Origin of the sequence: Mesorhizobium shonense (assembly GCF_040545255.1) — a bacterium.
In the GTDB taxonomy this organism is placed as follows: domain Bacteria; phylum Pseudomonadota; class Alphaproteobacteria; order Rhizobiales; family Rhizobiaceae; genus Mesorhizobium; species Mesorhizobium shonense.
This window is the reverse complement of sequence record NZ_JBEPLM010000012.1, coordinates 1-55,996: the sequence shown is the minus strand read 5'-3', so window position 1 is coordinate 55,996 and position 55,996 is coordinate 1. Positions and strand designations below refer to the sequence as shown.

Annotated in this window: 54 protein-coding genes and 1 tRNA gene (1 of these 55 cut by a window edge); 29 read left to right on the top strand and 26 right to left on the bottom strand. The window is 64.6% G+C overall.

The annotated features are described in order from the left end of the window. From ABID26_RS26240 to ABID26_RS26230, 3 genes are all read left to right on the top strand, one after another. Positions 1-94, top strand: the end of a protein-coding gene (locus tag ABID26_RS26240) for a sigma-70 family RNA polymerase sigma factor (protein ID WP_292303223.1). 443 nt of this gene lie to the left of the window's left edge; the window shows 94 of its 537 coding nt (coding positions 444-537); its start codon lies beyond the left edge, outside the window; it ends in the stop codon at positions 92-94. Position 95: 1 nt separating this feature from the next. Continuing rightward, complete coding sequence (locus ABID26_RS26235; RefSeq protein ID WP_292303214.1) at positions 96-734, top strand: NrsF family protein; 639 nt, start codon at positions 96-98, stop codon at positions 732-734. Between the two features lie 151 nt (positions 735-885). Beyond that, positions 886-2,832 carry a PAS domain S-box protein gene (locus ABID26_RS26230; RefSeq protein WP_354416996.1) on the top strand — a complete coding sequence of 649 codons (1,947 nt, stop codon included), beginning with the start codon at positions 886-888 and terminating at the stop codon, positions 2,830-2,832. 28 nt (positions 2,833-2,860) lie between these two features. On the opposite strand, the gene ABID26_RS26225 is transcribed toward ABID26_RS26230, so the two are convergent. From ABID26_RS26225 to ABID26_RS26195, 7 genes are all read right to left on the bottom strand, one after another. Continuing rightward, positions 2,861-3,739, bottom strand: coding sequence for a 3-hydroxybutyryl-CoA dehydrogenase (locus ABID26_RS26225; protein WP_126097701.1), 879 nt, complete (start codon positions 3,737-3,739; stop codon positions 2,861-2,863). 216 nt (positions 3,740-3,955) lie between these two features. Then, positions 3,956-4,885 carry an electron transfer flavoprotein subunit alpha/FixB family protein gene (locus tag ABID26_RS26220; RefSeq protein WP_126097702.1) on the bottom strand — a complete coding sequence of 310 codons (930 nt, stop codon included), beginning with the start codon at positions 4,883-4,885 and terminating at the stop codon, positions 3,956-3,958. Between the two features lie 22 nt (positions 4,886-4,907). Continuing rightward, complete coding sequence (locus ABID26_RS26215) at positions 4,908-5,657, bottom strand: electron transfer flavoprotein subunit beta/FixA family protein (RefSeq protein WP_040989245.1); 750 nt, start codon at positions 5,655-5,657, stop codon at positions 4,908-4,910. Between the two features lie 249 nt (positions 5,658-5,906). Then, positions 5,907-6,716, bottom strand: a complete 810-nt coding sequence (locus ABID26_RS26210) for a rhomboid family intramembrane serine protease (protein WP_126097703.1) — start codon at positions 6,714-6,716, stop codon at positions 5,907-5,909. Positions 6,717-6,741: 25 nt separating this feature from the next. After that, on the bottom strand, positions 6,742-7,323 hold the full coding sequence (locus ABID26_RS26205) for a cob(I)yrinic acid a,c-diamide adenosyltransferase (protein ID WP_292303212.1): 582 nt from the start codon (positions 7,321-7,323) through the stop codon (positions 6,742-6,744). A gap of 23 nt (positions 7,324-7,346) precedes the next feature. Continuing rightward, positions 7,347-7,538: a twin transmembrane helix small protein gene (locus tag ABID26_RS26200; RefSeq protein ID WP_126097705.1), complete on the bottom strand. Its 192-nt coding sequence runs from the start codon at positions 7,536-7,538 to the stop codon at positions 7,347-7,349. Positions 7,539-7,561: 23 nt separating this feature from the next. Further along, on the bottom strand, positions 7,562-8,428 hold the full coding sequence (locus tag ABID26_RS26195; protein WP_292303211.1) for an SDR family oxidoreductase: 867 nt from the start codon (positions 8,426-8,428) through the stop codon (positions 7,562-7,564). A gap of 58 nt (positions 8,429-8,486) precedes the next feature. On the opposite strand from ABID26_RS26195, the gene ABID26_RS26190 reads away from it, so the two are divergent. Beyond that, positions 8,487-9,338: a YihY/virulence factor BrkB family protein gene (locus ABID26_RS26190; RefSeq protein ID WP_292303210.1), complete on the top strand. Its 852-nt coding sequence runs from the start codon at positions 8,487-8,489 to the stop codon at positions 9,336-9,338. A gap of 7 nt (positions 9,339-9,345) precedes the next feature. Here the strand turns inward: ABID26_RS26190 and ABID26_RS26185 are convergent, their stop codons facing one another. Next, a complete protein-coding gene (locus ABID26_RS26185; RefSeq protein ID WP_292303209.1) occupies positions 9,346-10,221 on the bottom strand; it encodes a DMT family transporter in 876 nt (291 codons plus the stop codon). 159 nt (positions 10,222-10,380) lie between these two features. Here ABID26_RS26185 and ABID26_RS26180 point away from each other — a divergent pair, with 159 nt between their 5' ends. After that, positions 10,381-10,668: a hypothetical protein gene (locus ABID26_RS26180; protein WP_126097708.1), complete on the top strand. Its 288-nt coding sequence runs from the start codon at positions 10,381-10,383 to the stop codon at positions 10,666-10,668. A gap of 152 nt (positions 10,669-10,820) precedes the next feature. Here the strand turns inward: ABID26_RS26180 and gluQRS are convergent, their stop codons facing one another. Then, entirely contained in the window at positions 10,821-11,690 is an 870-nt protein-coding gene (gluQRS, locus tag ABID26_RS26175) for a tRNA glutamyl-Q(34) synthetase GluQRS (RefSeq protein ID WP_292303208.1), read from the bottom strand. Positions 11,691-11,781: 91 nt separating this feature from the next. Between gluQRS and ABID26_RS26170 the strand changes: the two genes are divergently transcribed. Together ABID26_RS26170 and ABID26_RS26165 are read left to right on the top strand one after the other, a co-directional pair. After that, positions 11,782-12,441 (top strand): DNA-3-methyladenine glycosylase family protein, encoded by a 660-nt coding sequence (locus ABID26_RS26170; RefSeq protein ID WP_292303207.1) that lies wholly within the window; start codon positions 11,782-11,784, stop codon positions 12,439-12,441. A gap of 110 nt (positions 12,442-12,551) precedes the next feature. Then, complete coding sequence (locus ABID26_RS26165; protein WP_126097711.1) at positions 12,552-13,109, top strand: HNH endonuclease; 558 nt, start codon at positions 12,552-12,554, stop codon at positions 13,107-13,109. A 286-nt stretch (positions 13,110-13,395) separates the two neighbouring features. Here ABID26_RS26165 and ABID26_RS26160 read toward each other — a convergent pair whose 3' ends face one another. Then, positions 13,396-13,914 carry a disulfide bond formation protein B gene (locus ABID26_RS26160; RefSeq protein ID WP_292344738.1) on the bottom strand — a complete coding sequence of 173 codons (519 nt, stop codon included), beginning with the start codon at positions 13,912-13,914 and terminating at the stop codon, positions 13,396-13,398. 129 nt (positions 13,915-14,043) lie between these two features. Next, a complete protein-coding gene (locus ABID26_RS26155) occupies positions 14,044-14,634 on the bottom strand; it encodes a YqaA family protein (protein WP_292303205.1) in 591 nt (196 codons plus the stop codon). A 277-nt stretch (positions 14,635-14,911) separates the two neighbouring features. Between ABID26_RS26155 and ABID26_RS26150 the strand changes: the two genes are divergently transcribed. Beyond that, a tRNA-Leu gene (locus tag ABID26_RS26150) sits at positions 14,912-14,996 on the top strand. 39 nt (positions 14,997-15,035) lie between these two features. On the opposite strand, the gene ABID26_RS26145 is transcribed toward ABID26_RS26150, so the two are convergent. The 5 genes from ABID26_RS26145 to ABID26_RS26125 all read right to left on the bottom strand — a co-directional run bounded on the left by ABID26_RS26145 (position 15,036) and on the right by ABID26_RS26125 (position 20,512). Further along, positions 15,036-16,196: a YncE family protein gene (locus ABID26_RS26145; protein ID WP_292302652.1), complete on the bottom strand. Its 1,161-nt coding sequence runs from the start codon at positions 16,194-16,196 to the stop codon at positions 15,036-15,038. 72 nt (positions 16,197-16,268) lie between these two features. Continuing rightward, positions 16,269-17,549 carry a GNAT family N-acetyltransferase gene (locus ABID26_RS26140; RefSeq protein WP_292302651.1) on the bottom strand — a complete coding sequence of 427 codons (1,281 nt, stop codon included), beginning with the start codon at positions 17,547-17,549 and terminating at the stop codon, positions 16,269-16,271. Continuing rightward, a complete protein-coding gene (locus ABID26_RS26135; protein WP_292302650.1) occupies positions 17,549-18,952 on the bottom strand; it encodes a lipopolysaccharide biosynthesis protein in 1,404 nt (467 codons plus the stop codon). The genes ABID26_RS26140 and ABID26_RS26135 overlap by 1 nt, the downstream gene beginning before the upstream one ends. Positions 18,953-19,238: 286 nt before the next feature. Next, positions 19,239-19,742, bottom strand: coding sequence for a hypothetical protein (locus ABID26_RS26130; protein WP_126097717.1), 504 nt, complete (start codon positions 19,740-19,742; stop codon positions 19,239-19,241). Between the two features lie 497 nt (positions 19,743-20,239). Then, a complete protein-coding gene (locus ABID26_RS26125; protein ID WP_126097718.1) occupies positions 20,240-20,512 on the bottom strand; it encodes a DUF4242 domain-containing protein in 273 nt (90 codons plus the stop codon). Between the two features lie 332 nt (positions 20,513-20,844). On the opposite strand from ABID26_RS26125, the gene ABID26_RS26120 reads away from it, so the two are divergent. After that, complete coding sequence (locus ABID26_RS26120; protein WP_126097719.1) at positions 20,845-23,430, top strand: ATP-binding protein; 2,586 nt, start codon at positions 20,845-20,847, stop codon at positions 23,428-23,430. A gap of 215 nt (positions 23,431-23,645) precedes the next feature. Here the strand turns inward: ABID26_RS26120 and secA are convergent, their stop codons facing one another. Next, the gene (gene secA / locus ABID26_RS26115) at positions 23,646-26,378 is read right to left on the bottom strand and encodes a preprotein translocase subunit SecA (protein ID WP_292302649.1); all 2,733 of its coding nucleotides are present in this window, start codon (positions 26,376-26,378) and stop codon (positions 23,646-23,648) included. Between the two features lie 264 nt (positions 26,379-26,642). Here secA and ABID26_RS26110 point away from each other — a divergent pair, with 264 nt between their 5' ends. Further along, complete coding sequence (locus ABID26_RS26110; protein ID WP_292340546.1) at positions 26,643-27,560, top strand: peptidylprolyl isomerase; 918 nt, start codon at positions 26,643-26,645, stop codon at positions 27,558-27,560. 113 nt (positions 27,561-27,673) lie between these two features. On the opposite strand, the gene ABID26_RS26105 is transcribed toward ABID26_RS26110, so the two are convergent. The 3 genes from ABID26_RS26105 to ABID26_RS26095 form a co-directional block, all read right to left on the bottom strand. After that, positions 27,674-27,988: a helix-turn-helix domain-containing transcriptional regulator gene (locus ABID26_RS26105; RefSeq protein WP_292302647.1), complete on the bottom strand. Its 315-nt coding sequence runs from the start codon at positions 27,986-27,988 to the stop codon at positions 27,674-27,676. 2 nt (positions 27,989-27,990) lie between these two features. Continuing rightward, complete coding sequence (locus ABID26_RS26100; protein WP_292302646.1) at positions 27,991-28,314, bottom strand: type II toxin-antitoxin system RelE/ParE family toxin; 324 nt, start codon at positions 28,312-28,314, stop codon at positions 27,991-27,993. 109 nt (positions 28,315-28,423) lie between these two features. Continuing rightward, positions 28,424-29,023 (bottom strand): TetR/AcrR family transcriptional regulator, encoded by a 600-nt coding sequence (locus ABID26_RS26095; RefSeq protein WP_292302645.1) that lies wholly within the window; start codon positions 29,021-29,023, stop codon positions 28,424-28,426. Positions 29,024-29,270: 247 nt separating this feature from the next. Here ABID26_RS26095 and argJ point away from each other — a divergent pair, with 247 nt between their 5' ends. From argJ to ABID26_RS26070, 5 genes are all read left to right on the top strand, one after another. Then, the gene (argJ, locus tag ABID26_RS26090) at positions 29,271-30,512 is read left to right on the top strand and encodes a bifunctional glutamate N-acetyltransferase/amino-acid acetyltransferase ArgJ (RefSeq protein WP_292302644.1); all 1,242 of its coding nucleotides are present in this window, start codon (positions 29,271-29,273) and stop codon (positions 30,510-30,512) included. After that, complete coding sequence (locus ABID26_RS26085) at positions 30,512-31,291, top strand: GNAT family N-acetyltransferase (protein ID WP_292302643.1); 780 nt, start codon at positions 30,512-30,514, stop codon at positions 31,289-31,291. The genes argJ and ABID26_RS26085 overlap by 1 nt, the downstream gene beginning before the upstream one ends. Beyond that, positions 31,288-31,710 carry a (deoxy)nucleoside triphosphate pyrophosphohydrolase gene (locus ABID26_RS26080; protein ID WP_292302642.1) on the top strand — a complete coding sequence of 141 codons (423 nt, stop codon included), beginning with the start codon at positions 31,288-31,290 and terminating at the stop codon, positions 31,708-31,710. Before ABID26_RS26085 ends, ABID26_RS26080 begins: the two co-directional genes overlap by 4 nt. Positions 31,711-31,934: 224 nt before the next feature. Then, entirely contained in the window at positions 31,935-32,252 is a 318-nt protein-coding gene (locus ABID26_RS26075; RefSeq protein WP_292302641.1) for a hypothetical protein, read from the top strand. Positions 32,253-32,363: 111 nt separating this feature from the next. After that, positions 32,364-32,546, top strand: a complete 183-nt coding sequence (locus tag ABID26_RS26070) for a Flp family type IVb pilin (protein ID WP_126097724.1) — start codon at positions 32,364-32,366, stop codon at positions 32,544-32,546. A gap of 30 nt (positions 32,547-32,576) precedes the next feature. Here the strand turns inward: ABID26_RS26070 and ABID26_RS26065 are convergent, their stop codons facing one another. After that, positions 32,577-33,449, bottom strand: a complete 873-nt coding sequence (locus ABID26_RS26065) for a methyltransferase domain-containing protein (protein WP_292302640.1) — start codon at positions 33,447-33,449, stop codon at positions 32,577-32,579. A gap of 63 nt (positions 33,450-33,512) precedes the next feature. Here ABID26_RS26065 and ABID26_RS26060 point away from each other — a divergent pair, with 63 nt between their 5' ends. The 4 genes from ABID26_RS26060 (at position 33,513) to ABID26_RS26045 (ending at position 35,941) form a co-directional block, all read left to right on the top strand. Then, on the top strand, positions 33,513-34,313 hold the full coding sequence (locus tag ABID26_RS26060) for a ComF family protein (protein WP_292302656.1): 801 nt from the start codon (positions 33,513-33,515) through the stop codon (positions 34,311-34,313). A gap of 67 nt (positions 34,314-34,380) precedes the next feature. Then, positions 34,381-34,650: a glutaredoxin 3 gene (gene grxC, locus ABID26_RS26055; protein ID WP_126097726.1), complete on the top strand. Its 270-nt coding sequence runs from the start codon at positions 34,381-34,383 to the stop codon at positions 34,648-34,650. 2 nt (positions 34,651-34,652) lie between these two features. Beyond that, on the top strand, positions 34,653-35,519 hold the full coding sequence (locus ABID26_RS26050; RefSeq protein ID WP_292302639.1) for a carbon-nitrogen hydrolase family protein: 867 nt from the start codon (positions 34,653-34,655) through the stop codon (positions 35,517-35,519). Further along, complete coding sequence (locus ABID26_RS26045; RefSeq protein ID WP_126097728.1) at positions 35,516-35,941, top strand: DUF1178 family protein; 426 nt, start codon at positions 35,516-35,518, stop codon at positions 35,939-35,941. The genes ABID26_RS26050 and ABID26_RS26045 overlap by 4 nt, the downstream gene beginning before the upstream one ends. Here ABID26_RS26045 and ABID26_RS26040 read toward each other — a convergent pair. Beyond that, positions 35,938-36,435, bottom strand: coding sequence for a MarR family winged helix-turn-helix transcriptional regulator (locus ABID26_RS26040; RefSeq protein WP_126097729.1), 498 nt, complete (start codon positions 36,433-36,435; stop codon positions 35,938-35,940). The two genes, ABID26_RS26045 and ABID26_RS26040, sit on opposite strands and share 4 nt — an antisense overlap. 102 nt (positions 36,436-36,537) lie before the next feature. Here ABID26_RS26040 and ABID26_RS26035 point away from each other — a divergent pair, with 102 nt between their 5' ends. Further along, positions 36,538-37,452 carry a DMT family transporter gene (locus ABID26_RS26035; protein ID WP_126097730.1) on the top strand — a complete coding sequence of 305 codons (915 nt, stop codon included), beginning with the start codon at positions 36,538-36,540 and terminating at the stop codon, positions 37,450-37,452. A gap of 24 nt (positions 37,453-37,476) precedes the next feature. Here the strand turns inward: ABID26_RS26035 and ubiG are convergent, their stop codons facing one another. Both ubiG and ABID26_RS26025 read right to left on the bottom strand, forming a co-directional pair. Next, a complete protein-coding gene (ubiG, locus tag ABID26_RS26030; RefSeq protein WP_059187918.1) occupies positions 37,477-38,226 on the bottom strand; it encodes a bifunctional 2-polyprenyl-6-hydroxyphenol methylase/3-demethylubiquinol 3-O-methyltransferase UbiG in 750 nt (249 codons plus the stop codon). A gap of 131 nt (positions 38,227-38,357) precedes the next feature. Next, positions 38,358-38,654 (bottom strand): antibiotic biosynthesis monooxygenase family protein, encoded by a 297-nt coding sequence (locus ABID26_RS26025; protein ID WP_292302638.1) that lies wholly within the window; start codon positions 38,652-38,654, stop codon positions 38,358-38,360. A 223-nt stretch (positions 38,655-38,877) separates the two neighbouring features. On the opposite strand from ABID26_RS26025, the gene ABID26_RS26020 reads away from it, so the two are divergent. From ABID26_RS26020 to ABID26_RS25985, 8 genes are all read left to right on the top strand, one after another. After that, positions 38,878-40,131 carry an aspartate kinase gene (locus tag ABID26_RS26020; RefSeq protein WP_192257662.1) on the top strand — a complete coding sequence of 418 codons (1,254 nt, stop codon included), beginning with the start codon at positions 38,878-38,880 and terminating at the stop codon, positions 40,129-40,131. Positions 40,132-40,214: 83 nt separating this feature from the next. Then, entirely contained in the window at positions 40,215-42,485 is a 2,271-nt protein-coding gene (gene ptsP / locus ABID26_RS26015; protein WP_126097733.1) for a phosphoenolpyruvate--protein phosphotransferase, read from the top strand. Between the two features lie 139 nt (positions 42,486-42,624). After that, a complete protein-coding gene (prfA, locus tag ABID26_RS26010; RefSeq protein ID WP_292302637.1) occupies positions 42,625-43,704 on the top strand; it encodes a peptide chain release factor 1 in 1,080 nt (359 codons plus the stop codon). Between the two features lie 89 nt (positions 43,705-43,793). Continuing rightward, positions 43,794-44,669 carry a peptide chain release factor N(5)-glutamine methyltransferase gene (prmC, locus tag ABID26_RS26005; RefSeq protein ID WP_292372997.1) on the top strand — a complete coding sequence of 292 codons (876 nt, stop codon included), beginning with the start codon at positions 43,794-43,796 and terminating at the stop codon, positions 44,667-44,669. 309 nt (positions 44,670-44,978) lie between these two features. Then, positions 44,979-46,001, top strand: a complete 1,023-nt coding sequence (locus ABID26_RS26000) for a DUF4167 domain-containing protein (RefSeq protein WP_292302635.1) — start codon at positions 44,979-44,981, stop codon at positions 45,999-46,001. 234 nt (positions 46,002-46,235) lie between these two features. After that, the gene (gene clpB, locus ABID26_RS25995) at positions 46,236-48,842 is read left to right on the top strand and encodes an ATP-dependent chaperone ClpB (protein ID WP_292302634.1); all 2,607 of its coding nucleotides are present in this window, start codon (positions 46,236-46,238) and stop codon (positions 48,840-48,842) included. A 225-nt stretch (positions 48,843-49,067) separates the two neighbouring features. Continuing rightward, positions 49,068-49,427, top strand: a complete 360-nt coding sequence (locus ABID26_RS25990) for an MmcQ/YjbR family DNA-binding protein (RefSeq protein WP_126097738.1) — start codon at positions 49,068-49,070, stop codon at positions 49,425-49,427. 142 nt (positions 49,428-49,569) lie between these two features. Next, positions 49,570-51,105 (top strand): L,D-transpeptidase family protein, encoded by a 1,536-nt coding sequence (locus ABID26_RS25985; RefSeq protein ID WP_126097739.1) that lies wholly within the window; start codon positions 49,570-49,572, stop codon positions 51,103-51,105. On the opposite strand, the gene ABID26_RS25980 is transcribed toward ABID26_RS25985, so the two are convergent. Then, positions 51,079-51,711, bottom strand: coding sequence for a TMEM175 family protein (locus ABID26_RS25980; RefSeq protein WP_126097740.1), 633 nt, complete (start codon positions 51,709-51,711; stop codon positions 51,079-51,081). The genes ABID26_RS25985 and ABID26_RS25980 overlap by 27 nt on opposite strands. Positions 51,712-51,872: 161 nt before the next feature. On the opposite strand from ABID26_RS25980, the gene ABID26_RS25975 reads away from it, so the two are divergent. Next, on the top strand, positions 51,873-53,429 hold the full coding sequence (locus ABID26_RS25975; protein ID WP_292302632.1) for an MFS transporter: 1,557 nt from the start codon (positions 51,873-51,875) through the stop codon (positions 53,427-53,429). A 56-nt stretch (positions 53,430-53,485) separates the two neighbouring features. On the opposite strand, the gene ABID26_RS25970 is transcribed toward ABID26_RS25975, so the two are convergent. Then, positions 53,486-55,465: a M23 family metallopeptidase gene (locus ABID26_RS25970; RefSeq protein WP_292302655.1), complete on the bottom strand. Its 1,980-nt coding sequence runs from the start codon at positions 55,463-55,465 to the stop codon at positions 53,486-53,488. Positions 55,466-55,996: the final 531 nt, after the last annotated feature.

Sequence of the window (55,996 nt, the reverse complement as noted above, 5' to 3'; positions counted from 1 at the left end):
GACGGCGGCGAAGCTCGGCGTCAGCGAGACGGCGGTCAGGGTGTCGCTGCATCGCGGCCTTGCCGCGATCGCCAAAAGGTTCGGACGGCAGTGACATGAGAACCGAGGATCTCATCAAGGCGCTCGACGCCGATGCAAGCAGCAAGGCGATGCCGCTGGGGCTGGCCTGGTGGGCAGCCTTCGGCGTGGCGGTGGTGGTCGCGGCGGCGGTCTTCTTCATGACGATCGGCCCGCGCCCTGACATCATGCCCGCCATGCACACGATGCGCTTCATGTCGAAGTTCGTCTTCACACTCACGCTCGCCGCCAGCGCTTTCGCGCTGATCCGCGCCCTGTCGATACCCGGCGCGGCAACAAGGCGGACGATGGCGTGGATGCTCGCCGCGCCATTGCTCGTCGCGGTGGCGGTGGTCCTGGAGCTTTTTGTCGTGCCCGAGGCCGACTGGGGCAGGCGGCTCGTGGGCTCCAACATGATGATCTGCATGACCTTCATTCCGCTGATTGGTATCGGCCCTTTGGCGATCTTCCTCGGCATGCTGCGCTACGGCGCGCCGACGCGACCGGTGCTGGCCGGCGCGGTCGCGGGCCTTTTGGCAGGCGGATTGGCGGCGACCTTCTATGCCGCGCATTGCTTCGACGATTCGCCGCTGTTCGTCGCCACCTGGTACACGATCGCCATCGCCTTCCTGACCGCGCTCGGCGCGCTTGGCGGGCGGCTATTCGTGCGCTGGTAGGATTGCACACCGATCCTTAATCATGCCGGCAATTGTTTGCCGGTTAGCGGAGCGGCCGGTCTCCCATGCAACCATTCCTTAAAATCGATCCGCCAGGGTTGTGGCAACGCGCAGTTGCGCATGGGGTGGATCGCATTTGACGTGGTTGGGTTTGAAAGCTCCGCGGGCCAGCGAGCGCGCGGTGCTGGTCTTGATGACAGCCGGCATCGTTGCCGTGGCCGCATCGATTCTGTCGCCGAGCTTTCAGCTTAGCGCCGAGGCGCTCAGGCTCTGCCTGCAGCTGTCGATTGCCGCGATCGGAGCGTCGCTTTTCCTTTTCGCGCTGTTCATTCGCCGGATCGCCGGCGACCACCGGCAAATCGCCGAAAGCGAGCAGCGCTTCCGCCGCGCGATGGAGGATTCAGCGATCGGCGTCGCTATCGTCGGTCTCGACGGTCGCATCGTGCAGACCAATCCCGCCTTCGCCGCCATGCTCGGCTACAGCCGCGCGGAAATTGAGACGCTGACCTTCTTCCAGATCACGCATCCGGACGATCAGCAGCTCGGCCGCGAGACGATGGTTGCGCTGAAGGAGGGAAAGATCGATTCCTTCCATTTCGAGAAGCGCTACCTCAAGAAGGACGGCACTCCGGTCTGGGCGCAGCTTGCCGGTTCCGTCATCCGCGAAGAGGAGACCGGCAGGCCACTCTATCTCGTGTCGCAGATCGAGGACATCGATGCGCGCAAGCAGGCCGAAGCGCGCATCGCCGAAGCGGAGACCCGCTGGAACTTCGCGCTGACCAGCGCCGGACAAGGCGTCTGGAGCCTCGACATGCGCAAGGGCGGCACGACCTATTCCGAAACCTGGGTGAGGATGCTTGGTTATGACGACGGCGAGCTCGACGGTGATCCCGACCGCTGGCTGACGATGATCCACCCGGACGACCGCGAGCGCGTCGCCGAGGCAGACCGGGCGCATCTTGCCGATGAGACTGCCTTCTTCGAGGCCGAGTTCCGGATGCGCCACAAGAACGGTCATTGGGTGTGGATCCTGGACCGCGGCAAGGCGATCGAGCGCGACGGCGAAGGCCGGCTGATCCGCGCCATCGGCAGCCTGACCGACATCACCGAGCGCAAGGAAGCGGAAGAACGTCTCAAGGTTTCGGCGGCCATGCTGGCCGACGAGAAGGAGCGGCTCAGGGTGACGCTGCAGTCGATCGGCGATGCGGTTATCTGCACCGACGCCGCCAACCGCATCACCTTCATGAACCCTGTCGCCGAAAAGCTGACCGGCGTTGCCGCCGGCGAGGCACTGGGCAAGGCGCTCAGCCATGTCTATTGGGCGGTCGACGAGGAAACCGGGCAGAGGATCGGCCTGACGCGTCCCTCGGCCGGCGACCGTCAACATTGCGACCAGAACACACGTGCCGTTCTCGTCCGGCGCGACGACACGCGCTGCAGCATCCGGCAGGTGGTGTCGCCAATCATGAACGATCGCAACGAGTTCTGCGGACTGGTCATCGTCTTCCAGGATTTCACCGATGCGCGCGCCCTGCAGCGCCAGCTGGCCTATGCCGCGGCCCACGACGCGCTGACCGGGCTCGCCAACCGTTCGAGCTTCATCCGCACGATGGAGAAGCTGGTCGATCAGTGCCGTCTCAACGGCGGCGAGCACCAGTTCATGTTCGTCGACCTCGATCATTTCAAGGCGGTCAACGACACCGGCGGTCACGCCGCGGGCGATGCGCTGCTGAAGCGCGTCGCCGACGCTATCCGCAACGTGCTTGGGCCGCAAGATATCGTTGCCCGCCTCGGTGGCGACGAGTTTGCCGTCATCCTGAAAGCCAGCGCGGCGGCACCGGCGGCAATCGCGGCGCGCTCCGCCATCGACGCCATCCGCAACCTGAACTTCGTCTGGGACGGCCGCCCGCATTCGATCGGCGCCAGCATCGGGCTCGCGGCGATCCGCGCCGGCTGCGGCGAAGTGGATGAGATCATCGCCCGGGCGGACGCCGCCTGCTATGCCGCCAAGGCAGCCGGACGCGGTTGCGTTTCGGCAGCACCCGACGAAGTCCCGAAGGAAGGGGTGACGTCTCTACTGCTTGCCGCGGCATCCTGAGCGCCGGAAAGCGCTCAATCGACGAGGATCAGCGCGTCGGCACCGGATGGTCGCCGCGATAGTCGTAGAAGCCGCGTCCGGTCTTGCGACCCAGCCAGCCGGCCTCGACATATTTCACCAAAAGCGGGCAGGGGCGGTACTTCGAGTCCGACAGCCCCTCATGCAGCACCTGCATGATCGACAGGCAGGTGTCGAGACCGATGAAGTCGGCAAGCTGCAGCGGCCCCATCGGATGGTTGGCGCCGAGCCGCATGGCGGTGTCGATGGCGTCGACCGTGCCGACGCCCTCATAGAGCGTGTAGATCGCCTCGTTGATCATCGGCAGCAGGATGCGGTTGACGATGAAGGCCGGGAAATCCTCGGAGACGGTGATCGTCTTGTCGAGGTGGTTGACGAAGGCCTTGGCCGCTTCGAAGGTCTTGTCCTCGGTGGCGATGCCGCGCACCAGCTCGACCAGCTTCATCACCGGCACCGGGTTCATGAAATGAATGCCGATGAAGCGCTCCGGCCGGTCGGTCTGGGCGGCGAGCCGCGTGATCGAAATCGACGAGGTGTTGGTCGCCAGGATCGCTTCCGGATTGAGCTGCGGGCAGAGCTGGGCATAGATCTTGCGCTTGACCGTCTCGTCCTCCGTCGCCGCCTCGATCACGAGGTCGGCGGCGGCGAGATCAGCCATGGTGGATGCCGACGAGATGCGTGCCATCGCTTCGTTGCGCGCCTTCTCCTCGAGCTTCCCTGAACCGACCTGGCGAGCCATGTTGCCGCTGACAGTGGCGATGCCCTTCTCGATGCGGTCGGACGAGACGTCGTGGATCAGGACCTTGTAGCCGGCCAGCGCCGAGACATGGGCGATACCGCCACCCATTTGACCCGCGCCGACAATGCCGATCGTCTCGATCTTGCTCATTTACCCCAATCCCGTCTGGAGCTTTTCCGCTTCCCCGAAGCGAGAAAACGCTCCTATCTCTTGTTTCACGCAATTCCGGATGGAAAACCGCTACGCACTTTTCCTGGAATTGCTTTCAAGCCTTAGCAGCCTGCTTTTTGTGCAGCGCAAACTAAAAGGGCGGGGAGACTTCGTCTACCCCACCCTTCGGATTTTAATATGCCTGAGCGGAAGGCGTCAAAGCGCCTTTTGCAGTTCCGGCAGGATGACGAAGAGATCGCCGACGAGACCGTAGTCGGCAACCTGGAAGATCGGCGCCTCCTCGTCCTTGTTGATGGCGACGATGACCTTCGAATCCTTCATGCCGGCGAGATGCTGGATGGCGCCGGAGATGCCCACGGCGATGTAGAGGTCGGGGGCGACCACCTTGCCGGTCTGGCCCACCTGCCAGTCGTTGGGGGCGTAGCCCGCATCGACCGCGGCGCGCGAGGCGCCAACAGCGGCGCCAAGCTTGTCGGCGACGGGCAGGATCACTTCCTGGAACTTCTCCGAGGAGCCGAGCGCGCGGCCGCCCGAGATGATGATCTTGGCCGAGGTCAGCTCCGGACGATCGGTTTCGGAGAGCTTGTTCTCGACGAAGGAGGAGAGGCCTGGGTTGGCGGCGGCGCCGACCGTCTCGACCGCAGCCGAGCCACCCTCGGGCGCGGCCTGGAAAGAGGCGGTGCGGACCGTGATAACCTTCTTGGCGTCGGTCGACTGCACGGTCTGGATGGCGTTGCCGGCATAGATCGGCCGCTTGAAGGTGTCGGGCGATACCACCTCGATGATCTCGGACACCTGGGCGACGTCGAGCAACGCGGCCGCGCGCGGCGCGACATTCTTGCCGACCGACGTGGCCGGCGCGACGATGGCGTCATATGAGCCTGCCAGCGAGACGACGAGCGCCGCCGTCGGTTCGGCGAGACGCTCCGAAAGCTCGTCGGCCTCGGCGAGCAGCACCTTGCGCACGCCCTTCAGTTTCGACGCGGCGTCGGCAGCAGCCTTGGCGCCCTTGCCGGCGACCAGCACGTCGACATCCGAGCCGATCTGGAGGGCCGCCGACAGCGCCTTGGCGGTCTGGTCGGAAAGGCTTGCGTTGTCGTGTTCGGCGATGAGGAGAATTGCCATTTTCTGTTCCTTTCCTAACCGCTCAGAGCACGCCGGCTTCGTTCTTGAGCTTCTCGACCAGCTCGGCGACGCTCTTGACCTTGACGCCCGCCTTGCGACCGCCCGGCTCCTCGGTCTTGATCACCTTGAGGCGCGGCTTGACGTCGGCGCCGTAGTCGGCCGGGCTCTTCTCGTCGAGCGGCTTCTTCTTGGCCTTCATGATGTTGGGCAGCGAGGCATAGCGCGGCTGGTTGAGGCGAAGGTCGGCGGTCACGATCGCCGGCATCTTCAGCTCGACGGTCTGCAGGCCGCCGTCGACTTCGCGCGTCACCTTGGCATGATCGCCGGCGAGCTCCACCTTGGAGGCGAAGGTGCCCTGAGCCCAGCCCAGCAGCGCCGCCAGCATCTGGCCGGTCTGATTGCTGTCGTCGTCGATCGCCTGCTTGCCGAGGATGACGAGGCCCGGCTTCTCGGCCTCGACCACGCCCTTCAGCACCTTGGCGACGCCGAGCGGCTCGGTCTGCTCGTCGGTCTTGACTAGGATGGCGCGATCGGCGCCCATGGCGAGAGCGGTGCGGAGCGTTTCCTGCGCCTGCTGCGGGCCGATCGACACGACGATGATCTCCTCGGCCTTGCCGGCTTCCTTGATCCGGATCGCTTCCTCGACCGCGATCTCGTCGAACGGGTTCATCGCCATCTTGACGTTGGCGAGCTCGACGCCCAGCCCGTCGGCCTTGACCCGGACCTTGACGTTCGCATCCACAACCCGCTTCACGGGCACAAGGATCTTCATTTTCCTGTCACCTCTCCTGAGATAGTCGGGCGCGCTATAGCAGTGTGCGCCTTGCCAGAGTTGTCGAAAGCCGACATTCCGGGCGGAATTCTGGCCTTCAACCGCCAAGAACCTGTTCCACCCCGATCTTTCGTTTGAGCACGATCTTTTCCGAAAACCGGTTCCCGCTTTTCGGGATCAGCCCCGGGGTGGCGTTTCCGTAGTGGCGGCAATCCGGCGCGTCAATATGCGTGACGCATTCAAATCGGTTCAGTCCTGAGGCGACGCAGCCCCGCGGCCCCATTGCGGCGCGGACTGCGCCGGGGGCTCCGGCGTTGCCCCGGGCTCAATCGGAACGGGCACCTGCTGGACATTCGGCGTAGGGCCCGGCTCGCCGTCGGCACCGGCAAGCAGCGGCACGCCGCGGCTGCGCAGCACCAGAACGAGAACCGCGCCGGCAATGATGCCGCCGATATGGCAGGCCCACGAGACCTGGTCCTCGCCGCCCGCGGCAAACATCACGATCTGGAACAGGATCCAGAGGATGAGCGGGATGAAGGCAGGAATGCGCAGAGGGATGCGGGCGAAGGCCAGCACCCAGACCTTAACCCTGGGATAGAGGATCAGGTAGGCCGCGACCACGCCGGCGATGGCGCCGGAGGCGCCGATCAGCGGCACCTGCGAATCCCAGCCAACCAACCCTTGAACAAAAGCACCCGCCGCCGCGCAGGCGAGGTAGAAGATCAGGTAGCGTATATGGCCGAGCGCATCCTCGACATTGTCCCCGAACACCCACAGGAACAGCATGTTGCCGCCGAGGTGGAAGATGTCGGCATGCAGGAAGGAATAGGTGAGATAGCTGAGGCTTTCGGGAATGACGACGAATTCGGGCGACAGCTCGACCTTGTCGTGGACCACCGAAGGGATGAAGCCGAGGCCAAGCACCGCGGCGTTGTTGAAGTTCTCGCCGCCAAGCGTGGTCGCGAGATAGACCAGCGCGTTCGCCGCGATCAGGCCGATCGTCACATATTGCAGGCGGATGTGGCGCAGCCTGTTGGTGTCATAGAGCGGGATAAACATCGGATCCTCCCGCCATACCCGATTGTCAGCGGTTCTTGCCGGGAACCCATAGCACGTCGGCATTTCCGTTGTCATTGACCGCACGCGCGGCGACGAACAGGAAGTCCGAGACCCGGTTGATGTATTTCAGCGCCTCGCGGTTGACGTGCTCGGCAGGATGCTGCGCCAGCGCCACCATGACGCGTTCGGCGCGCCGCGCCACCGTGCGCGCCAGATGCAGGGCGGCCGCCGCCGGCGTGCCGCCATTCAGCACGAAGGACTTCAGCGGCTGCAGCTGCTTGTTGAGAAGATCGATGTCCCTTTCGACGCGCTCGGTCTGCGCGGCAACGATGCGCAGCGGCTCGTAGTCGAGCGGCTTGCCTTCGTCCGGCACCGCAAGATCGGCGCCGAGGTCGAAAAGGTCGTTCTGGATGCGCGAAAGCATGACGTCGATCGCCGGATGATCCTTTCCGGTGTGGAGGCGGGCCATCCCGATGCAGGCATTGGCCTCGTCGATCGTGCCGTAGGCTTCGACGCGCAGATCGGATTTCAGCCGCCGCTCGCCGCTGCCGAGACCGGTGGTGCCGTCGTCACCGGTGCGGGTGTAGATCTTGTTGAGCTTGACCACGCCTTACCTCCTTGCGGCGAACGTCACTTGCGAGTGAACCAGACGGCCAGCAGGATCAGCGCCAGGGCCACGGCCTGCAGCAGAACGCGCGCCTGCATCAGCTTGTTGGAGGTCACGCCGGAGCCGCCTCGCATCATGTTGACGAGACCGCGGATCAGCACGACGACGACGGCGGCCATGACGACCAGGGCGAGGATTTTGAAGGTGGTTGCCATGGGCTGGCTCCGGTTCGGTTTCGTTACGCGCGCCTGGCGAGCACGCGGTAGAGCGCTGATGCCGGCAGGATGCGCTTGAGCACCACGCCGATTCTGGCCGGCACCGTTACCACATAGTGCGGGCGCGGGCGCTGTGACAGAAGCGCGTGGCGCAAGGCAACATGGACAACTTCCGGTCCGGGCTTCAGCCGCGAGACGCTGCCGCCAGCCTGCAGCCGCGCAAGCTGCGCCTTATAGTCGGCGCGGTGCACCGAGTTCTCGATGTCGATATTCTTCAGGAACCAGGCAAGGCCGTTGCTGGCGATCTTCGAGGTCACCGGCCCGGGCTCGATCAGCGAAAGCTGGATGCCGCTGCCTTCGAGTTCCTGGCGCATGCACAGCATAAGGCCTTCGATGGCGTGTTTGGACGCCGAATAGGCGCCGCGAAAGCGGACCGGGGCAAGGCCCAGGATCGAGGAGCAGTGGACGAGACGGCCGTGACCCTGGCGGCGCATGACCGGCACGACGCGGCGCGTCAGATCGTGCCAGCCGAAGAAGTTGGCCTCGAACTGCTCGCGCAGTGCTGCGACGGCCAAGTCCTCGACGGCGCCGGGCTGCGCGTAGGCGCCGTTGTTGAACAGCGCATCGAGTTTGCCCTCGGTGCGCTCCAAGACCGCGTCGACCAGGGCGGCAATCGACTCCGGCTCACGATAGTCGAGATAGAAGGCCTCGAGACCGTCGGCCTCGAGAGCCTCGATGTCGGTCGGCTTGCGTGCCGTGGCGAATACGCGCCAGCCTTCCGCCTTCAATGCCCGCGCGCAATAGGCGCCTATGCCGGAGGAGGCGCCGGTGACGATAATGGTGCGCAACTCTTTGGCGGTGGGAATCGCGGTTTGACCTGGGGTTGCCATTTGCCGCAATCACTTCCCATATTCGCGGCGTCGACACAATCGAGCGGAGCGCGGGTCCTTGCTCAGGAATATCGTCGCGGTCAAGCGAGTGCTCTACGATGCGATCGGCCATTTCAACACCGACGACGGCTGGGCAATGGCCAGCCATCTGGCGATCACCTCGCTGATGGCGCTGTTTCCGTTCCTGATCTTTGCCACGACGCTTGCGAGCTTCCTCGGCGCGCGCGCTTTCGCCGACACGGCCGTGCATCTGGTCTTCGACACCTGGCCGGAGCAGATCGCCAAGCCGATCGCGCGCGAGGTGCAGAACGTGCTCACCGTGCGGCGCACCGACCTTCTGACCTATGGCGTGCTTTTAGCCGCCTACTTCGCCTCGAACGGCATCGAGGCTTTGCGCACCTCGCTCAACCGCGCCTACAGGGTCACCGAGACGCGCGGCATCATCCACCGCAGGGTGCAGAGCATCATTTTCGTGCTGATCGCGACGGCCTGTTTTCTTGCCGTCAGCGTGCTTCTCGTGTTCGCGCCGCTGCTGGCGCGGCTGGCCGAAGCGCATCTGGAATGGATCAAGCCCTATATGGGCACGATCACCATATGGCGTTACGTGATCGCCTCGACAGTCATCGTCACCGGCCTTTTTGCCGTGCATATCTGGCTGCCGGCCGGCAAGCGCCGCTTCGTCTCGATCGTGCCGGGCATCGTCTTCACGCTGGTCGCCTGGCTGGCCGGTTCGACCATCTTCGCCACCTATCTCGACCATTTCTCGTCCTATGTGACGACCTATGCAGGACTGGCCTCGATCATGATCGCGGTGGTGTTCCTCTACATCATCTCGGCTATCTTCATCCTCGGCGGCGAGCTTAATGCCGCCATCAGCCGTTATCTCGAGGCGCGCGCGAGGGTAGGTTGAGGCAAGATCATGCCTTGGCTGGCCGCGCGGTCGCCAGGCCGACGCCCAGCGTGGCGATCGCCATGCCGCCGATCTGCAGCAGATTGAGCTGCTCGCCGAACAGAGCCCAGGCGATGACGGCGGTGACGGCCGGCACCAGATAGAACAGCGAAGCGACCTTCGACATCTCGCCGTCCCTGATCATCACCATCAACAGGAAGATGGCCCCGACCGACAGCACAAGGACCAGCCAGGCAAATGCGAAGATGAGCTCGCCGTTGACGGTCATCGCACGCGTCTCGAAGGCGAGCGATCCCAGGATCGTCACGACGGAGCCGCCGACATACTGCCACATCGTCGCCGAGACGAGGTCGCCGCCGGAGGCGAAGCGCTTCTGCCAAATCGTTCCGGCGGCCATGCCGAGCACCGAGACCAGCGAGGCCGTCAACGTCGCCGCGGTGACGCCGCCGCCAATCATGCCGAGCTTCGGCCAGAGCACGATGACGACGCCCAACAGCCCGACGGCAAGGCCCGCCCAATGGCGCGGCAGGATCGCCTCGCCGAGGAATTTGCCGGCAAGCACCGCCGTGATCAGCGGCTGCAGGCCGACAATCAGCGCCGAAAGACCAGCCGGCATGCCCCGGTGGATCGCCCAGAACACGCCGCCCAGATAGACGCCGTGCATGAGGACGCCGGCCACCGTTGCGTGCAGCGCCTGCTCGCGGCTCGCCCTGCGCGAGCCGAGCAGAAGGGTCAGGCCCGCAAACAGGATCGCCGCCAGCACGAAGCGGATGGCGAGGAAGGTGAAAGGCTCCGCCCACGGCATGGCATAGCGCGCGCCGATGAAGCCGGTCGCCCACAGGACGACGAAGGAGGCGGGAATGAACCGCTTGATGCTGTGCATTGTGGGAGAGGGCTCTGGCTGCGGTGAAGGGTTGATGACGGCAATTGCTCTAATGCCGTTCAATTCGGCAAGCAAAACGAAACGGTTGATCCATAAGCTCATTCGAATTCAACAATCGGTGCCAGAGGGGCATGGCGCTAAGGCACGCCATGGAGAGGCATGCTTTTGCATCTCGGTACGACGTGGCTGCTGTTCGCGGTCGCGACCGTCGCGGTTTTCGGCTTCTTCTTCGGCACGGCGCTCGACGCCATCATGAAGGAAGACGGATTCGGCTCGACCGGCAACACGCTGCTGTTCACGCTGGGCTTCTTCGTTGCGGTGATGGGCGCCAATGAGCACGGCATCACCTTCAGGGACCTCGGACTTGCGGTGGCATGGGGTTTGAGCGGCGCCTTCGTTCTCATCAGCGTGATGGCGCTGATCAAGGCGGGACTCGCGCGCCTGTAACCAGTGCGTCGATATTCAGGTGAGGCCGGTCTGCAAATGCCAGGCTCCTGCGCTTCCGGTACTCACGTACTTTAAGTACGCTCCGTTCCGGTTCTCGGAGCCCGCCATTTTCGACTCGGCCTGACCTGAATCTCGACACACTGGAAAACCAGCTAAAGCCCGATCAGCCGCTTGACGTCCTGCGGCGCCATGCCTGCCTGCCTGAGCGCTGCGAGGCCGGTGTCCTTGAGGCTCTTCGACAGCTTTCTGCCGTCCGGTCCGAGGATCAGGCGGTGGTGGAAATAACGCGGTGGCGGCAGGCCGAGCAATTCCTGGAGCAGGCGCTGCACGCCCGTGGCCGCGTAAAGATCCTGACCGCGCACGACATGGCTGACGCCCTGCAGCGCGTCGTCGACGACCACGGCGAGATGATAGCTGGTCGGGATGTCGCGGCGCGCCACGATGACGTCGCCCCAGGCCTGCGGCTTCGCTTCGACCGTATGCGTCGCGGCCATGGTCTCGTCAGTGAACTCCGTCCAGGACAAGGCGCCGGACATGCGCGCCATTGCCGTTTCGACGTCGAGCCGCCAGGCGAAGGGTATGTTTTCGGCGATGCGTCGCTTGCGCTCTTTCATCGACAGCGCCTTGTCCAGGGATGGGTAGAGCGGCACGCCGTCGGGGTCGCGCGGCCAGTCGCGGCCGCCGGTCTCGGCGATGAAGGCGCGGATCTCGCCCCGGCTCATGAAGGCGGGATAGACCAGCTCCTCGACGACCAGCCGGTCGAGCACCGCCCTGTATTCGGCAAAATGCTCGGACTGGCGCCGCACCGGCTCCTCCCAACCGAGCCCCAGCCATTTCAGGTCGCGGAATATGCCGGCCTCGAATTCCGGCGTGCAGCGCGCGGTGTCGATGTCCTCGATGCGCAGCAACAGCCGCCCGCCGGCCCGCGCCGCCATCTGCTGGTTGAGCAGGGCCGAATAGGCATGGCCGAGATGCAATTCGCCATTGGGGCTCGGCGCGAAGCGAAATGTCAGGAGCGTCATGTCTCAAGGCGCATTCGGGTTGAAAGGCGCTTCCGGCGGTTGCTAGTTAGCCATCAATTGCCATTTCGCGGCCGCCTAGGGAACAACCAACGTGCAACGCATCGCCTCGCTCGACGACATTTCGGCAGGGCTCGACGCGCTCTGCCTTATCGATCCGCGGCTGGAGAAGGTGCGCGGCATCGCGGGCGAGGTGCCGCTCAGGCTGTCCGAGCCCGGGTTCGGGAGCCTCGCGTCCATCATCGTCTCGCAGCAGGTTTCTCGCGCCAGTGCGGACGCCATCTTCGGCCGGCTGACCAGGCTGGTCGATCCCCTGACGCCGCAAGGGATTCTCTTCGCCGGCGAGGATATTTTCCGCGAGGCCGGCCTGTCGCGGCCGAAGCAGCGCGGGCTCACCGCCGTCGCCGAGGCCGTGGCTGGCGGACTCGACCTATACCACCTCTGCTCGCTCGACGCCGGCGAGGCGATCGCGGCGATGACGGCGGTGCCCGGTATCGGCCCCTGGACGGCGGAGTGCTATCTGCTTTTCGCCGCCGGCCATCCCGACGTCTTTCCGGCGCGCGATGTCGCGCTGCAGACGGCGGTCGGCCATGCGCTGGGCATCGACCCCCGTCCGCCGGAGAAAACGCTGATTCGACTGGCCGAATCATGGAGCCCGTGGCGAGGTGTGGCGTCGCGGCTTTTCTGGGCCTATTATCGTGAATTGAAGGGCAGGGATGCGGCGCCCCCTGTCGAAATGGCCAAAAAAGCATGAAAATCATGCGTTTTTGACCGTTTCGTCGAACGACAATCCGCTTCACATCCCTGTCATGTCGGGCTTACAGTATCCGCGCCGTTCGGTTCTGGAATAAGGAGGCCAACGACGTGACGGTTGCCGTATCTCCGGATGGGCTTCCCGCGCTGGTGCTGAATGCGGATTACCGTCCGCTCAGCTATTACCCCTTGTCGCTCTGGTCGTGGCAGGACGCTATCAAGGCTGTCTTCCTCGACCGGGTCAATATCGTTGCCGAATACGAGCACGCCGTTTCCTCGCCGACCTTCTCGATGAAGCTGCCGAGCGTGGTGAGCCTGAAGGCCTATGTTAAGCCGTCGCGGCATCCGGCCTTCACGCGCTTCAACGTCTTCCTGCGCGATCGCTTCCAATGCCAGTATTGCGGCACTCCGGACGACCTCACCTTCGACCATGTCGTCCCGCGCCATCGCGGCGGCGCGACGACCTGGGAGAATGTCGTCGCCGCCTGCTCGCCCTGCAATCTGAGGAAGGGCGGCATGATGCCGGCGCAGGCCAAGATGTGGCCGCTGCAGAAGCCTTATCAGCCGACGGTGCACGACCTGCACAACAACGGCCGCCTGTTCCCGCCCAACCATCTGCATGAAAGCTGGATGGATTATCTCTACTGGGATGTTGAGCTTGAGCCGTAGCGTTCGGCACACTGACCAGCTATGCAAATTGTCGATCTTGGCGCTGCCCCTCATCCGGCTGCCGCCACCTTCTCCCCGTATAGTGACGGGGAGAAGGGAACTTGTCCGCGACGCCGGCACTAATTCTGCAGCGTTGATGATTGGCGAAACCATTGATGACGGCATCTTTCTGCCCGTCTCTAGACGGGGAGAAATGCCCGGCAGGGCAATGAGGGGCGGCGCCGACGTTCCAAATCTAGCCCCAGGACGGGTGCCGTGAGCTTCGGGGGCGTTCCGGCTCAAAAAATCAATCGCGCGAAAGGGCGCTGCGGAAGGCGACGGCGGCCAGGATGAGGCTGGCGATGGCGTTCCAGCCGGCGAGCGACAGGCCGAGGATGCGCAAGGCTGCCTTGTCGCAAGAGGGCGGCACGAATTTGTCGAGCGCGTCGAGCACGCCCTTGCCGCCGGTATCGACCGGACCGGCGCCGGCGGTGCAATCGGCCGGGCCCGGCCACCAGGCCCATTCGACGCCAGAGTGGTAGACGCCGAGATAGAGGCCATAGAGCATCAAAAGGCCGCCGATCGCCAGCAGGCCGCGCGTCGCCCAGGCCGGCGCGCGCAGCATCGAGGCGATCGCCGCCACCAGCATCAGCGGCACGCCGATGTAGTAGGGCGTGCGCTGCTCGAGGCAGAGATGGCAGGGGATGTAACCGCCTATGTACTGGAAGGCGAGCGCGGAGCCGACGGTCGCTGCCATGGCCACGGCGAGAAACAGCGCGGCGCGCGTCCGCTGGCGTCCGGTGTCGGCAGTCATGGTCGCTGTCATCGGTCCTGGTCCGTTCGCTTGGCGCTTAAAGCGCGTCGCGCAGAAATGGATTCAGGCGGCGCGCTTCAAGTCTTTGTTTTGATGCATGTCGTTCTCCCAAAACCGCTGCGCACTTTTGGGCGACATGCATTATCCGTGGGCGTATCTGACCGCGATATAGAGCAAAATAAGGGCAGCGGCACCCGCGCTGACGATGAGCCCCAAGCGTTTTTCGATGAACTCCCTGATCGATTCGCCGTAGCGGCGCAGCAGCCAGGCAAGCAGCAGGAAACGGGCGCCGCGCGCCACGATCGCAAGCCCGATGAACAGCAAGAGGTTGACGCCGATGACGCCGGACAGGATCGTCACCACCTTGATCGGCGGCAGATGCGCGGCGCCCGAGGTGATCAGCATCAGAATAATGAAGCCGACGCCGGAGGAGGTGCGCAGCTGCTCGAACTCGTCATATTTGCCGTAGAATTCGAGGATCGGCTTGGCGACTGCCTCATAGGCATAGTGGCCGATGAACCAGCCGGCGATGCCGCCGAGCACCGAAGCGACGGTGGCGATCAGCGCATAGCGGTAGGCGCGCTCCGGCTTCGACAACGCCATCGGCAGATAGAGCACGTCGGCCGGCACCAGGAAGACGGAGCTTTCGACGAAGGCGATGAAGGCCAGCCACCATTCGGCGGATTTGCGCGCCGCCAGCGACAGGGTCCAGTCGTAAAGTCCGCGAAGCATCGGCTCTCCTAGTGCATGTCGCCCCAAGCGGCGCAGCGGTTTTCGGCCACCGGCTTGCACGAAACAAGGACCCAAAGCGCCGCAGCCGTCGTTTTCGAGCCGGACGCTTCGAAGGTTCGCCTGTCTAGAAAGATTTTCCCTGCCGCACAATGCCCGTGCCTTCACGAAACCGAAAGGCGCGGCTCGGCTGCGCCAGCGCCGGCAAATCGGCAGCAGGCCAGTTGACGAAAGGCCGTCCAACCGTATAGTCCGCGCCCAACCAGGCCGCCCGGCCTGAGCCCCTATGGCGGAATTGGTAGACGCGCTCGACTCAAAATCGAGTTCCGCAAGGAGTGCTGGTTCGATCCCGGCTAGGGGCACCATCCTTCGCTCTGCGAGCTTCGGATGGCACCTGAAAAGTCCTACCGCATATTCCCCGTATGCCCCTGCGAATACCGCCCGGGTTGCGGCCAGACCGTCAGCCCATGCGGCTCGACGCCGACGCGGATCTTGCTCACGGCGCCGCTCGTGGTGTCGATCATGTAGGCCTCGCTGTCGAAGCGGCCGGAAAGCCAGAGCTGCTTGCCGTCGGCGCTGATATTGCCCATGTCAGGGCTGCCGCCTTCGGGGATCGGCCATTGGGCGACGACCGCGCGGGTGGCGAAGTCGATCACCGTCACGCTGCCCGGGCCGTCGGCGCGGCCCTGCTCCATCTTGTGCGAGCCGCGGTTCGAGACGTAGAGCCGCTTGCCGTCGCGGCTGACGACGAAGCCGTGCGCGCCTATCCCCGTCGGGATGAAGCCGATCTCCTTGAAGCTGTCGCCGTCGACGAGAAACACGCCGTCATTCATCATGTCGGCGACGTAGAACACCTTGCCGTCGGGCGAGAGGCGGATGTCCTGCGGCATGCCCATCTTCGACAGGTCGAGATGGCCGAGCACCTTCCGGTTCTTCAGGTCGATCTTGGCCAGGCCGCCGTCGCCATATTCGCAGGTGAAGATGGCGTAGGAATTGTCGGCCGAGAAATCGGCATGGTTGATGCCGGGGCAATCGGGGGTCGGGATGATCGATTTCAGCGCCATGGTCTGCGGATCGCGCAGGTCGAGCTGCCTCAGCGCCTCGTCGACGATGACGGCGGCGCTGCCGTCCGGCATGAAATACATGTTGTAGGGATCGTCGACCGGCACCTGCTTGCCGGGCTTGGCGGTCGTCGGGTCGATCGGCGTCAGGCTGCCGTTCTTGCCGGTGCCGTTGTTGGCGACCCAGAGCGTCTTCAGGTCCCAGGAAGGAACGACGTGCTGCGGCTTGCTGCCGACCGGAAACCTGTCGACTTCCTTCAACGTCGCCGGATCGATCACGGAAACGCTGTTCGAGGAGCGGTTCGGCACATAGACGCGCGCCAGTGCGCCGGCCGTGGCGGGGCTCACATCGGCGGCGGTGGTGTGGCTGTAGATGTTGACGGGCGGCGGCGGAGGCTCGCTGCAATCCTCGGGGCAGGAATCGGCGAGGGCGCGGGTCGGAAGCACGGCGAAGAGGACAAGCGGCGCACAAAGGCGGGCGAAGCGCAGGAAGGTTTCGATCATTGGGAAATGCTTTGTGGTGAAGGCCGGCCGGATCCGGCCGCCGGATGCCATACGCGGTAATCCGCTCTCCATCTAGCGCCTTTTCAACAGGCTCCGCATGCGGTTGCGCAGGATGCGCGCCATGTTGCGGGTCTCGCGGTAGAGGTGGAGCTGCGAGGCCGCCTGGCGGGCAAGCCGGTCGGCGTCGGGCGTGAGGCCCACGACCAGCGTGCCCGTCGGCTTGCGCTCCGTCCACAGCCGGCTCATCACCGGATGGTCGGGCACCGCGCAGGAATCGGTCATGACGATGTTGGGATCGTCGAGATGCTGCTTCGTCACCTCGATCATCAGCAGCGTGCCCGGCGAATAGGCGGAGAGCGTCTCGTCGTAGGCCGTCTTCCAGGTGTAGGCCATGCCCGCCTCGACGAAGACGACGAGACAGGCAATGGTGCGGCCATCGAGCTTCAGCGAATGGATGCGACACATGTCGTGCTCGGCGAGCCTGTGCACGGCCTCGCGGGCGAAGGCGGCGCGGTAGCGGTCGATCGCCATGGCCGTGCGCTCGCGCCCCTTCCAGCCGGCGGCCTCCAAGGTCAGGAAGCTCTCGATGGCGTGGCGGATCTCGTCCTGTCCGCGCGCCACGGCATGCTCGAGCCTGCCGAGGTCGGCGAGGCGCCGCTTCAGCCGGCGGAATTCGCGATAATGGTGCGCGCGCAGCGAGGCCTTGAGGTAGTCGTCGCCGTCTGCATCGCTTTCCAGCACCGGGCGCTCGACCTTGCCGGTGACGACCAGGGTCAGGCCGCGGCTGTCGGCAAAGGAGGTGAGCAGGCTCGCCACCGGGCCGTCCAGCTTCATGTCGGGCAGCACGAACACTTTCGGCAATTTGAGATGCGGCCTCCCCAGCATCGAGAAGAAATCCTCGATGACGCCGACCGGGTCGTCGCGGTCGACCAGCGGCGTGCCGAGCGGGCCGAACGGGCTCGACCATGTGCGCATGACCGGAACGCCGAGCGGGATCGCCGGCCGCTCGACCGAGAACGGCACCAGAAGCCGCAGCCGGTTGCGGTATTCGTCGCCGTCGCGGATCACGGCCAGCCGCACCTCGCGGTCCTCGAGCCTCGGCATGGCGGGCGCCAGGAAGCGCGGGTTGAAGAAGACGTTGGGCTCGATCGTGCGGGCGCTCAGATAATCGAGCTCCTCGACGAGGTCGAACCCGGCTGAAGCCGGATAGATCGCTAGCTTGCGCTCCGGCCGGTTGTTGGCGAAGAGCTCGATATGGGCGGGATCGGCCTCCCTGGCGAGGCCGGCAAGGCCCGACACCATGGCGCCGGCCGTGCCGCCGCTGGTCTCCTCGAGCAACGGAACGGCGGCCATCAGGCGACTTCCTTCTTTGCAGGCACGAAAATCGCCATGACGATGCCGAGCTTGCGCCAGACGGTGAAGGACAGCGCAGCGGCCTCGAAGACCATCGCCAGGCTGGTGGCGATCGCGGCGCCCCAGAGGCCGAAGAGCGGGATCAGGACCACGTTGAGGCCGATGTTGAGGGCAAGCGTCATGGCATAGACGGCGGCGCAAATGTTCTGGTTGCCGCTCATGGTGAGCAGGCTTTCGCAAGGGCCGACGGCGCCGCGCGCGACGACGCCGAAGACGAGCAGGAAGAGCAGCGGATAGCCGGCGGTGAATTCCGGACCGAACAGCACCAGCATCGGCTCGCCAAGCGCCAGCACTAGCAGCGCCATCAAAAGCGAGGGCCAGAAGGTCCAGGAGACGGTCTCGCGGGCGAAGGCAGCGAGCCTTTCAGGCTCGCCATGGGTGAACTGCGCATAGCGCTGGGCAACGCCCGCCTTGACGGCGAAATAGACGAAATGCACCAGCGCCAGCGTCTTCACCGTAGCGAAATAGACGGCAACGTCATTGGGGTCGAGATAGGCGCCGACCATCAGCACGTCGGCATTGGTGAGCAGGAAGAAGAAACTCTCGACCAGGAAGATCGGCAGCGAGACGAGGAACCACTGGCCGAAATGCACGGCCATCGGTCCGGCCGGAATTTTCTTGTCCATGCGCGAGGTGACGCCCACCAGTTGGCCGAGCGTCGTGACATAGGTGGCGGCAATGGATGCAAAGATCGCGGTCTTGGCATCGGGCAGGTAGTGCATGGCGAGCATTGCCGCCATGAACACCAGGATCAGCACCGGACGCACCAGGTAGGTCGGCGACAGCGCGAACAGCGCCCATGAATTGGCGCGGGCCAGGCCCTGCAGGAGATCGCCCATCGCGATCATCGGCAGGCAGATGACGCCGAGGATGAAGGGAACGACGTAGTAGCTCTCGATCCAGGGCGAGGCGAGCCAGATGCCGAGCGCGCCCAGCCCTGCGATCACCGTCGAGGCAATAAGCACGAACAGCCGGCTCGCGAGCACGATGCCGCGCAGCTCGGCGAGCATGCCGCGCTCGCGATATTCTGGAATGAAGCGGATGACCGAGGTGTGGAAGCCGAGGCAGGCGAGGTTGCCGACGATCACCATCGTCACCCAGACCAGCACGAAGATGCCGTATTCGAACGAGCCCATCCAACGCGCCATCAGCACCTGGCTGATGAAGGCGATAACGGCGCTGACGATGCGGATGGAGAAGGCGATCAGCGACATGCGGCCGGCTTCGCCGCGTTCGTCGGCGGTGAACAGCACGGCGTCGATGCGGCCAAGCAGCGGCCGCATGCGCAGCGCCCAGCGCTGCGGCAGGAACCGCCCGGCAGTCGTCGCCGCGGAAAAGCGCACCCCGAATACTCTCCGTTTTCCGCCTCTTTTTCAGCGGCCGGGTGTATTCGAAACACATTAAGAAACGGTTGGGTGGGAGCGCGGCGTCCTCCTTCTCCCCTTGCGGGAGAAGGTGTCGCTGAAGGCGACGGATGAGGGATGTTGGAAGGATCGCTGCTTTGCAGGCACAGGCGCTTGAGATCCTCAAATCTTGTGCGCCGTGCTCCCTCCAACACCCCTCATCCGTCTCGGCGCTGCGCGCCGATCCACCTTCTCCCACAAGGGGAGAAGGGAAATGGCGTCTGCCTTACATCCCCTTCATCGCGTCGCAGGACACGTTCGGGTTCATGTCGGCGAAGGCGCCGGTCGGGTTCTGCTTCCAGGCCCATACATGCAGCTCGTAGAACGGGCCGAGGCCGTAGCGGTTGGGCGCGGTGTTGAAGTTGAACAGATGGCCTTCGAGAGAGGCCGGCCCCTTCGAGGTGATGTACTCGACGGCCACCAGCTTCAGCGTGCCGTCGGCCATTGGTTCGTACATCACCGCCTCGGGCTTGGCGACGTCGACGGCGTCATCCTTCAGATAGTCGGCATTGACGTAGTGGATGCCCATGGCGCCGCCGGTGAGGCCGCTGGCACAAGGGATCGGCGCATAGCCTTCGGCTTTCGCCACCGCGACATCCTCGAAGCGGCTGTCGGCCGCCAGCACCTTTTCGGCGAGCGGATTGACGGTTTCGGCCCTGACGGCGCCGGTTGTGAGGATGGCCAGGACCGACGCGGCGACCAGGCACCTATTACAATTGTGAATGCTCATTTTTCTCTCCAATTCAGTTGAGGCGCGCAAGGCAGAACCGGCCCTGTTGAGGGTCGGCCCTGGAATGCCTGCGACGCCTGTAATTGCTGGCGGAACCGCCTAAAGCGCGTCGCGCAGAAATGGATTCGGGCGACGCGCTTTAGTCTTTGTATTGATGCACGTCGTTCTCCCAAAACCGCTGCGCGCTTTTGGGCGACATGCATCAGGTCCGCCGGTCAAAAATCAGCGGTGATGCCACCAATATTCCCAGTATTCGCGCGGCATCTCGCGCTCCTCGAGGCCGATGTCGCGTCTCAGATAGTCGTCCCGCGGGGGGCATCCCGCGGCGCCGGTTTCGCAAGGGCGAAAGCAGCGCCGACACGGCCCGCCGGATGACGCCGCGCCGTGGCGCGAAGATATCCGCCGGGGCGGATACTCCCTCGCTGTCCGGCACGACATCAGGTCCGCCATCGGCGGGGACGATCTGAAGCGCATCGTTGCGTCCCTCGGCTGTTCGATCAGCGATAAAAGTAGGGGTCGAGGACCCGCACCTCCGTGATCTTGTCGACGGGAAGCGAATTCTTCTGCGCCGTGCTGCGGATCGCTTCGGGCGAGGGAGCGTCATAGATGCAGAAGCTCTTGCCCTTGTCGGGGGAGACGAAGGACTGCACCCAGGTCACGCCCTTCTCGGCGTTGCGGGCGATGACGCCGCCCATGGCGGTCGCGCCGGCATCGTTCATCGGCACGTTGAGGCCGTCGGGAAATGTGCGTTCAACCAGATAGCGAGGCATGATTGGTTTCCTTTGACGATTGAATCACGCTCGATCAGAGCGCGGCTGGACTAAAGCGCGTCGGGCGACGCGCTTTAGGTCTTTGTTTTGATGCATGTCGTTCTCCCAAAACCGCTGCGCACTTTTGGGCGACATGCATTGAAACCACGCTCGGAAAGGCCGCGCATCGGAACCTTTCCCCATATTGGGCGGGACGATTCCCCATGTTAGAAGCGTTAATTGTGGAGAACCGCACCAAAATGTGTGGAAGGTCACATTGTGGCGCGCTCATCCGGACTATCGGAGGCGGCACCCGCCGCGGTGAAATCCTGACTTTGCGTGAGAGAACGAGAATGCTTCTGGAACGGCAGACGCAGCTGCGGCAACTGGAAGCCCTCCTGGCGGAGGCAATGCAAGGCCGCGGCCGCGTCGCGGCGTTGTCGGGCGAGGCCGGCGCCGGCAAGACGGCGCTGGTCGAGGCTTTGGTGGATCGTGTGGGACAAAGTGTGACCCTGCTCCGCAGCGCCTGCGAGGACCTATCGATCCCTGATCCGCTGGGGCCGCTCTATGACCTCGCCCGCGAGGCGCAATGGGAACTGCCGCGCGCGATCGACGACCGGCAGGGACAGAGGCTGCCGCTGTTTTCCGATGCGCTCGACGTCTTCGAGGCGAAAGGCCCGAGCCTGCTGATCATCGAGGACCTGCATTGGGCGGATGACGCGACGCTCGATTTCGTTCGCTTCCTCGGTCGTCGTATTGCGAACTCGCACATCCTGCTTCTGGTCACGGCGCGCACCGATCGCAGCGAGGGTCAGATGCGCGTACGCCGGGCATTGGGCGAGATCCCGGCCGGCAATGTCGTGCGTATCGAGGTGCCGCTGCTCAGCGAAGCCGCCGTGCTGTCGCTGGCCGAGATAGCCGGCCGCGACGGCGGCGCCATCTACCGGGCCACCGCCGGCAATGCCTTCTTCGTCACGGAGCTGCTCGCCGGCGAAAGCGACAGCGCGCTGCCGGCCAGCGTGCGCGACGCGGTGCTGGCGCGGGCGGAGCGGCTGTCGCCCGGCGCCCGCTCGATGCTCGACGCGGTATCCGTGTTTCCGCGCCGCGCCGACGGCTGGGCGCTGCAGGGCCTGTGCGGGATCGCCGCCGCCGGTCAGCTCGCCGAATGCATCAGCCAAGGTCTGCTCGAGGATTTCGGCGACGGCTACGCCTTCAGGCATGAGATCGCTCGCCGGGCCATCGAGACGGCTCTGACACCGAGCCGACGGCGCGAGTTCAACCAGCGCGCGCTGGCGGCGCTGCGGGAAAACCCGGATGTGGCCACCGCAAGGCTGGTGCATCATGCGGTTGAGGCGCAGGACCTGGAGGCGGTGCGCCAGCTCGCGCCGCTCGCCGCGCGCGAGGCTTCCCGCGTCGGCGCGCATCGCGATGCCGCCGGCCACTACGAGGTCGCCCTGCGATATTGCGACGGCCTGCCGATGGAAAGCCAGGCGGCACTGCATGAAGGCCATGCCTTCGAATGCCACCTCATCGGCCGCGTCGACGCGGCCATGGAGGCGCAAGGCGAGGCGCGCCGGCTGCGGCAGGCGCTGGGAGACAGGCTGAAGGAAGGCGACAGCCTCAGATGCCTGTCGCGCTTCGCCTACCTGCTCGGCGACCGCGCGGCGGCGGACCGGTTCGGGGCGCAGGCCGTCGAGCTTCTGGAGACGGCGCCCGACAGTCCCGAGCTTGCCATGGCTTACTCGAACCTCTCCCAGCTGGCGATGCTGGCCGAAAGGCTCGACGAGACGATTTCGCTTGGAGCCAAGGCGGTCGAGTTGGCCGAGCGGCTGAACCGGCCGGACATTCTCTGTCACGCGCTCAACAATGTCGGCGCCGCCGGGCAATGGCTGGATTTCGCCAAAGGGCGACGCGATCTCGCCCGCAGCCTTGGATTAGCCCTCGCGGGGAATTTCCAGGAGCATGCGGCGCGCGCCTTCACCAATTGCGCCTGCGTCGAGATGAACAGGCTCAACCTCAACGAGGCGGAAGCCCTTCTGGACCGCGGCGTCGCCTATTGCGTCGAGAACGATCTCGCGACCTGGTGCGATTACATGCGCGGCGTGCAGGCGCAATTGCTGCTGCGGCGCGGCCTGTGGAACGACGCGGCCGCGGTGGCGCATGACGTCATCGACGACGAGGCAACCACCGCGCTTGTCCGCTATCCCTCGCTGGTGGCGCTGGCGAAACTGCGCATCCGGCGCGGCGATCCGTCGGCCGAGCCGGTGCTGGACGAGATGAGGCGGTTCCTGGACAAGGGGATGGAGCTGCAACGGCTGGTGCCTTATGCGGCGGTGATGGCCGAGCTCGCATGGCTTGGACAGGGCGACAGAGCCGAGGCGCTGCGCCTTATCGGTCTTGCCGAAGACCTGTCGCCGACGCGGGCGGTGTTCGGCGAGCTGGCGACCTGGCGGCAGCTGCTGTCGCCTGAGAGCGATCCCGGCGACACCCGCGGCATGACCGAGCCGCATCGCCTTCTGCTTGCCGGCGATTGGCGCGGCGCCGCGGCATTCTGGGCCGGGATGGATGCCCCCTTCGAGCGCGCGCTCGCCTTGCTGCAAGGCGACGAGGCGGCGCTGCGCGAGGCGCTCGGTATTTTCGAAGGGCTTGGCGCAAGGCCGGTGGCGCAGCGTGTGCGCGGCATGATGCGGCAGAGCGGCGTCATTCATATCGCGCGGGGACCAAGGCAGGCGACGCGCGCCAATGGCGCCGGCCTCACCCAGCGCCAGATGGAAGTGCTGCAGCTGATCGAGCGCGGCTTCTCCAACAAGAAGATCGCCGCGCAGCTGACCATCTCGCCGAAGACGGTCGATCACCATGTTTCGGCGGTGCTGGAGAAACTGGAAGCCGTCTCGCGCGGCGAGGCGACGGCCGCCGCGCGGGCGTCAGGGTTGTTGTGAGGTTTCGAGAGAGCGAACTCGAAGGTTGGTGCCAGGCACCCCCCCTCTGCCCTGCCGGGCATCTTCCCTCAAGGGGGAGATCGGACGTTACTTCGGTTTTTGCCAATCGCTGACGTTGATGATTGGGCGCCGTCGGCGAAACCGCTAATCTCCCCCCTTGAGGGGGAGATGGCCGGCAGGCCAGAGGGGGGTGCTGTCCCGCCGACCTATCAAAATCAAGCAAATGCGCCGTGGCAGTGCTTGTACTTTTTGCCCGAACCGCAGGGACAGGCCTCGTTGCGGCCGACCTTGCCCCAGGTCGCCGGGTTCTTCGGATCGCGATTTTCCGGCGCAACGATGGCGTTGGATTCCTGGCGGACCAGAAGTGCGGTCTCGCCGCCCTGGAAATCGTCCTCGCCGGTGGTGCCGTCGAGATGGCTGCCGAACATGTCGGGCGCTTCCGGCGGCGGCGCTTTCGCCGCCTGGCGGACCAGCTCGACGCGCATCAGCTGCGCGGTGACGGCCTGGCGCAGATTGCCGAGCATGCCCTGGAACAGCTCGAACGCCTCGCCCTTGTACTCCTGCAGCGGGTCGCGCTGGGCATAGCCGCGGAAGCCGACGACCGAGCGCAAGTGGTCGAGGTTGACGATGTGCTCGCGCCACAAATGGTCAAGCGTCTGCAGCACCACCGAGCGCTCGACATAGCTCATCACATCGGGGCCGAAGCGCTCGGCGCGCTCCTTGGCGGCGGCATCCGCAGCGGCCGAAATGCGCTCGCGGATGTCGTCCTCGGCGATGCCTTCTTCCTTGACCCACTCCTCGACCGGCAGGTCGAGGTTGAGGTACTGCGCCACTTCTTCCTTGAGGCCGGCGACGTTCCACTGCTCGGCATAGGCGTTTTCGGGAATGTTCTTGGCGACGATTTCCTCAATGACGCCCTCGCGCATCTCGGTGACCGTCTCGGACAGTCCTTCGCCGTCCATCAGCTCGATGCGCTGCTCGAACACCACCTTGCGCTGGTCGTTCGAGACGTCGTCATATTTCAGAAGGTTCTTGCGGATGTCGAAGTTGCGCGCCTCGACCTTCTTCTGCGCCTTCTCAAGCGCCTTGTTGATCCAGGGATGGATGATCGCCTCGTCTTCCTTGAGGCCGAGCTTCTGCAGCATGCCGTCCATGCGCTCGGAGCCGAAGATGCGCATCAGGTCGTCCTGCAGCGACAGGAAGAATTTCGAGCGGCCGGGGTCACCCTGGCGGCCGGAACGACCGCGGAGCTGGTTGTCGATGCGGCGCGATTCATGGCGCTCGGTGGCCAAAACGTAGAGGCCGCCGGCGGCCAGCGCCTTTTCCTTCAGTTGCGCGATGTCGTCGCGGATCTGCTTTTCGCGGGCCTCGCGCTCCGGTCCGGGCGGAACCTCCGCAAGCTCCTCGGCGATGCGCATGTCGGCATTGCCGCCGAGCTGAATGTCGGTGCCGCGGCCAGCCATGTTGGTGGCGATGGTGATGGCACCGGGCTTGCCGGCCTGGGCGACGATGGACGCCTCGCGCTCGTGGTGGCGGGCGTTGAGGACCTCGAAGTTCTTGAAGCCATCCTTGCGCAGACGCTCGGCCAACTGCTCGGATTTCTCGATCGAGGTGGTGCCGACCAGGATCGGCTGGCCCTTGTCGCGCGCTTCCTTGATTTCCTTGACGATCGCCTTGTATTTTTCATCGACCGTCCGATAGACCTCGTCGTCCTCATCCTTGCGCACGACCGGCAGGTTGGTCGGGATCTCGGTGACTTCGAGATTGTAGATGTTGGCAAATTCCTCGGCCTCGGTCAGCGCCGTGCCGGTCATACCCGCGAGCTTCTTGTAGAGGCGGAAATAGTTCTGGAAGGTGACGGAGGCGAGCGTCTGGTTCTCCGGCTGGATCTGCACGTGCTCCTTGGCCTCGAGCGCCTGGTGCAGGCCTTCCGAATAGCGACGGCCGGGCATCATGCGGCCGGTGAACTCGTCGATGATGACGATCTCGCCGTTGCGCACGATGTAATCCCTGTCCTTCTGGAACAGGAGGTGCGCCTTGAGCGCGTTGTTGACGTGGTGGACGATGGCGACGTTCTCGACGTCGTAGAGCGACTCGCCCTTCAAAAGGCCGGCGTCGCGCAGCATGTTTTCCAGCTTCTCGGTGCCGTCCTCGGTGAAGATCGTGGTCTTCTGCTTCTCGTCGACCTCGTAGTCGGCCGGGCCGAGTTTCAGCATGTAGGTGTCGATGGTGTTGTACATTTCCGAGCGGTCCTCGAGCGGACCGGAAATGATCAGCGGCGTGCGCGCCTCGTCGACCAGGATGGAATCGACCTCGTCGACGATGGCGTAGGCATGGCCGCGCTGCACCATCTGCGAGCGCTCGTATTTCATGTTGTCGCGCAGATAGTCGAAGCCGAGCTCGTTGTTGGTTGCGTAGGTGACGTCGCAGGCGTAGGCCTCGCGGCGCTCGTCGTCGGAGAGGCCGTGGACGATGATGCCGACGGTCAGGCCGAGGAATTTGTAGACGCGGCCCATCCATTCGGCGTCGCGCTTGGCGAGATAGTCGTTGACGGTCACGACATGAACGCCCTTGGCGGCGAGCGCATTGAGATAGACCGGCAAGGTGGCGACCAGCGTCTTGCCCTCGCCGGTGCGCATCTCGGCGATGCCGCCATTGTGCAGCACCATGCCGCCGATCAATTGCACGTCAAAAGGACGCATGCCCAAAACGCGGCGGGCCGCCTCGCGCACGGTGGCGAAGGCCGGTATCAAAAGATCGTCGAGCGAGGCGCCGTTGGCGAGATCCTGGCGGAATTTTTCGGTGCGGCCGGCCAGCTCGGCATCCGAGAACGCCCGCATCTCGTTTTCCATGGCGTTGATGGCCTCGACACGGGGCCGGGTCGACTTGACGCGGCGATCGTTGGAGGAGCCGAAAACCTTACGGGCGAGACCGCCGAGACTGACCATCCAATGGCCCTTTCGATAGCAATTTTAGCCGTTTGCGACGGGCGCCTGGCGGGCCCATCAAATCCGCGTGAATGCGGACAAACGCAAATAGCGCCCGGAAAACGGTTCTGGACGCCAAGTCGTTGGACAGATAAGAGGGGGCTCAACTGATGTCAACGCCGCGTTAGCCCCATGGGCAGCGCCAAATTCCGCCACAATCCGACTGATCTGGAACCTTTCCGCTCAAGCGATCCTTATTGGCAATCCCCATTGGAGTTTATCTTGATGTCCCTGTCGTTCCGCCGCGCGTCGCTCGCCAGCCTTGGCCTGGCCTTCGGGCTCTCGGCTCTTTCGCTGTCGGCGCTGATGGCGCAGGAAACCAAGCCCGCCCAGCCGGACGCCACGGCTCCCGCCGCCGCGCCGGTCGACCCGAACGCCGTGGTCGCCACCATCAACGGCGAGAAGCTGACCGAGGCGGACCTTGCGCTCGCCGAAGGCGAACTGTCACAGCAGTTCGCGCAGCTGCCGCCGGAACAGCGCCGTGCCGCCGCCCTTTCGGCAGCCATCGAGATCCGCGTCATGGCAAAAAAGGCGGTCGACAGCGGTCTCGACAAGGATGCCGATTTCCAGCGCCGCATGGCGTTCCTGCAGCAGCGCGCCCTGCATGGAGAAGTGGTCGAGAAGGAAGTCGTCAACAAGGTGACGGATGCTGACGTCCGCGCCCGCTACGACCAGGAAATCGCCAACACGCCGCCGGTCAATGAGATCCATGCCCGTCACATCCTCGTGAAGACGAAGGAAGAGGCGGAGGCGATCATCAAGCAGCTCGACGGCGGCGCCGATTTCCAGAAGCTCGCCAACGAGCACACCAGCGACCCGAGCGGCAAGTCGAACGGCGGCGACCTCGGCTGGTTCGGCCCTGGGCAGATGGTGCCGGAATTCGACAAGGCGGCGTTCGCGCTTGAGGTCGGCAAATACTCGAAGGAGCCGGTGCAGTCGCAGTTCGGCTGGCATGTCATCAAGGTCGAGGACAAGCGGGCCAAGCAGCCGCCGGCCTTCGACGACGTCAAGGATCAGGCCAAGCAGGCGGTCATCCGCGACAAGTATTTCGCCATGGTCAAGGAATTGCGCGGCGCCGCCAAGGTCGAGATCCCGGACGCGAAGCTGAAGGCGGCGGTCGACACGCTGGAGAGCGGCAAGTAATCCGGCCAGGCCAAGACGCTGCAAAGGGCGCCTTCGGGCGCCCTTTCGCGTTCGGGAGTTAAAGCGCGTCGCGCTGAAAAACGGAATCGCGCTTTAGGTTGTTGACGTTGTCATCAGGATGTTTGCACGGCTAGGTGAACCCCGGTCGCCTTCTGCAAGTGGCTGATAACGGAGAACAGGTTGCCGGCCGTGGGATTGCCGGCAGCGCTGAACATCCGCATGAGGCTCTTTGGTGGTTTGCCAACGTCCTCGGCGAGTTCTTCGAAGCCGATGGTCGCGTTGATATAGTCGCGCAGCACGAGCTTGCCTGTGTCGACGTCGCCATTGAGGAGCAACTCAACGGCCTCACCGAGAAGAGCGGCACGAAAAGCCATGTCGGCGTCGGCACGGGCCTTGATGGTCTCCTTGAAGTCGCGGGTCAGAGGCATCGCTATCGTCCTTTCTTTCGTTGTCGGTACTCTTGCCATCGGCCTTGGGCGGTCGTGATATCCACCTGTTGCCGGCGCTTTGTGCCGCCGGCGAGAAGAATGACTAATTCTTCGCCATCACGCCCGAGATAGAGCCGGTAGCCTGGTCCCCAATCGATACGGTGTTCGAGAACGCCAGCTCCGACTGATTTGAGGCTTGCAATATTGCCCTGCTCGATGCGGGCAAGGGCGACGGTGACTTTTGCCGCAGCCCGTGAATCCAGAGACCTAAACCACGTCCTAAACGGGCTGTGTCCATCAATCTCGAGGAATTCCAGAATTTTCATTCGCTATGTGGTAACATATATGTTACTGTTTGGCAAGTTCTAGCTTCCTGCCTGTAGATGACGTTCCACGGGATTTCCAAGTGCCTTCGCTGCGATGCCTTGAGAGCTGCTAAGAGCGGTCGCGAAGGACGCCGCGCACCACATAACGCACCGCGATCCGGATCTTCGCCTCGTCTTCGTCGAGGCGGTTGGTCAAAAGATGCCTCCAGGCGAACGATGCGACGAGGTCCGCCACCAGTTCGGCATCGACGTCGGCCGCCACCTCGCCGCGCGCCTTGGCGCGCTCGATCATCCGGCCGGTATGGGCGCGGCGCCCCCTTGCGTAGTCGGCAAGCGCCGCCGCGGCGGCCTTGTCGGATTGCGCTTCGGCGATCAGCGACCGGAAGACATTGCCGGACGAGGTGTCGCGCCAATGCGCGAACAGATTCACGAGGAAGCCGGCAAGGTCCTCCTCGAGCTTGCCCGTATCGGGCGTCTCGACGCGTTTTTGCCGCTGATAGACCTCGATCAGCAGCGCCGCCTTGCTCGGCCACCAGCGATAGATGGTCGGTTTCCCGGCCCGCGCCCGTCGCGCGACGGCCTCGATCGAGAAGCCGGAATAGCCGGCCTCCGCCAAGACCGCTTCGGCGGCCTCGAGGATGGCATCGGCGCTTTCCGGGTTTCGCTTTGCGCCTATCGATTTGCGCCCCGGGGCGGCGAGTTCGTCCATTTCGTCGTCCTTAGATCGTTTTGGCGCAATTCCGGACGGAAGACCGTTTTCACACTTTTCCTAGAATTGCTTTAGCCGGTGAATCTCCGGCCCGATCATATTGAGTCCGGAGCTGAAACGAAACGGACCGTATGGGTCGCAGGACCTTTGGCGGCGACCGTGGAGCGCGGCCAGAACGCCTCTTGCGCTGGCGCGCGCTATCGGGCAAACCGGCCTTCCTTTCGCGTTCTGCCGCTTCGGGGTCCCCATGTCCGCAACGATTTCGCCGCTTGCACCGAAGAAATATCCCAAGATGCCGGTCATCGAGGGCGTGCGCATCGCCACCGCGGAGGCCGGGATCAAGTACCGGAATCGCACCGACCTGCTCGCCATGGTCTTCGATGCGGGCACGGCCGTCGCCGGAGTCTTCACCCGCTCGAAATGCCCCTCGGCGCCAGTCGACTACTGCCGCCAGAACCTGCCCGCCGGCAACGCGCGCGTGCTGGTGGTCAATTCCGGCAATGCCAACGCCTTCACCGGCAAGAAAGGCATGGCTTCGACCGCGCTGACGGGCGAGGCGGCGGCGAAGGCCGCCGGATGCTCCGAGAGCGAGGTGTTCCTGGCCTCGACCGGCGTTATCGGCGAGCCGCTCGACACCAACAAATTCAGCCACCTGCTGACCGGCCTGGTGAAGGACGGCCAGCCGGACCTGTGGACCGAGGCGGCAAAGGCCATCATGACCACGGACACCTATCCGAAGGTGGCAACGCAGACGGTGAAGCTCGGCGACGTGGACGTGACCATCAACGGCATCGCCAAAGGCGCCGGCATGATCGCGCCCGACATGGCGACGATGCTTTCCTTCATCGCCACCGACGCGCCGATCGCGGCCCCCGTGCTGCAGGACCTGTTGTCGCGCGGCACGGTCAAGACCTTCAACGCCGTCACCGTCGACAGCGACACCTCGACCAGCGACACGCTGCTCATCTTCGCCACCGGCAAGGCCGCCGCGCGCGGCGCTCCGGCGATCAGCGATCCGAAGGATGCGCGGCTCGGCGCCTTCCGCCGCGCGCTCGGCAAGGTGCTGAAATCGCTGGCGCTGCAAGTGGTGCGCGACGGCGAGGGCGCGCGCAAGCAGGTCGAGGTCACCGTCACCGGCGCCAAGTCCGCCCGCTCGGCCAAACGCATCGCGCTTTCGATCGCCAACTCGCCGCTGGTCAAGACCGCGGTCGCCGGCGAGGACGCCAATTGGGGCCGCGTCGTGATGGCTGTCGGCAAGGCCGGCGAGCCGGCTGACCGCGACCGGCTGTCGATCTGGTTCGGCGACAACCGCCTGGCGCATGAGGGCGAACGCGATCCGGCCTACTCCGAGGAAGCGACCTCCGCGTACATGAAGCGCGACGACATCCGCATCCGCGCCGACATCGGCATCGGGCGCGGCAAGGCGACGGTGTGGACCTGCGACCTCACCAAGGAATATGTCGCCATCAATGGCGACTACCGGAGCTGATGGCGCCGGTGTCGAGACATCCGGCAAGCGTGCTCGCGGTCGTGCGCCGCTATGAGGCGGCGGGCTTTCGCGCCTGGCCGGCGGCGGCCGTCCACTATGACGGGACATGGGTGGTTCGGTTGACGGCCGGCCACCCGGCGAAGCGCCTGAATTCGGTCAATCCGCTGGATCCGGGCGACACTCAGCACATTGCCGAGCGGATTGTGCGCGCCAGCCGCCGCTTCGACGCCTATGGCAGGCCGCTGACCTTTCGCATGTCGCCGCTTTCGGGGCCGGTGCTGTCGAAGCATCTCGACGAGGCGGGCTGGAGCCGGTTCGACGAATCGCTGGTGATGCGGCTGCCGCTCAAGGAAGCGCAGCTCGACGCGGCGATGGACCAGATTCCGCTGAAGGACATCAGCCGCTTCATCGGCGCGGCGATCAAGACGAACAGCTCGGATGTCGCGCTGCGGCCCGGCCTGTCGGAAGTCATCGGCGCCATCCAGCCGGAAGCGGGGCTGTTTGCGCTCGAAGACGGCAACGAGGCGCTGTCGACGCTGATCTGCGTCCATGACGGCGACCTCGCCGGACTGTTCGAGGTCGCCACCGAAAAGTCGGCGCGCAACAAAGGCCATGGCCGCAATCTCATCCTGTCGGCATTGAAATGGGCGCGGCTGCGCGGCGCGCGCGAAGCCTGGCTGCAGGTCGAAGCCGGCAATGTTGCGGCGTTGTCGCTCTACCGGTCGCTCGGCTTCGAGGAAGTCTACCGCTACCACTATCGCCGGCCACAGGGCGCATGAGCGAGATCAAGCCAGCCGGAAAGCGCCTGCTTCTCGTCGCGGCCTGCGCACTGGTCGACGCCGACCGGCGCGTGCTCCTGGCGCAGCGCCCCGAGGGCAAGCAGCTCGCCGGCCTATGGGAGTTTCCCGGCGGCAAGGTCGAGCCAGGCGAGACGCCGGAAGAATGCCTGGTGCGCGAGCTGCACGAAGAGCTCGGCATCGAGACCGAGATCCCCTGCCTCGCGCCGCTCACCTTCGCCAGCCACGGCTACGACGATTTCCACCTGCTGATGCCGCTTTATATCTGCCGGCGGTTCCGCGGCATCGCGCAGCCGAAGGAAGGGCAGGGGCTGAAATGGGTCAGGCCGCGGCAGATGCGCGACTATCCGATGCCGCCTGCGGACGCGCCGCTGATCCAGTTCCTCATCGATCTGTTGTGATCGTCAGCGCAGTTCAGCGTTTCCACCAGACGCCGAACTGCGCTGGCGATTTTTTGTTTTGCGCAATTGCGGAGGGAACCGCTACGCGCTTTTCCCTCGATTGCTCCAAGCTGCCGTTGCCCCGCCTGTTTTAGGCAGCGTTAATGGAAGATTTATCTCGACATGGAAGATTGAGGCCAAGTTGTCCGCGCAGCGGCATGCCGATTTGTTTGGAGAGCCATTCCATGAGCATCGAGGGAGACCGGGACTCGATCCGGCCCGACCGCACTTTCCGCGTCGGCGATGCCGGCATGGGCATTTTGCGGATCACCTTGCTTTTCGGATCGGCCGCGGTGGCGCTGGCGTTGATCGCGACGCCTTTCCTCGACAGCCAGACGCGGCCGCAGGGCGCGCGTAACAGTCTGACCAGCGGGCTCGACATGTCCCGCACCGGCTCGATCGGCCGCCGCGACACCTACACATTGCGGCGAAGCGTGCTGCAGCCGCTGCCAAGTTCCATCTGCGTGATTCGCAACGATGGCAGCCGCTATGGCGACTGCTAATTGGTTAATGAATTCAGCCAGAGATGGCTATTTCACCCCCCGTTAAGCTTTTGCCGTTAACCTTTCTTAACGGGTAGGCCTTATGGTTCCCGACAAGAGGGATCGACGACCATGAAAAACCTGCTGCAGCAATTCCTACAGGATGAAACGGGCGCCACGGCCATCGAATATGGTCTGATCGTTGCCGTGCTGTCGCTTGCAATCGTCGGCGGCGTCGGCAAGGCCGCCGACGCGATCCAGTGGCTGTTCTCCGACAACAACAGCAAACTTGCCAACGCATTTGCCCAGCACTGACCGCATCCGTCAGACCGCGGCTCGCATCGGTCAGTGCCCCGTCGGCTTCTCCAGGATCGCCTTCAGCGAGACCTTGGCCGAGCCCGGTTTGAGCGGTTTCTGCTGCGAGGCGTCGGGCGCCCAGCCGGACATCCACACGATCGAAAAGCTCGCCCGGATGCGGCCGTCCGGGTCCGAAAACCGCTCGGCATAGATTTCGGCGGCGCGGGCGAACAGCCGCCGGGTGGCCGGACGCCGGCTGCGGTCGGAAAGCGGGCTGGTCTCGCCCATGGCGCGCAGATCGGCGGCAAGGCCGAACAGCGAGGAGTAGCGCACCGTGACCGTCTCGACGTCGGCGACCGGCAGCGCCAGGCCGGCACGCTGCAGCAACGCGCCGGCGTCGCGCACATCGGTGAATGGAAGGACGCGGGGGCTTGCGCCGCCATGAAGCTCGGTCTCGGCGGCAAGCAGGCTTTCGCGCAGCTCCGCAAGCGTGCCGGCGCCGGCCAGAGCGCCGAGGAACAGCCCGTCGGGCTTCAGCGCGCGGCGGATCTGTGCCAGCACGCCGGGGATGTCGTTCATCGCCTGCAGCGACAGCAGCGAGACGACGAGATCGAGGCTTTCAGCTTCGAACGGCACGGTTTCCGCCGGGGCGACGACGCCGGCTTCGCCTGCAAGGAAGGCGTCATCGGTCTCCACGCGAACGATGTCGGCCACCTTGCCGCTGTCGGCGAGCACCCTGGCCGCGGCCGATGTCTGGCAAAACAGCGCCGCCGCCTTGCCGAATTTGCGCTCGACCGCGCCCAGCCGGTCGGCAAGGTCCTCCGCCGCCCGCCGCATCAGGAAATCGGCGCCGTCGAGGGGGCGGATGAGCGCACGGCGCTTGTGCGCAAGCCAAAGCTCCGTGTCGATCAAGGGTTGCAATGGGCTATTCCTATTGTCCGCGCATGCCGGACCGATGCTATGGTGGCGCGGGATTACCTTCACGTGGCCGATCCGGTGCACAAGATCAAGACCATTGCGATCAAGGACATGGCGCGGCAGACGCTCAACTGGCCGGCGCGCATGCTGTTTCCGCCGGTCTGCGCCGGCTGCCGCCGCCACGTCTCGCGGCCTGGCGTGCTGTGCGGCGCCTGCTGGCCGAAGCTTCGGCTGCTGGAGAAGCCCTGGTGTCCGGTGATGGGCACGCCTTTCACCCATGACATGGGCGAGGGTTTTCTCTCCGCCGAGGCGATCGCCGATCCGCCGCCTTTCGAGCGGGCACGGGCAGCGGTCGTCTATTCAGGGGTTGCACGCCAAATGGTGCAAGGGCTGAAATACCAGGATCGTACGGATCTCGCGCCATGGATGGCGCGCTGGATGCTCCGCGCCGGCGCGGAGCTGATCGGCGAAGCCGACGTGGTGGTGCCGGTGCCCCTGCATTGGCGGCGGTTCTTGCGGCGGCAATTCAACCAGTCCGCGGAGCTGGCGCGGGCGGTATCGAGGCTCAGCGGCCTCCCGTTTTCGCCGGCAGCGGTGAGACGCGTGAAGCTTACCCGCCAGCAGGTCGGGCTGGAGCGGCACGAGCGCGAGGAGAATGTGCGCGCCGCGTTCCGCGTCCCGCCTGAAGCCGAGATCGAGATCTCCGGCCGCAGGGTGCTTGTCATCGACGATGTCTTCACCACAGGCGCCACCGTGCGCGCGGTGGCCAAGGCGCTGAAGAAGAGCGGCGCCGGAGCGGTCGACGTGCTGACCTTCGCCCGTGTCCTGCCGGGGGACTTTCGGGCCGACGAGTCCGCGACTATATAGATTCAATTTGGTGCATGTCGTCGTCCCGCAACTCTTGGGCGATGTGCGCAAACAGGATTGCTGACTGATGGTCGACGTGACGATCTACACCCGGATGATGTGCGGCTATTGCACCGCCGCCAAGCGGCTGCTCGAGCGCAAGGGTGTGACCTATACCGAGCACGACGCTTCGTTTTCGCCGGAACTGCGCCAGGAAATGATTTCGCGGGCGCATGGGCGAACCACCTTTCCGCAAATCTTCATCGGCGACACGCATGTCGGCGGCTGCGACGACCTCCATGAATTGGAGTCGCAAGGTCGGCTGGACGGGCTGCTTGCCAGCGGAGCGAGGGCTTGATCATGGGCATTTTCAAAGCGGCGGCTGTGCAGATGCGTTCGGGCACCAGCCCGGAGCGCAACGCCGCCGACATGGAACGGCTGGTCCGCGAGGCAGCACACCGGGGCGCGACCTATGTCCAGACGCCGGAAATGACTGGCGCGCTCATCCGCGACAAGCAGGCAGGCGCCGCCGCCTTCACCACCGAGGATAAGGACGTCGTCGTTTCGACGGCGCGGAAGCTTGCCGAGGAACTCGGCATCTACCTGCATGTCGGCTCGACGGCGATCCTGCGCGCCGACGGCAAGCTCGCCAACCGCGCGTTCCTGTTCGCGCCCGACGGCGGCACGGTCGCCAATTACGACAAGATCCACATGTTCGACGTCGACCTCGACAATGGCGAAAGCTGGCGCGAATCCGCCTCTTACGAGCCGGGGACCGAGGCCATCGTCACCGACATCGATGGCGCGAGACTGGGGTTCGCCGTCTGCTACGACCTGCGCTTCCCGCAGCTGTTCCGCGCCGAGGCGCTGGCGGGGGCTCATGTGCTTTCGGTGCCCGCCGCCTTCACCCGCCAGACCGGCGAGGCGCACTGGCATGTGCTGCTCAGGGCGCGCGCGATCGAGAACGGCGCCTATGTCATCGCGGCAGCGCAGGGCGGGCTGCATGAGGATGGCCGCGAGACCTATGGCCACTCACTGATCGTGGACCCGTGGGGCCACATCATCGCCGAGGCCGCGCATGACGAGCCAGGCGTGATCGTCGCCGAGATCGATCCGGCGCAGTCTGCGGCCGCGCGCCGCAAGATCCCCAACCTCCGGAATGCGCGGGATTTCACCATCAATGCCGGCGGGGGCGAGGCGCCGCGTCTCAGGGGTGCAGCCTCTTGATCCGCTTTTCGCTTATCTGCGAGCACGAGCACGAGTTCGAAGCCTGGTTCCGCAGCAATGACGACTTCGACACGCAGAAGAAGCGCGGCTTCGTCGATTGCCCGACCTGCGGCTCGCACAAAGTCGAAAAAGCGCTGATGGCGCCTGCCGTCTCGACCTCGCGCAGCCAAGAAAAGGTGGCGCTCGCCATGGGCGAGGCGCAGAAACAGGCGCTGGCGCAGCTCAAGGCGCTTGCCGAGAAGGTGCGCGAGAACGCCGACTATGTCGGCGACAAGTTCGCCGAGGAAGCGCGCAAGATCCATTTCGGCGAAACCGACCCGCGCGGCATCTATGGCGAGGCGACGCCGGAGGAGGCGCAAAGCCTTGCCGAGGACGGCGTCGAGTTCATGCCGATCCCGGGCTTTCCGGAGGATCGGCACTAGCCGGCTGTCTGGCTCAGGCTTCCGATCAACTTTTCCAGCAATTTTGCCAGTGTTTCCCGGTCCTGGCTCGTCAAGCCGGCGAGAATCTGGTGCTCGTTGGCGACGTGGGCGGTGAGCGCCTCGTCGATGAGTTCGCGGCCTTTCGCGGTGAGTTGGACAACCACGCCGCGCCGGTCGCTCGGGTGCGGCGCGCGCTGGACCAAGCCGGCCTTTTCCAGCCGATCGAGCCGGGCGGTCATAGCGCCGGATGTGACCATCGTCGCCTCATAGAGCTCGGTCGGCGTCAGCGCGTAAGGCGCGCCGGAACGGCGCAGTGTCGCCAGCACGTCGAATTCGCCGTGCTGCAGGCCAAAGCGGGCGAAGAGCGGCGCGAGACGGTCGCGCGCGATCAGCGAGGACGCTTCATTCAGGCGGCCGATCACTCCCATCGGCGAGACGTCAAGGTCCGGCCGCTCCTTCCGCCATTGCTCTATCGCTCTCGCCGCACGGTCCATGTGCCTCACCGCAAAGTATCTTGACATCAAGAATCTTTGCGTTATCTTACCACCAAATTGGAGTGACGCCAAGCGCGACCTCGCAGCGACAGGACCACGCAGATGAAACTTCTCTGGGATTCGGCACTCGGCCTTCTGATCGTCACCGGCGGATTGCTCGGCATGACGCTACCTTTCGGCAAGCTTGCGACCGCCGCCGGCGTGCCGGCCATGGTCTGGGCCTTCGTCATCTCGCTCGGCGCCGGCGGCGTGCTGCTGGTAGCGCTTCTGCTGCTTGGCGAGCGCATCCGGCTGACGGCGCACAAGCTGCGCTATTTCTTCGTCACCGCCGCCGTATCCTATGCCTTTCCCAATCTTCTGATGTTCTCGGCCATCCCGCATCTGGGTGCCGGATACACGGGCATCATGTTCACGCTCTCGCCGGTCATCACGCTGGTGTTCTCGATCCTGCTCGGCGTCAGGCGTCCCAACCTGCTCGGCGTCATCGGCATTACCGTCGGTTTTGCCGGTGCCGCTATGGTCGCTCTGACGCGCGGCGAGGCCGGCCAGCCGGCCGACTATTTCTGGGTGGCGATCGGGTTGCTGATCCCGGTCAGCCTCGCCGCCGGCAACATCTACCGCACTGTCGACTGGCCTGAGAGTACGGGCCCGATCGAGCTCGCCGTCGGCAGCCATCTCGCATCGGCGACCTTGCTTCTCCTTGGCATCCTGACGCTGTTCGGCTGGCAGGCGTTTGTTCCGCTCGGCGGCGTGCCGCTGGTGGTTGCCGGCCAGGTCGCGTCGGCTTCGGCGATGTTTGCCTTCTTCTTCCGCCTGCAGGCGGTCGGCGGCCCGGTCTATCTCAGCCAGATCGGCTATGTGGCGGCAGCGATCGGGCTCTTTGCCGGTACGATCTTCCTCGGCGAGCACTATCAGCTGCTGACCTGGCTGGGCGCGGCCATCATCACCGCCGGCGTCTTCATCACGACGAAGGCGCAAAGCCAACCCCGTGCCAGGGCGCAGGCCCAGCCGGCGTGAGCATGAAGGCGGCGGCGCGACCGATCAGACCGAGGCCTTTTCGGCCAGCACCATGTAGTTGACGTCCATGTCCTTGGACTTCTGCCAGCGGTCGGCCAATGGATGGTAGATCACGCCGGTGCGGTCGATGACCGTGAGGCCCGCCGCGACAAGCGCCTTTGCCAGTTCCTCGGGCCGCACCAGCTTGCCGAACTGGTGGGTGCCGCGCGGCAGCCAGCGCAGCACATATTCGGCGCCGATGATGGCAAGGCCGAGCGCCTTCAGCGTGCGGTTGATGGTGGCGACGAACATGATGCCGCCGGGCCGCACCATCTCACCGCATTTGGCGACGAACAGATCGACATCGGCGACATGCTCGACCACTTCCATGTTGAGGATGACGTCGAATGTCTCGCCGGCATCGGCCAGCGCCTCGGCCGTGGTGGCGCGATAGTCGATGCTGACGCCCGCCTCCGCCGCATGCAGTTTGGCGACCTCGATGTTGGTGGCCGACGCATCGGCGCCGACCACCTCGGCTCCAAGCCGGGCCATCGGCTCGCACAAAAGCCCGCCGCCGCAGCCGATGTCGAGGAAGCGCAGGCCCTCGAAGGGCCTCGCCGCCCGCGGATCGCGGCCGAAGCGCGCGGCAACCTGGTCGCGGATATAGGCCAGCCGCACCGGATTGAACTTGTGCAGCGGCCGGAATTTGCCGTTCGGGTTCCACCACTCGGCGGCAAGGGCGGAAAAGCGCTCGACTTCTCCGGCATCTATGGTCGATCGGCGGGGCTCTGGCATGAAGCGGGTCTCCTCGAACGCTGGAAAGTCGGGGACGCTAGGAAGTCGGGTCCCCGGCGAAGAAAGTCAAGGCAGGTTTTTTCCACTGCTGCCGGCGAGCCGCCCGGAACCTTACCAGGAGACGATTGCCGTCACCTCGACAGCGCAACCGCGGCATGGCTCATGCTGACGCTAGCCGGCTCGATCGCTCGCATCGCTTGGCAATCGCCGATCTCGGCCATGATGCGCTGCGCCGCCGCCTGGGCCTGTTCTAGGCTCTCCCAGCGCACGACATCGACCCAACTTCCATCGTCGCGCTCGCCGAGATGGCGGCTGAGAAAGCCGGGCTGGCGCGCGAGCCAGTCCGTGACGACGCCATTTTGGGCGACAAAATCGGCCGCAGCCTCCGGCTTCAGGCGGAAGGTCACGATTTCCAGCGTCTCGGTCATGAATTCCTCCATAGGGTGCGTTTTCTTCGACCTTATCGCACAAAGGCCGCAGGGATCTGTCAGGAGACCGCGCTCCCGGCCAGAGCTCTCTCTTATCCCGCCATCGCTTGCGAAGCTTTGATGTTTTGGTTAAGGAGGCCGCGCATTTCCGCGGCTCGGCCTTGCCGGGCGCATCTTTTCGTTCCGGCCCTGAGCCGGCTTCAGTCAAAGGCATCTCGCTCCCATGGCGCGCATCGTGATGAAATTCGGCGGAACTTCGGTCGCCGACATCGCCCGCATCCGCAATGTGGCGCGCCATGTCAAACGCGAGGTCGATGCGGGCCACGATGTCGCCGTGGTGGTTTCGGCGATGGCCGGCAAGACCAACGAGCTTGTCGCCTGGACCCGTGAGGCATCGCCGATGCACGATGCGCGCGAATATGATGCCGTCGTGGCCTCCGGCGAGCAGGTCACCGCAGGTCTTTTGGCAATCACGCTGCAGAACATGGGCGTGCATGCCCGCTCCTGGCAGGGCTGGCAGATCCCGATCAAGACCGACAACGCGCATGGCGCGGCGCGTATCCTCGATATCGACGGCGCGTTCCTGATCAAGCGCTTCGGCGAGGGTCAGGTGGCGGTCATCGCCGGCTTCCAGGGCATCGGGCCGGACAACCGCATCGCCACGCTCGGCCGCGGCGGCTCCGACACCAGCGCTGTGGCGATCGCGGCCGCGGTCAAGGCCGACCGCTGCGACATCTATACCGATGTCGACGGCGTCTATACGACCGACCCGCGCATCGAGCCGAAAGCCCGCCGGCTGGCCAAGATTTCGTTCGAGGAAATGCTCGAAATGGCCTCGCTCGGCGCCAAGGTGCTGCAGGTGCGGTCGGTCGAGCTTGCCATGGTGCACAGGGTGCGTACCTTTGTGCGGTCGTCCTTCGACGATCCCGACGCGCCCGGAATGGGGGATTTGCTCAATCCGCCCGGAACGCTTATTTGCGACGAGGAAGAGATCGTGGAACAGCAGGTCGTCACCGGAATTGCCTATGCCAAGGACGAAGCGCAGATTTCGCTGCGTCGCGTCGGCGACCGCCCGGGCGTTGCCGCCGGCATCTTCGGCCCGCTGGCCGAGGCCAACATCAATGTCGACATGATCGTCCAGAACATCTCCGAGGACGGCAAGTTCACCGACATGACCTTCACGGTGCCTTCCGGCGACGTCGACAAGGCGCTGGCGGTGCTTGAGCGGCTGAAGGCCGATGTCGGCTACGACGTCGTGCAGTCGGAAGCCGGCATGTCGAAGGTCTCGGTCATAGGCATCGGCATGCGCAGCCATGCCGGCGTCGCCGCCACCGCCTTCAAGGCGCTGGCCGACAAGGCGATCAACATCCGGGCGATCACCACGTCCGAGATCAAAATCTCGATACTGATCGACGGTCCCTATACGGAACTTGCAGTTCGTACTTTGCATTCCGTCTACGGGCTCGATAAGCAATAGCAAGAACTGAGTCAGTTGTTGCGTGAGCGCCGGCCGCGAGAGAAACTGCGGCGGGCACAGTGCCCATTGGAGAAGAAGCCGCGATGCGTGACATGGCCGGTGGCCCGCGCGTTCTGCTGAAACGGCTCCGCGAGCTCATGCAGGAGCCGCTGGAGCCGCAGGAGCGGCTCGACCGCATCGTGCGCGACATCGCCTCCAACATGGTCGCCGAGGTGTGCTCGCTTTATGTGCTGCGCGCCGATTCGGTGCTCGAGCTCTACGCCACCGAAGGTCTCAACCCCAACGCCGTCCACCTCGCTCAGCTGCGGCTTGGCCAGGGTCTGGTCGGCACGATTGCTGCCAGTGCGCGGCCGCTCAATCTCTCCAACGCCCAGGAGCACCCGGCCTTCGCCTACCTGCCGGAGACGGGCGAGGAGATCTACAACTCCTTCCTCGGCGTGCCGGTGCTGAGGGCGGGGCGCACGCTGGGTGTCCTGGTGGTGCAGAACAAGACGATGCGCCACTATCGCGACGACGAGGTCGAGGCGCTGGAAACGACGGCGATGGTGATCGCCGAGATGATCGCCACTGGCGATCTCGCCCGGCTGACCCGGCCGGGGCTCGAACTCGACCTCAGCCGCCCGGCAAGCTTCACCGGGCTTTCCTTCAACGAAGGCGTCGGGCTAGGCCATGTCGTGCTGCACGAGCCGCGTATCGTCGTCACCAACCTGTTCAACGAAGACAGCGAGGAGGAGGTCCGCCGCCTCGACCGTTCGCTCGGCTCGCTGAGGCTTTCCATCGACGACATGCTGGAGCGCCGCGACGTCGCCTTCGAGGGCGAGCATCGCGAGGTGCTCGAGGCCTACCGGATGTTCGCCAACGACCGCGGCTGGGTGCGCCGGCTGGAAGAGGCGATCCGCAACGGCCTGACGGCGGAAGCCGCGGTGGAAAAGGTGCAGAGCGACATGCGCGCCCGCATGCTGCACATGACCGACCCCTACCTGCGCGAGCGGATGAGCGATTTCGACGATCTCGCCAACCGGCTGCTGCGCCAGCTGATGGGACGCGGACCAGAGGACGTCGCGGCCTCGCTGCCCAAGGACGCCATCATCGTCGCCCGCTCGATGGGTGCGGCCGAGCTGCTAGACTACCCGCGCGACAAGCTGCGCGGCCTGGTGCTTGAGGATGGTGCTGCGACCAGCCATGTCGTCATCGTCGCCCGCGCCATGGGCATCCCGGTCGCCGGGCAGGTCAAGGGCGCCGTCTCGATGGCGGAAAACGGCGACGCCATCATCGTCGACGGCGAGGAAGGCACCATCCACCTTCGCCCGCAGTCCGACCTCGAGGCCGCCTATGCCGAAAAGGTTCGCTTCCGGGCGCGGCGGCAGGAGGTCTACCGGGAGCTGCGCAAGAAGCCGTCGCTGACCAAAGACGGGGTCCAGGTCGATCTCCTGATGAATGCGGGCCTCGCCGTCGACCTGCCGCAGCTTACGGAGTCGGGGGCTGCCGGCATCGGCCTGTTCCGTACCGAATTGCAGTTCATGGTCGCCTCGACCTTCCCGCGCGCCGAGGCGCAGGAACGGCTCTACCGCGACGTGCTCGACGCCGCGCGCGGCAAGCCGGTCACCTTCCGCACCATCGATATCGGCGGCGACAAGGTGCTGCCCTACTTCAAGGGCGCGCTGCAGGAGGAGAACCCGGCGCTCGGCTGGCGGGCGATCCGCCTCACGCTCGACCGTCCCGGCCTGCTCAGGACCCAGATCCGCGCGCTGCTCAAGGCCTGCGGCGGCCGCGAGCTGAAGCTGATGCTGCCGATGGTGACCGAGCTGTCGGAAATCGCGCAGGCGCGCGAGATCATCGACCGCGAAGTGCGGCATCTGTCGCGTTTCGCGCATCATCTGCCGACCAGCCTCAAGCTTGGGGCGATGCTGGAAGTGCCGTCGCTGCTGTTCCAGCTCGACGAGCTGATGAAGGCGGTCGACTTCGTTTCGGTCGGCTCCAACGACCTTTTCCAGTTCATCATGGCGGTCGACCGCGGCAACACGCAGCTCGCCGACCGGTTCGACACGCTGTCGGCGCCGTTCCTGCGCGTGCTGAAGCAGATCGCAGATGCCGGCGCGCGCAACCATACGCCGGTGACGCTTTGCGGCGAGCTGGCCGGCAAGCCGATCTCGGCGATGGCACTGATCGGCCTCGGCTTCCGCTCGATCTCGATGTCGCCGGCCTCGATCGGCCCGGTCAAGGCGATGCTGACGGAATTGCCGCTGCGGGAGCTGGAAGCCTTCTTCAAGGACAATCTGATGGCGCCGGCCCAAGGGACGCCGATGCGGGCGCTGCTGCAAGCCTTTGCCGACGACCGCTCCATTCCGCTATAGATTCACGTGAGGGCGGTCTGCAAATGGCGATTTTCTGCGCTTCCGGTGCTCATGTACCTAAATGCACATTCCGCTCCGGTCCTCGAAACTCGCCATTTTCGACTCGCCCTGACGTGAATTGCATCGAAGTTCCAAGACCATGATCAACCTGCCCCGCGACCGAATGGATCAAGTCGTCAAGCGTTTCGACATGCTCGAAGCGCAGATGTCGGCCGGGCCGTCGGCCGATGCCTATGTCAAGATGGCCTCGGAATATGCCGATATCCAGGAGATGGTGGGCAAGATCAGGGCGCTGCGCGCCGCCGAGCAGGAACAGGCCGATCTGGAAGCGATGCTCGCCGACAAGGCCACCGATGCCGACATGCGGGCGCTGGCCGAGGCCGACCTGCCCGACGTCGAGGAGCGCATCGAGGCGCTGCAGAAGGACATCCAGATCCTGCTTCTGCCCAAGGATGCCGCCGACGACAGGAACGCCATCCTCGAAATCCGCGCCGGCACCGGCGGCGACGAGGCGGCCTTGTTCGCCGGCGATCTGTTTCGCATGTATGAGCGCTATTCCGCCTCGCGCGGCTGGCGTTTCGAGGTCGTCTCGGCCAGCGAAGGCGAGGTTGGCGGCTACAAGGAAATCATCGCCTCGGTATCCGGCAAGGGCGTGTTCGCGCATATGAAGTTCGAATCCGGCGTGCACCGCGTGCAGCGCGTGCCGGAAACCGAAGCCGGCGGGCGGATCCATACCTCGGCGGCGACGGTCGCCGTGCTGCCCGAGGCCGAGGAGGTCGATATCGATATCCGGCCCGAGGACATCCGCATCGATACGATGCGCGCTTCCGGTTCCGGCGGCCAGCACGTCAACACCACCGATTCGGCGGTGCGCATCACCCATCTGCCGACCGGCATCATGGTGGTGCAGGCGGAGAAGTCGCAGCACCAGAACCGGGCGCGCGCGATGCAGATCCTGCGGGCACGGCTTTACGACCTCGAACGCAGCCGCGCCGACGAAGAGCGCTCGGAGTCGCGAAAGTCGCAGGTCGGCTCGGGCGACCGGTCGGAACGCATCCGCACCTATAATTTTCCGCAAGGCCGCGTCACCGATCACCGCATCAACCTCACCCTCTACAAGCTCGACCGGGTGATGATGGGCGAGCTCGACGAGGTGGTCGATGCGTTGATCGCCGACCATCAGTCGAAGCTGCTTGCCGACATGGGCATTGATGGCTGACGTGCTGCCTGCCACGCTTGAGCATTTTGCAGCCAAGTGGAATCACTTGGCGTCGCACAAATGCGGCTAAAACAAAGGGATAGAGCGGGATGCCCCACTCGACCCATTTGCATCCCGCTCTAGGCCCGCTGCTGCGCGCGGTGAGGGCGCGGCTCGCTGCGGCCGGCGTTGCGGATCCGGCGCTCGATTCCAGGCTGATCGTCGAGCATTTTTCCGAAACCACACGCGCCCAGGCCATCGCGGAACCGGGCCGAGTGGTGGGTTCTACGGCGCTTGCGGCCATCGAGGCGGCCCTGAGACGTCGCGTCGCAGGCGAGCCGGTGCACCGCATCCTCGGCTATCGCGAATTCTACGGGCTGCGGCTGTCGCTGTCGCCGGACACGCTGGAGCCGCGTCCGGACACCGAGACGCTGGTCGACGCGGTTCTGCCCTTCGCCAAGGCAACGGCCGAGAGGCTCGGCGAATGCCGTATCCTCGATCTCGGCACCGGCACCGGCGCCATCGCGCTGGCGCTGCTCAGCGCCGTTCCCGCCGCGACCGCGACCGGCGTCGATATTTCCCCCGGCGCGCTGGCAACCGCCACGCGAAACGCCGAGGATCTGGGGCTCGGCGGGCGCTTCAACGCCTTGAATTCCAACTGGTTCGAAAAAGTTTCGGGCCGGTACCATGTAATTGCCGCGAACCCACCCTATATACCCAGTCGAGACATTGGAAATCTGCAGGACGAGGTCCGCGATTTCGATCCACGCCGGGCCCTAGATGGCGGTGTGGACGGTCTGATCCCCTACAGGATCATCGCCGGAGAGGCGGAAGGGTTTCTGGAAGCACAGGGCAAGGTAGCGGTCGAGATCGGCTACACGCAAAAAGACGAGGTCACCGCAATCTTCGCGGCAGCCGGCTACAGGCTGGCGGAAGCGCGGCGCGATCTTGGCGGAAACGACAGGGTTCTGGTGTTTAAGCGTTGAAACCCCTGATGCAGTGCGAAAAAACGCTTGGCAACATTAGGGAATGCAGCTAGGTTCCGGCTTGACCGGATGAGACGAAGCAGGCAGTGCTCTTAGCGATTCGGTTTTCCTTGGAAATAGCTGCCTCCTTGCGCAAACGACGCCCATGCTTCGTGCGGGAATCGTCCGGCAAGTGATGTAACCGGAACAGGATGGCACGTGGCGCCAACGCAATCGATGCGGGCGAACGCCGGTGAAAAAGCGAAACGGGCGGCTGCATGAGCGCCACCGTTCGCGAACAGTTTTGAAATTTCACATGAAGAGAGTCGAATGAGGCCACAACAGCAGAACAGGCGCATGCGCGGTCGCAACAACAATGGCGGCGGTGGCAACAACAACCGCAAGGGACCCAATCCCCTGACGCGCAACTACGAGAGCAACGGTCCGGACGTGAAGATCCGCGGATCGGCTCAGCAGATCGCCGAAAAATACGCCGCACTCGCCCGTGACGCGCAAAGCTCCGGCGACCGGGTGATGGCGGAGAATTACCTCCAGCACGCCGAACACTACAATCGCATCATTGCCGCCGCCCAGGCGCAAATGCCGATCCAGAACGCCCAGCAGAACCGCGACGATTTTGACGATGACGTCGACGAGGATCGCGACGAGTTCGAAAATGCCGGCAACACCAATGCCGGCGAGGCGCAGGCGGCGAACGGCTCCGGGCCGCAGCCGGTGATCGAAGGCACGCCGGCCGAGCTCGGCTTCAATCAGGAAAGCGGCCGCGATAACAACAGGCGCGACAACAACGGCCGCGACAGGCACCGCGACCGCCGCAATGGCGGCTATGGCCAGTACGGTCAGAATGGCCAGCGCGGCGACAATGGTCAGCGTGATGGGGGCCAGCGTGATGGAGGCCAGCGCGGCGAACATGGCAGCCAGCAGCTCGACCAGAACCGCCGCAACGAGGCGCAGGTGCAGTCTGAGGCTTCCGCCGAAGCCGGCTCCGCGGCTGATGCGGCTGCGCCGTTCGACAGTTTCTCGCCGGCAGCGCTTGCCGCCCAGGCCGAGCGCAACGAAGCCGTCGCGGACAATGGCGGCGGGCGCCGGCAGAGACGTCCTCGCCGCGGACGCGGCAATACCGAGCAGGGCTATAGCGCCGAGCAGGGCAATGCCGAACAAGGCAGTGCCGACCGCGCGGACAGCCCCGCCGATGGCGGCAACGCCGCGAACAGCGGCAACGACGCGGTCGCCACTGCCGCCGAAACGACAAGTGCGGCGCCGAGCGAGAGCGTCGCCAGCGAACCGGCGGGTGGCGCCAGCGAACCGGCGATCGCCGACGCAAACAACTGATCCCGGCAACTGATCCAAGTCCATTTTCAAGCATTCGAACGGCGGAGAGAAATCTCCGCCGTTTTTGTTTGCGCGCTCATGGAATAATATGCGGCGGTCGAGATCCAGACGTCTTGAGAGCCTGTCATCCCCGCACCATATCTCGCCCGAACAGGACTCGGCTCGAATGGGCGGGTCCGTCACCGCAATCTGATCCGGTGCCGCAAAGCGGGCCGGTGATGGAAGGAGACAGATATGAATCTTGAGAAATACTCGGAGCGCGTGCGCGGTTTCATCCAGTCCGCGCAGACCATGGCGCTCTCGCGCAACCACCAGCAATTCACTCCCGAACATATGCTGAAGGTGCTCGTCGACGATGACGAGGGCCTTGCCGCGTCCTTGATCGAGCGCGCCGGCGGTCGTGTCCGCGACGTCAAGCTCGGCGTCGAGGCGGCGCTCGAAGCCATGCCCAAGGTGGAAGGTGGCAACGGCCAGCTCTATCTCGCCCAGCCGCTCGCCAAGGTGTTCTCGACCGCCGAGGAGCTGGCCAAGAAGGCCGGCGACAGTTTTGTCACCGTCGAGCGGCTGCTGCAGGCGCTCGCGATGGAAAAGTCGGCCAAGACCGCCGACATCCTGGCCAAGGCCGGCGTCACCGCGCAGGCGCTGAACCAGGTCATCAACGACGTGCGCAAGGGCCGCACCGCCGATTCGGCCAATGCCGAGCAGGGCTATGACGCGCTGAAGAAATACGCCCGCGACCTCACCGCCGACGCCCGCTCGGGCAAGCTCGATCCGGTCATCGGCCGCGACGACGAGATCCGCCGCACTATCCAGGTGCTGTCGCGGCGCACCAAGAACAATCCTGTGCTGATCGGCGAGCCCGGCGTCGGCAAGACGGCGATCGCCGAGGGCCTGGCGCTGCGCATCGTCAATGGCGACGTGCCGGAATCGCTGAAGGACAAGCAGCTGATGGCGCTCGACATGGGCGCGCTGATTGCCGGCGCCAAATATCGCGGCGAGTTCGAGGAGCGGCTGAAGGCCGTGCTCAACGAGGTCACCTCGACCAACGGCAACATTATCCTGTTCATCGACGAGATGCACACGCTGGTCGGCGCTGGCAAGGCGGACGGCGCGATGGATGCATCGAACCTTTTGAAGCCGGCGCTGGCGCGCGGCGAGCTGCACTGCGTAGGCGCGACCACGCTCGACGAGTACCGCAAGCATGTCGAGAAGGACGCCGCGCTTGCCCGCCGCTTCCAGCCCGTCTTCGTCGACGAGCCGACGGTCGAGGATACCGTCTCGATCCTGCGCGGCCTGAAGGAGAAGTACGAGCAGCATCACAAGGTGCGCATCTCCGACTCGGCGCTGGTTTCGGCCGCGACGCTTTCCAACCGCTACATCGCCGACCGGTTCCTGCCGGACAAGGCGATCGACCTGGTCGACGAGGCCGCGTCGCGGCTGAGGATGCAGGTCGATTCCAAGCCCGAGGCGCTGGACGAGATCGACCGCCGCATCATGCAGCTCAAGATCGAGCGCGAGGCGCTGAAGGTCGAGAAGGACGACGCCTCGAAGGACCGGCTGGCGAAGCTGGAGAAGGAACTCACCGACCTCGAGGAGCAGTCGACCGAGCTGACCGCGAAGTGGCAGGCCGAAAAGCAGAAGCTCGGGCTTGCCGCCGACCTGAAGAAGCAGCTCGACGAGATGCGCAACGAGCTGGCGATTGCCCAGCGCAAGGGCGAATTCCAGCGCGCCGGCGAGCTTGCCTATGGCAAGATTCCGGAGCTGGAGAAGAAGCTCAAGGAAGCCGAGGCTCAGGACGGCAAGGCCGGTATGGTGGAAGAGGTGGTCACGCCCGACCACGTCGCCCATGTCGTGTCGCGCTGGACCGGCATCCCGGTCGACAAGATGCTCGAGGGACAGCGCGAGAAGCTGCTGCGCATGGAAGACGAGATCGGCAAGCGCGTCGTCGGCCAGGGCGAGGCGGTGCAGGCGGTGTCGAAAGCTGTGCGGCGCGCCCGCGCGGGTCTGCAGGATCCGAACCGGCCCATCGGCTCGTTCATGTTCCTGGGCCCGACCGGCGTCGGCAAGACGGAGCTCACCAAGGCGCTCGCCGCCTTCCTGTTCGACGACGAGAACGCATTGGTGCGCATCGACATGTCGGAGTTCATGGAGAAGCACTCCGTTGCCCGGCTGATCGGCGCGCCTCCCGGCTATGTCGGCTATGAGGAAGGCGGCGCGCTCACCGAGGCGGTGCGGCGCCGGCCCTACCAGGTCGTGCTGTTCGACGAGATCGAGAAGGCGCATCCGGACGTGTTCAACGTGCTCCTGCAGGTGCTCGACGACGGCCGGCTGACCGACGGCCAGGGCCGCACGGTCGACTTCCGCAACACGCTGATCATCATGACCTCGAACCTCGGCGCCGAATATCTCGTCAATCTTCGCGACGACCAGGATGTCGATGCCGTGCGCGACGAGGTGATGAGCGTGGTAAGGGCCTCGTTCCGGCCGGAGTTCCTCAACCGCGTCGACGAGGTGATCCTGTTCCATCGGCTGCGCCGTCAGGACATGGACCGCATCGTCGAGATACAGCTCAAGCGCCTGGAGAACCTGCTTGTCGACCGCAAGATCGAGCTGTCGCTCGATCACGACGCGATCGAGTGGCTGGCGTCCAAGGGCTACGATCCGGCCTATGGCGCGAGGCCGCTGAAGCGGGTGATGCAGAAGGAACTGCAGGACCCGCTGGCGGAGAAGATCCTGCTCGGCGAAATCCTCGACGGCTCGACCGTCAAGGTCACCGCCGGCTCCGATCGCCTGAACTTCCGCTCGAAGCCGACCGTGGTGGCGGCCGAAGTCGCCGCCTGAATTCGAGCTCCAGCGTATGAACGGGAGCGCGTGGCGCCGGATCGGTGCCGCGCGCTCTTGCTTTTCGACAGGGCCATATCGCAAAACCGATACCGATCCTAAAGCAGGTCGCGTGAAAAAGGATTCACGCGGCCTGCTTTAGGTTCTTGATTTTAAGCATGTCTTCGTCCCGAAACCGGGCCCACTTTCGGGAGACATGCTTTAGTTATCGGAAAGGGGCGATTCGTGAAGCTCGAGGACTATAACGGCTTCTGCGCCTCGCTGCCTGCCGCGACGCATGTCGTGCAGTGGGGCGGCGCTCACGTCTGGAAGGTCGGCGGCAAGGTGTTCGCGATCGGCGGGCACGACCGGGAGGGCCAAGTCTTCGTCACCTTCAAATGCTCCGACATGGCCTTTGACGTGCTGAAGGAACAGCCGGGCTGCCGGCCCGCGCCTTACCTTGCCTCGCGCGGCATGAAATGGATCCAGCGCCAGACAAGCCAGAGCGTGGATGATGCCGCGCTGAAGGACTATCTGCGCGAAAGCCATCGCCTGGTTAAGCTGAAGCTGACGAGACTGGCACGCAGCGAACTGGGCCTGGGCTGACATTCGGTTCGGGATCATGGTGAAACGCCGGAAATCCGCCATCTTCATGCCCGGTTCATATTGGAACCTTAATTTTGGTAACTGGTTTGCTGGCGAAGGGGTCGCCTGCCAAAACCCAAGTCGCCCGGAGAGTCTGACCCTCATGCTGCGCACGATCTTTTCCCTTTCGGCACTCGCGGCCGGGCTGGTCTCTTCTGGCGCGCTCGCGGCGCCGAGTCCGGACGGCGCGCAGTTGCCGGTTAGGCACGCGCAGCACGGCGCGATCATGCTCGCCCAGGACGGCAACATCGACATCTACTACGATGCCAGGGGCAACCGGGTGCTTGTCGACGCCGACACTGGCAAGGTGATCGCCATTCAGCCGCCGCAGAGCAGGCTCGACCGCCGGGCGCTGCGCCGCCAGCTGCGGATGCAGGAGCTCGGGCGCGCGCCGGTCGAGGACGACGACCGCTACTATCTCGACAACCCCGACGACATGGCCCGCTTCCGCCGCAAGCAGCTGGAAGAAAACGGCAGGGTCATTCCGCCGCCGGTCGACGAATACGACGATAATTCTGTCGATGCCTATCCGCCGGCGCCCAACAATGATGAAGGCTATGCAACCACCTATCCGGAGGTGCCCGAGTCTGACACCATCAAGCGCCAGCCTCTGAACGAGGCATCGATCGATCCGGCGCAGCCTGGCCAAGGCGAAGTGCTGCAGACCAATCCGGAGACGCAGGCCGCGCTGCCGCCGGACACCGGCGGCAAGGCCACCGTCGACCCGTCGCTGTCGCTCGGCGTGCGCCAGGACGTGGCCGAACTTCAGGTGCTGCTCGACCGCGGCGGTGCCTCGCCGGGTGTCATCGACGGCCGTTTCGGCTCGAATGTCGATAAGGCTTTGGCCGCCTATAACCAGATCACAGGCAGCAATCTGAAATCGACCGACGCAGTCGGCATCAAGGCGGCGCTCGCCCAGTCGGGCGGCGATGCCTTCGCTTCCTATACGATCACGCCCGAAGACGCGGCCGGTCCCTATGTCGCTTCGATCCCGGAAGATTACAGCCAGAAGGCCAAGCTCGACCGCATGGGCTACACCTCGGTCACCGAGGCGCTCGCCGAGCGCTTCCACATGGACGAGAACTACCTGAAGTCGATCAACAAAGGGCTCGACTTCAACCGCCCCGGCACGATCGTCAAGGTCGCCAATTTCGGCAGGCTGGTGTCGACGCCGGTTGCCCGCATCGTCGCCGACAAGGACAAGAAGGAAGTCTTCGCCTATGACGCGGGCGGCAAGCTGGTCGCGGCCTATCCGGCCACAATCGGCTCGGCTGACACGCCGTCGCCTACCGGTATCCATACCGTGTCGCGCATCGCGCTCGACCCCAACTACACCTACAATCCCAACATCAATTTCAAGCAAGGCCAGAACGACAAGATCCTGACCATCCCGCCCGGACCGAACGGTCCCGTGGGCTCGGTCTGGATTGCGCTCGACAAGCCGACCTACGGCATCCACGGGACGCCCGATCCTTCCAAGATCGGCAAGACCGAGAGCCATGGCTGCGTGCGTCTGACCAACTGGGACGCGCGCGAACTCGCCAAGCTGGTGTCGCCAGGCGTCACAGTGGAATTCGTCGGCGGACCAACGATCGCGGATGTTGGCGGGACCTCAACCGATGATTTTACGCAGCAATGAGCCGCGCAGTGCGGCGGCATAGATCAGCTGCACCAGCAAAATGAAGGCGATGCTCGCCAGCGGGGTGATGAGGCAAAGTGCCGTGCCGATCGCCCACAGGATCTGTGCCTTGACGATGCGCTGATAGACGACACGCTTCGTTTCCGCATCGACGTCCTGTGCCAGCATGCCATTCCTGTCGGCATACCACCAGCTGGCGAACAGCGTGGCGCCGAGCATCAGAAGGTTCAGCCAGTAGACGAGCACCGCGATCCGGAATTCGAGGAAATCGGCCAGCAAGTCGGTGGAAAACGGTAACAGCGCGATAAAGGCGAGAAAGCTGAGATTGAGCGTCGCCAGTCGCCGGTCCGATTTGGCGATCAGGCTGTGCTGCGCCTGCTGGCCGAACCAGAAGATGGTCAGCGTCAGGAAGCTCAGCGCATAGGTCAGGAAGCGCGGCGCAAGAGCCAGGACAGCCGCAAGCAGTTCGCTTTCCGAGCGCACCGCCTCATGCGACGGCACCCTGATCTCGAGCACGATCAAGGTGAGCGCGATGGCAAAGACGCCGTCGGTTATGCCGACGATGCGCCCGCGCCCTTCGGCTGACGGTTCGAGCGGTCGCTTCATGCTTTCCCCCTTTTGCGCATAATGTGGGAACCTAGCACGCAACTGTCGGTTTGCATCAAGACTGGCAACCACCTCGCCATGCGGCCAGTGCAATCTGGTTTCAAGAACAGCAATCCTCTGGCTCGTTGTTGGGAATGGGCCGGAGAGCTAAGCAGGTTTTCATGTCATCCTCGAACGAAGCTACCGCCGATTCGCTTTCGACCGCGCAGCGCGCGAACGGCACGTTCTGCCCGCAGACGCGGCGCAAGTTCGTGCTGGTCGCGGCGATCCTGGCCTCGGCGCTCGGCTTCATCGACGGTTCGGTCCTGGCGATCGCCATGCCGGCGCTGCGCGTCGATCTCGGCGCCAGCCTGGCGGCAGCGCAGTGGATCTCCAACGCCTACGCGCTGACGCTTTCGGCGCTGATTCTGGCAGGGGGTGCGGCCGGCGACCGGTTCGGACTGCGGCGCGCATTCGTGACCGGCATCACGCTCTTCATCGCCGCTTCGCTTGCCTGCGCGCTGGCGCCCAATCCGGCGGTGCTGATCGGCTTCCGCGCCATCCAAGGCATCGGCGCCGCCATCATGGTGCCGGGCAGCCTCGCCATCATCGCCAAGGCCTACCCGAAGAAAGAGCGCGGCCGGGCGATCGGCATCTGGGCGGCTGCTTCGGCGCTGACGACGGCGCTCGGCCCGGTGCTCGGCGGCTTCGTGCTGTCGACCTTCGGCAACGGTGTCTGGCGCGCGATCTTTGCCGTCAACCTGCCGCTCGGACTGGTTTCGATCTATCTGCTGCTCGTCAAGATCCCGGCCGACCAGCCGACCGAAAAGCGCAGCCTCGATCTCGGCGGCGCCGGGCTCGCCACACTCGCCTTCGGGTCGCTGGCCTACGGGCTGACGGCGATGAACGCGGAGGGCGGCGGGATGATGGCCGGGCCGGCGATCGTCGCCGGCGTGGTGCTGCTTTTCGTCTTCATCCTTTATGAGCGCTGGCAGCGCGAGCCGATGATCGATCTCGGCCTGTTTCGCATCGGCGCTTTCGCCGGCGCCAATCTCGCGACCTTCTTCCTCTATTTCGCGCTGTCGGCGAACCTGTTCTACCTGCCGATGGTTCTGATCGCAGGCTGGGGACTGAGCTCGGCCGAGGTCGGCTTCATCTTCCTGCCGCTGTCGGCGTTGATCGCGCTGCTGTCGGGGCCGGTCGGCCAGTGGTCCGACAAGATCGGCCCGCGCCTGCCGATCGCCGCCGGCAGTTTTGTGGTCGCCATCGCCTTTGCCGGCATGGCGCTGCTCGCCCATGCCGGCATCCATAATTTCTGGACCGGCACCTTTCCGCTGATGGCGCTGATGGGTCTCGGCATGGCGCTGGTGGTGTCGCCGCTGTCGACGGCGATCATGACTTCCGTCGAGGACAAGGACACGGGCGCGGCGTCGGGCATCAACAACGCCGTTTCGCGCATCGGCGGGCTGATCGCGGTGGCGGCAATGGGTTCGCTCGCGGCTTTCGTCTATGCGCGATTGACCGGCAATTCCACCGGCATGCCCGGTTTCGGCGAACCGCCCACGTCCGGGCTCGCTGCCGATCTCGACGCATTGAGGATTTCGGCAAGCGATTCGGCTTTTGCCGCGGTTGCCGCCGTCACGACGCTGCTTTGCCTGCTGTCGTCGATCGTCGCCTGGTTCACCGTGCCTGGACAGGCGCTGCCGTGGCCGCAGCAAACGGATGATTCGCGCGATTAGAGTGGTTTATTCGCAATTCCGGACGGAAAACCGCTGCACACTTTTCCTGGAATTGCTCAGTTGGGAAGCTGCGATTCGGTCTTGGCGCTGGCGACCTTCAGCGAATTTCCGTCTTCCTGCTTGAGCAGGTCGTCGATGCGCTCGCGCTCTTTTTTGAAGGCGACGAGATCGTCGCCCTTCAGCACCTTGCCGACCGGCAGGCGCACGCGCATCGAATCGACCTTGGTGCCGTTGACGATCAGCTCGTAGTGAAGGTGCGGACCGGTGGAGAGGCCGGTCTGGCCGAGATAGCCGATGACCTGGCCCTGCCGGACATGAACGCCAGGCTCGATGCCTTTGGCGAAGGCGCTCTGGTGATTGTAGGAGGTTTCATAGCCATTGGCGTGGCGGATGATGATCTGCTTGCCGTAGCCGCCGGCCCAGCCGGCCTTCTCGACCACGCCATTGCCGGCGGCAATGATCGGCGATCCTATCGGAGCGGCCCAGTCGGTGCCGGTGTGCATGCGGACATAGCCGAGGATCGGGTGCCGCCGCGCGCCGAAGCCGGAGGTGAAGCGCCCGTTGGGCAGCGGGTTGCGCAGCAGGAACTGCTTGGCGCTGCTGCCGTTCTCGTCGAAATAGTCGGTGCTGCCGTCCTGCATCTGGAAGCGGTAGAAATTCCGCATCTGTCCACCGAAGGTGGCCGAGACGTAGAGAAGCTCGGAACTGTCGGAAGTCTGGTCGTCGCCGTCAGGCTGCGAGAACAACACCTCCAGACGATCGGAAGGCGAAAGCCGCGACTGGAAATCGACATCCGAGGCAAGAAGCTTGATCAGCTTCTGCGTCATCGATTTCGACATGCCGTAGGAGTAGGCGGCACGATAGATGCCGTCATAGACATTGGGCAGGTTGCCGCGCACCACCACCGGCGGCGAATCATCGAATGCCGTCAGCAATTCGGGATTGGGCGCCGGCTCCTGAGCCGGCACCAACTGCCCGCGATCGTCGAGCGCGATGGTCACGATATGGGTGGTGCGGTCGTAAACGCTGGTGCGGACCACCTTGGCGATGTCGCCGCGCAGCTCGAGGCCGACGCGCAGCACCGTTCCCGCCTTGAGCGCCGTCGCGTTCAAGAGCTTGCCGATCGCTTCAGCCATGCCGGTGGCGTCGTCGCCGGTGTAGCCCGAGTCGGCGAAGGCCTCGGCGATGTCCGTATCCTGGGTGAAAGGGATGATTTCCTCGGCAAAGGCCGGCGCCTGGTCGTCCGGCGTGGCGCGCGCCGACACCGAGACGTTCTCCGGCGTGATCTTGACGTCGTAGGAGCCGGCCATGCTCTCGGCGAAAGCATCGCCGAATCGCTGCGGGTCGACATAATGAAGCGCCGCCACCTGGACGGCGCCGTCGCTCAAGCCGTTGCCGGCCTCGCGCACCACCTTTTCCACCTCGTCGGCGGAGAGATCGCTCTTTTCGTCGAAGGATGCCGTCTCGATCGGAAAATCGACCGTCTTCAGGCTCATCTCGCTTTCGACCTTGGCGCCGTAGATCTGGCCGGCGGCCGCGGTGGCGGTGGCCGGCTGGGCGTTGTCGTCGCCGTCGTCGCCGAAGACCTGCAACGGGTCGAAGGGCGGATAGGGGCGGTTGGTGGTGTGGCCGGCCGCGAGCGCCATCTTGATCTGCACGAAGGGCATGGTGTGGATAACGTCGCGGTCGCCGACCTTGGTGACCATCGACACTTCCATGCGCCGTCGGTCCTTGGCCCTGGCGATCTGGCGCGGCGCGACCAGCCTGGTAGTCTTGGCCTGCTCGCCGGAATCGTCGCCGCCGCTGGCGAGGTTGATGAGTTCGGCGATTTCCGGCGGCGTCGCCAGCTGCTGGCGGCCGTCAAGCGCCGCGAACAAGGCCACGCCCATCAGCACGCTCGAGGTCACGCCGGTCAGGAAAGTGCCCGAAAGCCAACGCGCCGAGACTTCGCGGCGGTCAGGCGGACCGCTGCGGCCGTCCGCAATCAGCGGCGGCTCGTTACCGAGTTCGGCTATGACATCTTCCGCGTCTGGCATCCAGAAAGGCTGCTTCTTCCCCGGGCGAAACGGCTTGTCGTTGTTCGTTGTGGCCATGACATTTGCCTGTCGCGGCCGTTGAAGTCAAACGAAGCGGCAAGCCTGGGCCGTTATCCCCACGCACACGTCTCTTACAAACGCGTGCTCTTGTCGTCTGTTGTGAAGGCTCTCACGCGTATGCGCGCGCCTTCCTTGTATGTCCGGTGTCGAACCTCAATGCGGCGGCAATAGGGCCCCGTGTGGATGGCTCTGGGGCTGCCGCCAGGGCAGCCGGCTACGAAAAATAGCCGTCGAAAAATTCGTCGCAAAAAATTCAAAAAAGTTCGAAATCGGTGTTGACGGTTCGAGTAACCCCCGACTATATACGCCTCACCAACGACGGCGGCGACGCTGCTGGCGACGAAGAAGTTTGCTTCTGAGGTTCGCGGGAAGTTGGGCGAAATTCAAGAGAGCCGCGTGAGCGACACTCGAAGGGCCCCGAAGCCGCAAGCGTAAGGGCCACGACACCGCGTCTGCGATGTCTGTTCTTTG

Excerpts from the sequence above, each read along its gene's own strand:
- ABID26_RS26235 (WP_292303214.1), top strand. The coding sequence starts at position 96 with ATGAGAACCGAGGATCTCATCAAGGCGCTCGACGCCGATGCAAGCAGC.
- ABID26_RS26225 (WP_126097701.1), bottom strand. The coding sequence starts at position 3,739 with ATGAGCAAGATCGAGACGATCGGCATTGTCGGCGCGGGTCAAATGGGT.
- ABID26_RS26220 (WP_126097702.1), bottom strand. The coding sequence starts at position 4,885 with ATGGCAATTCTCCTCATCGCCGAACACGACAACGCAAGCCTTTCCGAC.
- ABID26_RS26215 (WP_040989245.1), bottom strand. The coding sequence starts at position 5,657 with ATGAAGATCCTTGTGCCCGTGAAGCGGGTTGTGGATGCGAACGTCAAG.
- ABID26_RS26210 (WP_126097703.1), bottom strand. The coding sequence starts at position 6,716 with ATGTTTATCCCGCTCTATGACACCAACAGGCTGCGCCACATCCGCCTG.
- ABID26_RS26200 (WP_126097705.1), bottom strand. The coding sequence starts at position 7,538 with ATGGCAACCACCTTCAAAATCCTCGCCCTGGTCGTCATGGCCGCCGTC.
- ABID26_RS26195 (WP_292303211.1), bottom strand. The coding sequence starts at position 8,428 with ATGGCAACCCCAGGTCAAACCGCGATTCCCACCGCCAAAGAGTTGCGC.
- ABID26_RS26185 (WP_292303209.1), bottom strand. The coding sequence starts at position 10,221 with ATGCACAGCATCAAGCGGTTCATTCCCGCCTCCTTCGTCGTCCTGTGG.
- ABID26_RS26180 (WP_126097708.1), top strand. The coding sequence starts at position 10,381 with ATGCTTTTGCATCTCGGTACGACGTGGCTGCTGTTCGCGGTCGCGACC.
- gluQRS (WP_292303208.1), bottom strand. The coding sequence starts at position 11,690 with ATGACGCTCCTGACATTTCGCTTCGCGCCGAGCCCCAATGGCGAATTG.
- ABID26_RS26160 (WP_292344738.1), bottom strand. The coding sequence starts at position 13,914 with ATGACAGCGACCATGACTGCCGACACCGGACGCCAGCGGACGCGCGCC.
- ABID26_RS26155 (WP_292303205.1), bottom strand. The coding sequence starts at position 14,634 with ATGCTTCGCGGACTTTACGACTGGACCCTGTCGCTGGCGGCGCGCAAA.
- ABID26_RS26145 (WP_292302652.1), bottom strand. The coding sequence starts at position 16,196 with ATGATCGAAACCTTCCTGCGCTTCGCCCGCCTTTGTGCGCCGCTTGTC.
- ABID26_RS26140 (WP_292302651.1), bottom strand. The coding sequence starts at position 17,549 with ATGGCCGCCGTTCCGTTGCTCGAGGAGACCAGCGGCGGCACGGCCGGC.
- ABID26_RS26130 (WP_126097717.1), bottom strand. The coding sequence starts at position 19,742 with ATGAGCATTCACAATTGTAATAGGTGCCTGGTCGCCGCGTCGGTCCTG.
- ABID26_RS26125 (WP_126097718.1), bottom strand. The coding sequence starts at position 20,512 with ATGCCTCGCTATCTGGTTGAACGCACATTTCCCGACGGCCTCAACGTG.
- ABID26_RS26120 (WP_126097719.1), top strand. The coding sequence starts at position 20,845 with ATGCTTCTGGAACGGCAGACGCAGCTGCGGCAACTGGAAGCCCTCCTG.
- secA (WP_292302649.1), bottom strand. The coding sequence starts at position 26,378 with ATGGTCAGTCTCGGCGGTCTCGCCCGTAAGGTTTTCGGCTCCTCCAAC.
- ABID26_RS26110 (WP_292340546.1), top strand. The coding sequence starts at position 26,643 with ATGTCCCTGTCGTTCCGCCGCGCGTCGCTCGCCAGCCTTGGCCTGGCC.
- ABID26_RS26105 (WP_292302647.1), bottom strand. The coding sequence starts at position 27,988 with ATGCCTCTGACCCGCGACTTCAAGGAGACCATCAAGGCCCGTGCCGAC.
- ABID26_RS26100 (WP_292302646.1), bottom strand. The coding sequence starts at position 28,314 with ATGAAAATTCTGGAATTCCTCGAGATTGATGGACACAGCCCGTTTAGG.
- ABID26_RS26095 (WP_292302645.1), bottom strand. The coding sequence starts at position 29,023 with ATGGACGAACTCGCCGCCCCGGGGCGCAAATCGATAGGCGCAAAGCGA.
- argJ (WP_292302644.1), top strand. The coding sequence starts at position 29,271 with ATGTCCGCAACGATTTCGCCGCTTGCACCGAAGAAATATCCCAAGATG.
- ABID26_RS26085 (WP_292302643.1), top strand. The coding sequence starts at position 30,512 with ATGGCGCCGGTGTCGAGACATCCGGCAAGCGTGCTCGCGGTCGTGCGC.
- ABID26_RS26080 (WP_292302642.1), top strand. The coding sequence starts at position 31,288 with ATGAGCGAGATCAAGCCAGCCGGAAAGCGCCTGCTTCTCGTCGCGGCC.
- ABID26_RS26075 (WP_292302641.1), top strand. The coding sequence starts at position 31,935 with ATGAGCATCGAGGGAGACCGGGACTCGATCCGGCCCGACCGCACTTTC.
- ABID26_RS26070 (WP_126097724.1), top strand. The coding sequence starts at position 32,364 with ATGAAAAACCTGCTGCAGCAATTCCTACAGGATGAAACGGGCGCCACG.
- grxC (WP_126097726.1), top strand. The coding sequence starts at position 34,381 with ATGGTCGACGTGACGATCTACACCCGGATGATGTGCGGCTATTGCACC.
- ABID26_RS26050 (WP_292302639.1), top strand. The coding sequence starts at position 34,653 with ATGGGCATTTTCAAAGCGGCGGCTGTGCAGATGCGTTCGGGCACCAGC.
- ABID26_RS26040 (WP_126097729.1), bottom strand. The coding sequence starts at position 36,435 with ATGGACCGTGCGGCGAGAGCGATAGAGCAATGGCGGAAGGAGCGGCCG.
- ABID26_RS26035 (WP_126097730.1), top strand. The coding sequence starts at position 36,538 with ATGAAACTTCTCTGGGATTCGGCACTCGGCCTTCTGATCGTCACCGGC.
- ubiG (WP_059187918.1), bottom strand. The coding sequence starts at position 38,226 with ATGCCAGAGCCCCGCCGATCGACCATAGATGCCGGAGAAGTCGAGCGC.
- ABID26_RS26025 (WP_292302638.1), bottom strand. The coding sequence starts at position 38,654 with ATGACCGAGACGCTGGAAATCGTGACCTTCCGCCTGAAGCCGGAGGCT.
- ABID26_RS26020 (WP_192257662.1), top strand. The coding sequence starts at position 38,878 with ATGGCGCGCATCGTGATGAAATTCGGCGGAACTTCGGTCGCCGACATC.
- ptsP (WP_126097733.1), top strand. The coding sequence starts at position 40,215 with ATGCGTGACATGGCCGGTGGCCCGCGCGTTCTGCTGAAACGGCTCCGC.
- prfA (WP_292302637.1), top strand. The coding sequence starts at position 42,625 with ATGATCAACCTGCCCCGCGACCGAATGGATCAAGTCGTCAAGCGTTTC.
- prmC (WP_292372997.1), top strand. The coding sequence starts at position 43,794 with ATGCCCCACTCGACCCATTTGCATCCCGCTCTAGGCCCGCTGCTGCGC.
- ABID26_RS26000 (WP_292302635.1), top strand. The coding sequence starts at position 44,979 with ATGAGGCCACAACAGCAGAACAGGCGCATGCGCGGTCGCAACAACAAT.
- clpB (WP_292302634.1), top strand. The coding sequence starts at position 46,236 with ATGAATCTTGAGAAATACTCGGAGCGCGTGCGCGGTTTCATCCAGTCC.
- ABID26_RS25985 (WP_126097739.1), top strand. The coding sequence starts at position 49,570 with ATGCTGCGCACGATCTTTTCCCTTTCGGCACTCGCGGCCGGGCTGGTC.
- ABID26_RS25980 (WP_126097740.1), bottom strand. The coding sequence starts at position 51,711 with ATGAAGCGACCGCTCGAACCGTCAGCCGAAGGGCGCGGGCGCATCGTC.
- ABID26_RS25975 (WP_292302632.1), top strand. The coding sequence starts at position 51,873 with ATGTCATCCTCGAACGAAGCTACCGCCGATTCGCTTTCGACCGCGCAG.
- ABID26_RS25970 (WP_292302655.1), bottom strand. The coding sequence starts at position 55,465 with ATGCCAGACGCGGAAGATGTCATAGCCGAACTCGGTAACGAGCCGCCG.